Genomic DNA, 55,565 nt, shown 5'->3' on the forward strand with positions numbered 1-55,565 from the left:
TATTTGGCGGGCCTCCGGGACCAGCGAACCAAAGCCGGATCTGCGTGTGTGCGGATCCTTTGAGTTCGTACGTCGGGAGGTGACCATCGCGATGAGCACGCTGCAGCAGCCCCAGCATCCTGTGCTGGCGGCCGTCGTCGCGATCACCGGCTCTCTCGATGAGGTCGCGGACGTGAACCCCACGTTCATGGCGACCGATCAGAAAGCCGCGGCGCTGGTCGAGATCGCGCGGGCGAAAGCCCAGCTGGCCGAGCTCGAGCTACGCGTGATCGCGGCTGCCGATGACGTAGCGGCGGACAGCGCGGTTCGTGATGTGGCCGCGTGGCTGCATCACCACACCCACCAGCGCCCCGAGGCCCTGCGCGACGACCTCCGGCTCGCGCACGCCTTGGACCGCACCTATGGCCGGGTCGCGGCAGCGATGCGCGCCGGGGACTGCAACTCGGCGCAGGCACAGGTGATCGTCGCGGCCCTCGACGACCTGCCTGCCGATCTCGACCCCGAGATCCGTGTGAAGGCAGAAGAGGCGATGGTCGCCTACGCGACCCAGTTCGACCCCACCCGGCTACGCCGCGTGGGACGCCGGATCCTGGACGTCATCGCCCCTGAGATCGCCGAGGCCGAGGAAGCCAAACGGCTCGCGGCCGAGGAAGCCCACGCTAGGAAGAAGACCCGGCTCACGATGCGCCGCGTTGGTGACGGGACCACCCGGATCTCGGCGGTGGTCCCGGACGCGGCCGCGGATCGGCTGGCGACCAACCTGGAGGCCTTCGCCTCCCCGCGACGCGATGACGGCACCCGCACCGACACCGGCGAGTACCTGCCCTACGCCCGACGGCTCGGACGTGCCTTCTGTCAGATGCTGGAGACCCTCGACCCGACCCGGCTGCCGATCCACGGCGGCGATGCGACCACGGTGATCGTGACCATCGACCTCGACCAACTCCGCACCGAGACCGGCATCGGCACCATCGTGGGCGGCAGCCCGATCACCGCGGCTGAAGCCCGACGCCTCGCGTGCACCGCGAACATCATCCCGGTCGTCCTCGGCGGCGCCTCCGAGGTCCTCGACCTCGGCCGCAAGGAGCGGTTCTTCACCGCCGCCCAACGCCGTGCGCTCCTCCTGCGATCAGCGACTTGTGAGGCAGAGGGTTGCGACATCCCCGGCACCTGGGCCGAAGCCCACCACTGGCTCGCCTGGGCACAAGGCGGACCCACCGACCTCGACAACGCCACGCTGCTCTGCAGTCACCACCACCACCGTGCCCACGACCCGGCGTACGTCCATGAACGCCTACCCAACGGCGACATCCGCTTCACCAGGCGAACGTAGAGGTTGCCGCCCAAGCCACACCCGGCGCCCCGGCCTTGCCAGACCGTGCCCCTATTGGCTTCGGTTGTCTATGCGGTATCGCGGCAAGTGCGGCAAGAATGTGCGATAGCGCTTTGGCCTATCGAGCACACGCGAAGCGTCGGCTCGATCGTCTTTGATGGACGCCGGTTCAAAATCGTGAGCGGCGCGGGCGAATCCGTGTCATCATCGCTCTCAATTGAGAGCACTGCTCTCACCGACTCGCCTGAGGAGCTCCGCCGTGACCGTCCCCGACGTCTCTACCGATTACCGCACTCGGATGGGTGCCGTCGCGTTCGCGATCGCAGGCATCCTCTTTGCCGTCTATGAGGCCGTGGCGCCACGCGCCGATGAGACCACGTTGGACGGGGCTGCGTCGTGGGCCTCCGTCGGGTGGAGTGTCGCGCACATCAGTGCCATCGTCGGTCTCATTCTCATCCCGCTCGGGTATGGCGCGATCCGCGGCTTCCTGGACGGCACCCCACAGGAGAGGACCGCGCATCTCGCCGCTGTCGTCGGCTACATCGGCTCCGGCCTCACCATCTCCTACTATGGCGCCGAGACCTACGGCCTCAAGGCCATCGGCGAGCGGGCGCTGGTCGACGGCGACCCCAGTTTGACCGACGTGGGCAACGACTTCCGGCTCGACCCGACCGCGGTGACCGTCTTCGCGATCGGGCTGCTGCTCGTCGGTGTCGCCGCCGTGCTCGCGTCGATCGCGGTCTGGCGCTCGGCCTCACTGCCCCGTTGGAGCGCGGTCCCGCTCGCCGCTCTCCTGGTCATCATGCTTCCCCAGTTCTTCTTCCCGCAGGCGGGGCGGATCGTCTGGGGCGTACTCGTCGCGGTCTCGGCGCTGTGGCTTGCCGCTGCGCTCTGGCGTGCTTCACAGAGCCGCTCGTAGTCATCCTCCTACGCACTCGTCGTTGTCACCGCCGGAGTAACAGGGCGGGGCGCTGTAGCCGTCCTCCACCGGTTCGGGGTCCGGCAGATCCACCGCACCGGGGATGTAGCAAACCAAGACCAGCGCGGTGCCGACGACGACCATCAGCGTCTGCCAGACCGTGCCGAGCACTCGCCTACGCCGGTTGAGCAGATGCGCGACCACACCGGACGCGATCGCCACCAACGCGATCGCACCCCAGACCCGGTAGGCGACGATGTTCGCCGGTTCGACCTCAGGCTGCTCGCCGAAGAAGACCAGATAGACATCGAGCCAGTTCATGGCCAGGCTGCCCAGAGCGTAGGCGGCCACCAGGGACGCCAGGGCAGTGGTGAAGGCGAACCAGGGCAGGTGGGCGAGGCGTGAGCGGGCGCTGAGTCGACGGTCGGAGGCGAGCATGCGACGAGTCTCGCGTCTCCGGAGCACGGGGTGATGAGTCTGCGTACTCAAGTCTTTGACCTTCAAGCCGCTCGAAGCCTCAGTATCGGGGCATGACCACGACGCCTGCCGCTGACCCGACGATGACCGCCATCACCGCTGCTGTGACCCTTGGCCGCGAAGGCGACGTCAACAGGGCGCGGGAGGAGCTGCTCACGATCTGGCGGGAGGTCGGGGTGCTGGGAGATCCGTTCCACCGATGCACCCTGACCCACTACCTCGCCGACCTCTACGCCGACCCGGCCGAAGCGCTGGTCTGGGACGTACGTGCCCTCGATGCCGCCGATGCGCTCACGGACCAGCGCGCGCAGGAGCACGATGCGAGCCTTCAGGCCGCCGGCTTCTACCCCAGCCTGCACCTCAACATCGCCGACAACCTTCGCCGCCTGGCTGCCTTCGAAGCCGCCGCAGATCACATCGACAGAGCCGAGGAGCGCCTCGCGACCCTGCCTTCCGGTCCGTACGGCGAGATGATCCGCTCTGCGATCGACGGGGTCAGCCGGGCGATCGGCGCCCGCGACACCACCCCCAGGCCGACCTCTCCGACAGTCGGCGAAACCGGGGCCGGCTGAGCCGGGTCATCCACCTTCCCGCTGCCCCGCCCGCTCACGGCGTGCCGGTACGACGTCGGCGAGCCAGACCGCCAATGCCGCTGCTAGCGCCACGATCGCGGGCCAGAACCACCACGGGACCGACCCCGGCAACAGCTGGCCGACCCCGAAGAACCCCACCCCGGCAAGCGGCAGCACGAACAGCACCGCGAGCCAGGTGCGCTCGTACCCAGCGACCCCAAGCGCCAGAGCCATGGTCGCCATCGGCATCACCGCCACGAGGGTGAGGAGCGCGACGGCCGCGAAGAACACCGCTGCGAGCACTGCTCCCAGCGCCCCGAAGCCGCCCGCGAGGGCGTCGCCCACCGCCGAGCCCGTGTCCGCGTCCTCGACCTCGATCTGGCCGGCGAAGAAGTGCACGGCCGGCGAGAACAGCAGGACCATCAGCCCGATGCCGGCCAGCGCGCCAGCGGCGGCCGCGACCCCGCCGACCGCGGCATGGCGCGCCAGACGGCCTCGGTCTGCGCTCATGGCCGCTGTGTCTCGGCGATGGTCGAGAGGATCGCGTCGGCGGCCTCCCGCGGGGCCTTGGTGGGGATCCAGTGGCTGACCCCGGCGAGCTCGACGAACTCATAGGGGCCGGTGACGGAGTGCTCGTTGCCCTCCAGCGCGGAGCGGCCGATGGCGACGTCGCCATCGCTCCAGAGCATCGTCGTCGGGACCGAGACCCGGCCGACCCGCGGAGCCAGCGGGAGGGCGCGGTACCAGCCGAGGGCGCCGGGGAGCGCGCCGTGGTCAACGATCTCCTCACGGAACCGAACGACGTCCTCGTCGTCCCAGCCGCTCCCCCGCATCATCCGCTCCATCCGGCCGTTGCGGCCGGAGATCAGCTCGGGGAGGAACGGGATGTTGAAGAAGGCCATGTAGGCCGACTTGCGCAGCTGCGGACCCTTCATCGACCGCGCGAACGGGACCGGGTGCGGCACCGACATCGCGGTCCAGCTGCGGACCAGGTCGGGCCGCTTGGCCGCCACTCCCCAGCCGACCGCGCTCCCCCAGTCGTGTCCGGCCAGGTGCACCGGGCGACCGATCTCGTCGATGAGCGCGACCACGTCCTCGACCAAGTCGCCGGCCCGGTAGCCGAGGCGCGTACGCGGCCTGGCGCCGGGCGAGTAACCGCGCTGGTCCGGGGAGATGGTCCGGAAGCCGGCATCGTGCAGGATCGGCGACACCTCTCGCCAGCAGGTAGCCCGCTCCGGGAAGCCGTGCAGGAGCACGACCGGGTCGCCGTCGGCGGGGCCGGAGTCGATCACATCGAAGGTGAGTCCTTCACGTACATAGCTCGAGATCGTCACGCGTCCATCCTGTCAGGGTGCTCCCCTCTCGGGCGGGGGTCGCGGTGTGCGTCAGCCGGGCCAGCCACCATCATGTGCGATAGCGCAGCGTTGTAACGCGGCAGTGACGCGGGCATGAGAAAAGGCGCCGGCTCGGTCCTCCGAGCCGGCGCCTTCGTGAATGTCGCGGTCTATCCCTCCGAGATCGCGTCCAGACGCTTGACGGTGGCCTCGAACTCGGCGATGAGGTCGGCCATGACCTCGGCGACGGGACGCACCTCGTTCATCCGGCCGACGATCTGCCCGACCGGCATCGCGACGACGTCAGGGTCCCCGGCGGCGTTGATGCGGTTGTGGGCGTCGGAGACGAGCAGGTTCTGCAGCGGCATCGGCAGCGGTGCCGGTGAGCCTTCGGCCTCCCAGGCGTCGGTCCACTTCGACTTCAGCAGCCGGGCCGGCTTGCCGGTGTAGATCCGCATCCGGCGGGTGTCGGCGGAGGTGGCGCGGGTGAAGGCGCTCTCCCAGCCGGCGTGGGTGTTGAGGTTGCGATACTCCGACGTCCCGAGCCAGATGGAGCCGGTCCAGACGCCCTGTGCGCCCAGCGCCAGGGACGCGGCGATCTGCCGCCCCGAGCCGATCCCACCGGCACCCAGCACCGGTACGTCGGGGCCCACGGCGTCGACGATGTCGGGCTGCAGCACCATCGAGGCGATCTCGCCGGTGTGCCCGCCGGCCTCGTAGCCCTGGGCGACGATGATGTCGACGCCGTTGGCGACGTGCGACACCGCGTGCTTCGGAGCGCCGGCGAGCGCGGCGACCTTGATCCCGCGCTCGTGCGCCTTCTCGATCACGTCGTTGGGCGGGGTGCCGAGCGCGTTGGCGATCAGCACCGGCCGGTGCTGCAGCGCGACGTCGACGTGCGAGCGGGCGGTCGAGTGCAGCCAGCCGAGCACTCCCTCGCGCCCCTCCCCCTCCGGCAGTGGGGGCACCCCCATCGACAGCAGGGCCTTGTCGACCCATTCGGTGTGCTCCGCGGGGATGTAGGCGGACAGGTCGGTCGAGGTGCCTTCGGTCGGCACCTTCATCGGCATGACGATGTCGACGCCGTAGGGCTTGCCGTCGGTGTTCTCGTCCATCCACGTCAGGGTGCGGTCGAGCTCGTCGGCGTCGTTGAAGCGTACGCAGCCCAGGACGCCCAGGCCGCCGGCCTTGGAGACCTCCGCGGCCACGTGCTCCGAGGGGGTGAAGGCGAAGATCGGGTAGTCGATCCCGAATGCCTCGCACAGTGCCGTACGGATCATGCCTCTGCTCCTTCCACGCTCGCCTGGGCGGTGTCCTGAGCTTGTCGAAGGGTGGCGAGGGCGATCTCCTTGGCCTTGGGGTACTGGGCCTTGCCGGTGGCGTTGCGGGGCACCTCGTCGACGTTGGTCAGCGCGCGCGGAAGCTTGTAGCCGGACAGGTGAGCCCGCAGGAACGTACGCAGGTCCTCGAGCTCGAGGGTCACGCCCGGCCGCGTCTGGACGACCGCGGCGACGGCCTGGCCGTAGCGCTCGTCAGGGATCCCCACGACGAGCGTGTCGTAGACGTCGGGGTGCGCCTTGATGGCGGCCTCGACCTCTTCGGGGTAGACCTTCTCGCCGCCGGTGTTGATGCAGTTGGATCCTCGCCCGAGGAGGGTGAGCCGGTTGTCGGTCTCGATCCGCGCGTAGTCGCCCGGGATCGCGTAACGCTCGCCGTCGATCTCGACGAAGGTCTTCGCCGACTTCTCGGGGTCCTTGTAGTAGCCGACCGGAACGTGGCCCTTGCGGGCGGTGCGGCCGATCTTGCCGACGTCCGTGGCCAGATCGAGAGGGTGGCCGTCGTCGCCGATCACGGCGGTGTGCGCCCCCGCGGTGACCACCGGCCCGTCGGTCGAGAGCGCGGAGGCGTCCTGAAGGCCGGTGCCCTGGAAGCCGGTCTCGGTCGAGCCGATCGAGTCGGTGAAGACGGCGTTCGGGAAGTGCCTCATCCAGCGTTCCTTGACCGACTTGGAGAAGATCGCGGCGCTGGAGGCGATGGCGAACAGGGACTGGCCGTCGAAGCTCCCTCCGTCGCCGGGACCCGCCTCGTAGGCGTCGATGAGCGGCACCGCCATCGCGTCGCCGGTCATGAACATCATCTGGACCTGCTCGCGATCGACGATCTCCCAGGTGCGTACCGGGTCGAACTTGGGCTCCAGGATCGTGACCTGGCCGGCAAAGAGGTGCATCAGCAGCGAGGCCTGCGCGCCGCCGTGCATCAGCGGGCTCAGCGGCAGGGTGGTGAGACCGTCGCCGGCGGCCTGCTTGGACTGGTCGTACTCCTCCAACGGGACGCCCGTCATGAAGTCGATGCCACCACCGAGCACACGCCAGAAGTCCTCGTGGCGCCACATCACACCCTTGGGGAAACCGGTGGTGCCGCCGGTGTAGATGACGTGGATGTCGTCCGGGCTGCGCTCGCCGAAGTCCCGGGCGTCGGACTGCCCGGCCAGGGCCTCCTCGAGCGTGACACCGCCGAACGGGCTCAGGTCTGAGTCGTCGTGGGGTTCGAGCGGGTCGGGGACGGCGACGAACGTCTTCAGCCCCGCCACCTTGGGGGCGACCTCGGCGACCAGCGGCGCGTAGACACGGTCGTGGACCAGCGCCTTGAGGTCGGCGTTCTCGAAGAGGTACTCCAGCTCGCCTGCGACGTAGCGGAAGTTCACGTTGATCGCCACAGCACGGATCTTGAGGATCGCGAGGAGGGCGACGACGTGCTCGACCGAGTTCTTGGAGTAGAGCCCGACGTGATCGCCCTTCCCGATCCCCTGGCCGGCCAGGTAGTGGGCCAGCTTGTTGGACTCACGCTCGAGCTCTGCGTAGGTCACTTTGCGGTCGCCGACTTGGACCGACACCTTCTCGGGCGCGGCGTCGACGGCGTGTTCGAAGAGGTCAGCAAGGTTCAGCGCCATGGAGCGAGACTAGAACACGTTTCAGTTTTCCGCTAGGGTCTGGTGTTATGCCGATCACAGAATCTTCCGCCGGTTCCTCGGCCGAGGCCGCACCTCACGCGATCGTCGAGCAGGACGGCCACAAGCTCATCGTCACGATGAACCGTCCCGAGCGCCGCAACGCGCTCTCCTCCGAGATGTTGCGGATCATGGAGGACGCCTGGGACCGGGTGAACTCCGACCCGGAGATCCGGGTCTGCATCCTGACGGGCGCCGGCGGCTACTTCTGTGCCGGCATGGACCTGAAGGCGGCCGACGAGAAGCCGCCCTCGGAGTCCTTCGACGAGGGCTTCGACCCGACCGTGCTCAAGGGGCTCCTGAAGGGCTTCCGGCTCACCAAGCCGTTGATCGCCGCTGTCGAGGGCCCCGCCATCGCCGGCGGCACCGAGATCCTGCAGGGCACCGACATCCGGGTGGCCGGCGAGTCGGCCAAGTTCGGTGTGGCCGAGGCTCGCTGGTCGCTCTACCCGATGGGCGGCTCCGCGGTCCGGCTCCCCCGCCAGATCCCCTACACCGTCGCCGCCGAGCTGCTCCTGACCGGACGTACGCTGCTCGCCCCCGAGGCCAAGGAGTTGGGCCTCATCGGGCACGTCGTCCCCGACGGCACCGCACTCGAGAAGGCCCACGAGCTCGCCGACATGATCGCCGCCAACGGACCGCTCGCGGTGCAGGCGATCCTGCGTACGATGCGCGACTCCGAGGGCAAGCACGAAGAGGAGTGCTGGGCGGACGACGCCAAGGTCGGCGCCGCGGTCTTCGCCTCCGCGGATGCCAAGGAGGGCCCCAAGGCCTTCCTGGAGAAGCGCAAGCCGGAGTTCAAGGGCCGCTGAGACCCGGCAGCATCCGCGGCAGCAGCGCGCGGCACAGGACCAGGAACAGGTGGGCGCCCGTCGTAGCGGGGGCCGCCAGGGTCAGGGCGTCGGATCGGCCGGGCTCCGGACGTCTACCGGGAGCACCTCGCCGCCGGGAGGCGGCTCTTCCCCGACGACGGCGTCGGGCCCGTCGAGCTCGAGCCGACCCGACGCCTCGCGGGCCGCGGGGTGACCCACCTTCGGTATGTGGCGCGCTACACCGACAAGCAGGAACCTCCCCAAATGCAGGGGTGTTGAGGGCGTGACCCAGCACCGGGTGACGCGGCGCTTAGCGTCGAGCCGAGAGGCGGGAGTCACCCGCCAACCACCCGAGGAGCAGACCATGGCTCTCTTCATGGACGTTCACACCATCAAGGGCGGCGTCAGCATCGATGACGTCACCAAGGCACACCAGGCCGACCTCGCCACCCAGGAAGGTCGCGGGGTCGCGTACCTGCGCTACTGGGTCGACGAGGCCGGCGGAAAGATCTTCTGTTTGGTCGAGGCGCCGGACGCCGAGGCCGCCAACGGAGTGCACCGTGACGCGCACGGCCTGGTCGCAGACGAGGTCCACCCGGTGAGGGAGGGATCCTGATCTAGGCGAACCGGGCGCGGAGCGCCTTCTTGTCGGGCTTTCCGAGGGCGGTCATCGGGATGGCGTCGACCTCGATGACCGACTTGGGCACGTGCACCGAGCCCTTCTTCTCCTTGACCAGGGCCTGGATCTCGGCGACGATCTCGTCGGAGAGGGCAGCCCCGGGGCGTGGGACCACCACCGCTGTGACGGCTTCGCCGAACTTCTCGTGCGGGGTGCCGATCACGGCGACCTGGGCGACGGCGGGGTGGGTCGCGACGACGTCCTCGACCTCGCGAGGGAAGACGTTGAAGCCGCCGGTGACGATCATGTCCTTGGTGCGGTCGACGATGTACCAGAAGCCGTCCTCGTCCTCCCGGGCCACGTCGCCGGTGTGCATCCAGCCGTCGCGGAACGTCTCTGCGGTGACCTCTGGCAGCTGCCAGTAGCCACCGGAGAGCAGCGGGCCGGCGACACAGATCTCGCCGGGCTCGCCGGGAGCGACGGGCTCTCCGTCGGCGTCGAGCAGAGCCGTCCGAACCAGTGCGGAGGGGCGACCGCAGGAGGTGAGACGGCCGGTGAGCGGCTTGCCGTCGGCGTCGACGTGGTCGCCCTTGGCGAAGTAGGTGATCGCCATCGGCGCCTCGGACTGGCCGTAGTACTGCGCGAAGATCGGTCCGAACCGCTCGATCGCCTCGGCCAGGCGCACCGGGTTGATCGCGGAGGCGCCGTAGTAGACGGTCTCGAGCGAGGAGAGGTCGCGGGTGCGGGAGTCGGAGTGGTCCAGGAGGGCGTAGAGCATCGTCGGGACCACCATGAGCGACGAGATCCGCTCCCGCTCGATCGTCTCCAGCACCTCGGCCGGATCGAACTTCGGGAGCACGAACAGCGTGCCGCCCTTGATCACGACCGGGACGAAGAAGGCTGCGCCGGCGTGGGAGAGCGGCGTGCACATCAGGAAGCGGGGAGCCTCGGGCCACTCCCACTCCGAGAGCTGCACCTGGGTCATCGTGGCGAAGGACCCGGACAGCCCGATCACACCCTTCGGCCTCCCGGTCGTGCCGCCGGTGTAGGTGATCGAGGTGACGTGGTCCGGCGGCAGCAGCCTGGCCCGGAGGGGCTCGACCGGGTAGGTCGCCGCCGCGGCGACCAGGTCGACGCCGACGTCGGCCAGCTGCGGAGGCACGGGACCGATGGTGAGCACCTGCTTGAGATCCGGGCAGAGCTCGAGCAGCTCGACCGCTCGATCGGCGAAGTAGGGGTCGATGACCAGCCCGGTGATCCCGGCGTCGTTGATGACGTACGCCTGGTCCTCCGCGCTCCCCAGCGGGTGCAGCGCCGTGCGCTGGAATCCCTGGGTCTGGCCGGCGCCGAGGATGAAGAGCACCTCGGGGCGGTTGAGCGCGAGCAGCGCGGTCGCCGTGCCGGTGCCGGCACCGAGCGCCTCGAACGCCTGGACGTACTGGCTGATCCGCGCCGCGACCTCTCCCCCGGTCAGGCTCACCTCACCGAGATGAATGATCGGACGGCTCTTGTGGCGCTCCAGCGCCGAGACCATCAGATGACCGTTGTGGGGACCGATGCGGCTGGTATCCATGGCGGCACCTTACCGCGAAACTAGAACGTGTTCTAGAGGTTAGGAGGCCCGGATCGCTGCTTCCGATCAGGCGTCGCCGACGTGGTCCCGGTCCGCGGCAGCCATCGCCTCGCGTGCCCACCGCGGCAGGATGAAGATCCCCTCGGCCTCGACGCACAGCACCGGCTCCGAGCCGTCGGCCGGCCGGGTCAGCAGCCGGCCGCGTACGACCGACTTCACACCTTCGCTCGACTCGATCCTGGCCTCGCCCCGCAGCGGACCCGGTGTCGAGGTGGCAGTGGGTCCCCGGATAGATGGTCGACATGCACAGGTTGCAGTGGGTGCACCCCGACACGGTCGCGGGGTCGGCCCGCAGCCGGTTGACCAGGTCCGGCTCGCGGAGCAGCGCGCGGGCCATCGCGACGTAGTCGAAACCCTCGTCCATGGCGGTGCGCATCCCGGACAGGTCGGTGACCCCACCGAGGAGCACCAACGGCATCGTGAGCGCGCGGCGGAACTCGCGGGCGCTGTCGAGGAAGTAGAGCGGCTTGTAGGGGTACTCCTTGAAGAACCCCTTCCCCACCATCCTCATGCCCATCCGGATCACCGGGTGCAGCGGCATGTTCGCCGCCATCTCGCGGTAGGGCGCCTCGCCCCGGAAGAGATACATCGGGTTCATGAACGAGGAGCCGCCGGTGAGCTCGAGCGCGTCGAGGTGACCGTCGGACTCCAGGAGACGAGCGAGCTCGACCGACTCGGGCAGATCGAACCCGCCTCGATAGCCATCACGCATGTTCATCTTGGCGAGCACCGCGACCCGGCCGCCACCGACCTCGGCGACCGCCTCCCGGACGGCGGCCAGGATGCGGCGCGGGAAGGAGGCGCGGTTGACCAACGAACCGCCGAACTCGTCGGTGCGCGGGTTCAGCCGTGGGCTCAGGAAGGAGCTCGGCAGGTAGTTGTGGCCGAGGTGCACCTCGATCGCGTCGAACCCGGTCTCGACCGCCATCCGGGCAGCGTCAGCGTGCTGCTCGACGACCCGCGCCAGGTCCTCCGCTGTGGCGGCTCGGTTGAACGCCATCCCGAGCGCGTTGAACGACCGCGCCGGCGCCAGCGACGGCGCGCCGTTGGACTTGGCGTTGGCCACCGGTCCGGCGTGGCCGATCTGGGCCGAGACCTTGGCGCCGGTCTTGTGGATCTCGTCGGTCAGCCGTCGCAGTCCGGCCAGCGCCTCCGGTCGCCAGAAGATGCAGTCGGCATGCGTACGCCCCTCCGGGGCCACCGCGAGATAGGCGACCGTGGTCATCCCGACACCGCCCTCGGCGACGGCCAGGTGGTAGTCGATGAGCCGGTCCGAGACCAGCGCCCCGGGCGAGGCGCCCTCGAAGGTCGCCGCCTTGATCACCCGGTTGCGCAGCGTCACCGGTCCCAAGGTCGCGGGCGCGAGCGGATCGGTCGTGGCGCCGGCCGTGGATTCAGTCACGGGCGCACCTTCCTGAACTCGCGCATCCTGCGCAGATAGCCCCGCAGTCGCCGGGCGGGCACCGGCCGCGGCCAGTCGTCGGCCCGGAACCACGCGTCGGTGCCACCGTCGACCACGACGACGCTGCCGACCATGAAGTCCGCGGCCGGGCCGAGCATGTGGATCACCCAGTCGGCGAGCAGCCCCGGGTCGCCGTAGCCGCCGGCGGGGACCGGGAACGACCTGATCGCCTTCGCCTCCTCCGGGGTCGAGAGCTGCCTCTCCAGGAGCGGCGTCAGCACCGCTCCGGGCGCGATCGCGTTGAGCCGGATCCCGGCGCCCACCCATTCCGGCTCGACCGCACGCCGCCGCACCCAGCGGGTCACGGCGACCTTCGAGCCGCCGTAGGCCATCGCCGGCGCGGTCTTCCCGAAGATCCGGTACGCCTTCAGCGCCCGCTCCGCGTCGCCCGCGAGCAGCGCCGCCACCCCCCGGCTCGGGATCAGCGGCATCGTCGTGCTCGAGTTGCTGCCGAAGACGACGACCTTCGCGTGCCCGGTGGCGGCCAGCGCCTCGCGCCACCCCTGGAGGAGCTCGACGACGCCGAAGTAGTTGACCTGCGTGATCAGGGAGGGTCGCTCGCGTCCCGGCGCCGGGCCGAGGCCGGCCGCCAGGACCGCCCCGTCGAGCCGGCCGCCGCAGGCGGCGAGCCCCTTCTCGACGGCAGCTCGGCGGCCCTCCGGCGTCGACAAGTCCGCGACGACGCGATGTCCTGAGCTTGTCGAAGGGTCGGCTTCGGCGATGTCGACGGCGATGACGCGATTCCCGGCGGCGACCAGCCGTTCGACCACCGCCGCTCCCATCCCCGAGGCGGAGCCGGTCACGGCGTACGTCTTCCCCACCGGGACTGCTGTCACCCGAGCACCTCGGCGATGCGGTGGACCTCGGCGGCCGAGCCGAGGCTCAGCAGCAGCGTGGTCACACCGGTCTCCTCCCACTGCGCCGCCTTCTCGCGTACCTCGCCCTCGGTGCCGATGATGTGCAGGTCGTCGACGAGCTCGTCGGGGATGAGCGCGGTGGCCTTCGCCTTCTCGCCGGTCAGGTAGAGGGCCTGGACCTTGCCGGCGAGGTCGGCGTAGCCCATCCGCTCGAAGACCTGGTTGTGGAAGTTCTGCTCCTTGGCGCCCATGCCGCCCATGTAGAGGGTCACGAACGGCTTCATCGCGTCGAGCGCGGCCTGCTTCTCCTCCGCGTCGGCGACGACCTGGAGATGGCAGGTCGCGGCGATCTCGAAGTCGTCCTCCGTACGCCGCGCGCCGGGGCGCGCGAAGCCCTCGGCGAGCCAGTCGGCGTACATCGGGGCAGACCTGGGCGTGTAGAAGATCGGGATCCAGCCGTCGGCGATCTCGGCGGTCTGGGCGACGTTCTTCGGGCCCTCCGCGCCGAGCCAGATCGGGATGTCGGAGCGCAGCGGGTGCACGATCGACTTGAGCGGCTTGCCGAGCCCGACCGAGCCCTCGCCCACGAAGGGCAGCGGGTAGTGCGGTCCGTCGTTGGTGACCGGCGCTTCGCGGGCGAGCACCTGGCGGATGATCGAGACGACCTCGCGGGTGCGGGCCAGCGGCTTGCCGAACGGCTGGCCGTACCACCCCTCGACCACCTGCGGGCCGCTCACCCCGAGCCCGAGGACGAACCGGCCACCGGAGAGATGATCGATGGTCAGCGCGTGCATCGCGATCGAGGTCGGGGTGCGTCCCGACATCTGCACGATCGAGGTGCCGAGGCGGACCCGGGAGGTCTCCCGGCCCCACCAGGCCAGCGGCGTGAGCGCGTCGCTCCCCCAGGCCTCCGCGGTGAAGATCGCGTCGAACCCGGCCTCCTCGGCGGCGGCGACCAGCTCGCCCACCCCGGTCGGTGGCTGTGCGCCCCAATAGCCCAGCTGTAGCCCCAGCTTCACTCTCATCGACTCCTTAGACACGTAAAGGTTGTGGGCAATACTAGAACGTGTTTCACTTTCTGTCATGAGTCGCACCTTGCAGGCGCCCGTGACGGTCGCCTTTGACTACACCAGATCCACCGGCCCGGTGCTAGGGCGCTTCTTCACCGGCCTGAGGGACGCCACCGTCGTCGGCGGCCGCCTCAGCGACGGTCGGGTCGCGGTCCCGCCACCCGAGTACGACCCGATCAGCCACCAGGCCGTCACCGAGTTCGTCGAGCTCCCAGACACCGGCACGGTCACCTCCTGGACATGGGTCAGCGAGCCCGTAGCCGGGCAACCGTTCGACAGGCCGTTCGCGTACGCCCTGATCACCATCGACGGCGCCGACGTCCCCTGGCTGCACGCCGTCGACGTCGCCTCCCCCGAGGAGATCGAGACCGGGATGAAGGTCCGCGTGAAGTGGGCCGAGGAGCGGACCGGGGCGGTCACAGACCTCACGTTCGTACCCGACTCTGTTGGTCTCGGCACGCCTCCGCCTAGCGGCTCCGGCGGCTCGACCAGCGCCGAAACGCTGGTCGGGGCCACTTCGTTCAGACCCGCGAGCGCAGCGAGCGGTGTCGAGACCAACACAGTCGACGACGTGACCGGGATCGTGACACCGGTCAGCCTCGACTACAACTACGCGGCCTCCCCGGAGGAGTCCTCGTTCTTCCGCGGCCTGGCCGAGGGCCGGATCCTGGGCCAGCGCTGCCCGAGGTGCCAGAAGGTCTACGTCCCGCCGCGCGGTGCCTGCCCGACCGACGGCGTGCCGACCGCGGAGGAGATCGAGCTCTCCCACGTCGGCACGGTGACCACCTTCTGCGTCGTCAACGTCCCTTTCCTCGGGCAGAAGATCAAGCCGCCGTACGTCTCCGCGTACGTCCTCCTCGACGGCGCCGACATCGCGCTGCAGCACCTGATCCTGGACATCCCGGCCGATGAGGTCCGGATGGGGATGCGGGTCAAGGCCGTCTGGAAGCCGCGCGAGGAGTGGGTCACCAGCATCGAGAACATCAGCCACTTCGCGCCGACCGATGAGCCGGACGCGGACTTCGACAGCTACAAGCACCACCTGTGAGGAGCGCTCAGTGAGAGACGTTGCCGTCGTCGGGTTCGCCCAGCGACAGATGAAGGATTTCGACGGGTCGCCGAGCATGGCCGAGCTGCTCGTGCCGATCCTGGCCGAGTGCTATGAGCAGACGGGATGGACGAAGAAGGACATCGGGTTCTGGTGCTCCGGCTCCTCGGACTACCTGGCCGGTCGCTCGTTCTCGTTCGTGAGCGCGATCGACGCGATCGGGGTGCTGCCACCGGTCAACGAGTCGCACGTCGAGATGGACGCCGCCTGGGCGCTCTACGAGGCCTGGATCAAGATCCAGACCGGCGAGGTCGACACCGCACTGGTCTTCGGCTTCGGCAAGGCGTCGGCCGGTGTGCTGCGCCGGACGCTGTCGATGCAGCTCGACCCCTACACGATGACACCGCTGTGGCCCGACACCGTGTCCCTGGCCGCGCTCCAGGCTCGCCTCGGGCTCGACGCCGGACTCTGGGACGAGGCCGCGCTGGCAGAGGTCGTCAACCGGTCACTGACGGACGCGGAGAAGAACGAGTACGCCGTCCGGGCCGGAGGCTCCTCGGTGAACGAGCTGCTCGCCCGGCCGATGTTCGCCGACCCGCTGCGCAAGCACGACTGCGCGCCGGTGACCGACGGCGCTGCCGCGATCGTGCTCGCCGCCGGTGACCGCGCTCGTGACGTCCGTGAGCGTCCGGCGTGGATCAGCGGGATCGCGCACAGCTCCGACGGCCTCCACCTCGGCACCCGCGACCTGACCGTCTCCGGATCGGCCGAGCGGGCCGCCGCGGCCGCGGGCGGGACCGCCGGTGTCCAGGTCGCCGAGCTGCACGCGCCGTTCAGCCACCAGGAGCTCGTCCTGCGCTCCGCGCTCGGGCTGGATGGCGACGTACAGGTCAGTCCTTCGGGTGGAGCGCTCGCCGCCAACCCGATGTTCAGCGCCGGGACGATCCGGATCGGGGAGGCCGCCAAGCGGATCTGGGACGGCAGCGCCGACAAGGTGCTCGGTCATGCGACCAGCGGGCCGGCACTGCAGCAGAACCTGGTATGCGTGATGGAAGCAGAAGAGAACGGGAGAGCCAAGTGAGCAAGATTCCCGCGGCCGTGATCGGGATCGGCCAGACCCACCACCGCGCCAAGCGCGAGGACGTCTCGATGGCCGGGCTGTGCCGGGAGGCGATGGACCGCGCACTCGAGGACGCCGGACTGTCCCTCGACGAGGTCGACGCCATCGTCATCGGCAAGGCGCCGGACCTGTTCGAGGGCGTGATGATGCCCGAGCTCTATCTCGCCGAGGCGCTGGGCGCGGCCGGCAAGCCGCTGCTCCGGGTGCACACCGCCGGCTCGGTGGGCGGCTCGACCGCCATCGTCGCCTCCTCGCTGGTGCAAGCGGGCGTCCACAAGAAGGTGCTCACCGTGGCCTTCGAGAAGCAGTCGGAGTCCAACGCGATGTGGGCGCTCTCGGTGCCGATCCCGTTCGTGATGCCCGTGCACGCCGGCGCGGGCGGCTACTTCGCTCCGCACGTACGCTCCTACATCCGCCGCGCCGACGCTCCCTCGCACATCGGCGCGATCGTCGCGGCCAAGGACCGCAACAACGCACTGAAGAACCCCTACGCACACCTCCACAACGAGGGCACCACCGTCGAGTCGGTGCTGGCCTCACAGATGCTCTGGGACCCGATCCACTACGACGAGACCTGCCCCTCCTCCGACGGCGCCTGCGCGATGGTGATCGCCGCCGAGGACGTCGCCAAGACGTACGACGCGCCGGCCTGGATCCACGGCACCGTGATGCGCTCGGAGCCCACCTCGGCGGCCGAGCGCGACCAGGTCAACCCGCAGGCCGGCCGTGACGCCGCAGCGGCGCTGTGGAAGGCGACCGGCATCACCGACCCGGCGCGCGAGATCGACTGCGCCGAGATCTACGTGCCGTTCGCCTGGTTCGAGCCGATGTGGCTCGAGAACCTCGGCTTCGCCGCGGAAGGATCGGGCTGGAAGCTCACCGAGGCCGGCGAGACCGCGATCGGCGGGAGCCTGCCGGTCAACATGAGCGGCGGCGTCCTCTCCTCCAACCCCATCGGCGCCTCCGGGATGCTCCGCTTCGCCGAGGCCGCCCTGCAGGTCAGGGGTCGAGCCAGAGAGCACCAGGTCGACGGTGCCCGCCGTGCCCTCGGCCACGCCTACGGCGGCGGTTCGCAGTTCTTCTCGATGTGGGTCGTGGGGTCTCAGCCGCCTTCCAACTGACCAGGAGTTCGACATAGTCCGGGGAGTATCCGTCGGTTACTCGCGAGTATTCCGACGGAAACTCCCCGGACTATCTCGCCGTCCCCCGCCACAACATCCACTAGCGTGCAGTGCCATGAGCTACGCCGGACTCAGCAAGCTGCTCGTCGTCCCGGACGGGTTCGAGGCGCCGCGGGTGCTCACCCACGGCGACCTGCGCGCGACGCCGCTGTCGCGTGCGTGCCTGGCCGACGACGTACGCGCCATCAACGCCGACCGCGACCTGATCAACTCGACGCGGGGCGGGGGCTGGCCGGAGGGGTCGACCTCGGAGGAGGACGACTACATCGACCTGGTCTGGCACGAGGGGGAGTGGAAGGAGAACAAGTCGTTCTCCTACGTCCTGGAGACGCCCGATCTCGGCTACGTCGGGTGCACCTATCTCTACCCCCTGGGCGTGCGGCAGGAGCTGAGCGAGGAGCTGGCTGCGTACGACGTCGACGTCAGCTGGTGGGTGACCACCGAGGCCTACGAGCAGGGGCTCTACGAGGTGGTCTACGAAGCGCTGAGGAAGTGGGTGCCGGCGGAGTATCCCTTCCGCCGGCCCCACTTCTCCAACGTGGAGATACCTGATCAGGAGTAGGTGACCGGCATCTCCTTGATGCCGTTGATCCACGCGTGCCGCAGCCGGCGCGGCGTACCGTTCGGCCTGAGGTCGGGCATCCGGTCGGCGATCGCGTCGAACATGATCCGCACCTCCATCCGGGCGAGGTTGGCGCCGATGCAGTAGTGGGCGCCGTGTCCGCCGAAGGCGAGGTGCGGGTTGTGCTCGCGGGTGATGTCGAAGGTGTCCGGGTCGTCGAAGACGTCCGCGTCATGGTTGCCCGAGGCGTAGAAGATGCCGACGCGCTGGCCCTTCTTGACCAGCTGGCCGCCGACCTCGACGTCGTTGAGCGCCGTACGCTGGAAGACCGTGACCGGGGTCGCCCACCGGATCACCTCGTCGACCATGGTGTCGGGGCGCTCCTTCCTCCACAGCTCCCACTGGTCGGGGTGGTCGAAGAAGGCCTGCATACCGTGGGAGATCGCGTTGCGGGTGGTCTCGTTGCCGGCGACCGCTAGCAGGATGACGAAGAAGCCGAACTCGTCGTCGCCCAGCGCGCCACCTTCCAGCTCGGCGTTGACCAGCTTGGAGATGATGTCGTCCTTGGGGTCCGCCTTGCGCTCGGCAGCCAGCTGCATCGCGTAGGTCAGGATCTCGATCGAGGCGGCCTCGGGGTCCGCGTCGTAGTCCGGGTCGTCGTAGGCGAGCATCTGGTTGGACCAGTCGAAGAGCTTGCGCCGGTCCTCCTGCGGGACGCCGAGCAGCTCGGCGATCGCCTGGAGCGGGAGCTCGGCGGCGACCTCTGCGACGAAGTCACCCTCGCCCTTGGCCAGGGCGTCGTCGACGATGGTGCCGGCCCGCTCGACCAGGCGATCCTTGAGGGCGTTGATCGCACGCGGGGTGAAGCCGCGGCTGATGATCTGGCGCAGCTTGGTGTGGTCGGGCGCGTCGTGATGGATCAGCATCGCGCGCTGGAGCTCAACCTGCTCACGGGTCATGTCGGGCGCGAACCGGATGATCACGCCGTTCTCGTTCGTGCCGAAGTTCTCGTTGTCCTTGGAGACCGCGAGGATGTCCTCGTGCTTGCTCACCGCCCAGAAACCGGTGTCGAGGAAGCCCGCCCGAGCCTCCGGCGTCTGCTCGACCCACCACACCGGAGCGGTCTTGCGAAGCTCGAGAAACTCCTGGAGGGGGACGCGCTCCTCGTTGAGCACGGGATCAGTCGGATCGAAATCCACGGGGAGAGCGGTCACGGGTGTGCTCCTTCGAGGTCATTTCTGTAACACGTTCTAGTTTATCGTCACACAGTGCTCGCCATCACACAAGGCTCAGCGCGCAAGGGTTGCGCCAAACGAGAACACGTTCTAATTTGGGACCATCGAGTGTAACCCGTGTCACGTCACCAGGCGTGACGGTGCGCATCCGCGCACCAGCGACTTGTCGACACCCCTGAAGAGCGAGGTTCCATGGGCACGCCCGTCATCGTCGAAGCCGTCCGCACCCCCATCGGCAAGCGCAAGGGCTGGCTCGCCGGGGTTCATCCGGGCGAGCTGCTCGGTGCTGCCCAGGTCGAGGTGCTCAAGCGCGCCGGAGTCGACCCTGACCTGGTGGATCAGGTCATCGGCGGCTGCGTCTCCCAGGTCGGGGAGCAGTCCAACAACATGGTCCGCCGCGCCTGGCTCCACGCCGGGCTGCCGATCCACACCGGGTCCACGGTCATCGACGCACAGTGCTCCTCGGCCCAGCAGGCCACCCATCTGATCAACGCGATGATCGCCTCCGACCAGATCAAGGTCGGAGTCGCCTGCGGCATCGAGTCGATGTCACGGATCCCGCTGGGCGCCAACGTCCCCAAGGGCGCGGGCGACCCGCGTCCCGCAGACTGGAACATCGATCTACCCAACCAGTTCGAGGGCGCCGACCGGATCGTCGAGAGCCGCGGGTTCTCCCGCAACGAGGTCGACGAGTTCGGCCTGTGGTCCCAGGTCAAGGCGCGCCAAGCCCGCGACGCCGGCCACTTCCAGAGCCAGATCTTCGCCGTCGAGGCCCCCATGCTCGACGACGAGGGCAAGCCCACCGGAGAGGTGCGCACCGTCACCGAGGACCAGGGCATCCGGGACACCTCCCTGGAGAAGCTGGCCGGGCTGAGCCCGGTGCTCGACGGCGGCACCCACACCGCCGGCACCTCCTCGCAGATCTCCGACGGCGCCTCGGCGCTGCTGCTGATGGACTCAACGGTCGCGGCATCCCTCGGCCTGAAGGCCCGGGCCCGGATCGTCACCTCCAACCTGGTCGGCTCCGACCCCTACTACCACCTCGACGGCCCGGTCCAGGCGACCGAGAAGGCGCTGAAGGACACCGGGATGACGATCGGCGACATCGACATCGCCGAGGTCAACGAGGCCTTCGCCGGCGTGGTCATGTCGTGGGCGCAGGTGCACCAGGTGCCCGAGGAGAAGATCAACGTCAACGGTGGCGCGATCGCGCTCGGCCACCCGGTCGGCTCGACCGGCACCCGCCTGCTCACCGCCGCGCTCCACGAGCTCGAGCGCCGTGATGCCAGCACCGCCCTGGTCTCGATGTGCGCCGGCGGCGCACAGGCGACGGCCACGATCATCGAGAGGATCTGACTGTCATGGGGTGCGTGGTCTCGACAAGCTCGACCACCGGCAGGAGGAGGGTCTGAGATGGCACGCGAGAAGGTCACCGAAGCCGAGTACGTCGTCGTCGGCGCCGGCTCCGCAGGCTGTGCGGTCGCCGGGCGTCTGGCCGCGGCCGGCAAGTCGGTCATCCTCCTCGAGGCCGGGAAGGTGGACAAGCGCAACTACCTGGTCACCAAGCCGGGCATGATCGGCCCGCTGCACGCCGAGCCACGGCTGAAGAAGCTCGTCGACTGGGGCTACCACACGGTCCCCCAGAAGCACGCCCGCAACCGCGAGCTCCCCCAGCCGCGCGGCAAGGTGCTCGGCGGCTCCTCCTCGATCAACGGCCTGCTGTGGGTCCGGGGCAACCGGGCCAACTACGACGCCTGGGCGGCCGAGGGCAACACCGGCTGGGACGCGGACTCGGTCAACGAGGCGTACCGAAGGATCGAGGACTACGAGGGCGGCGGCTCCGACTACCGCGGCACGGGCGGACCGATCAAGGTCATGAAGCACCCGCGGCCGACCGAGGCGTCGCTCTCCTTCCAGCGCGCCGCTGCCGAGACCCTCGACGTGAAGGTGCTCGACGACTACAACGCCGCCGAGCAGGAGGGCGTCTCGACGTTCCAGCAGAGCGCCATCGACGGGCTGCGCTACTCCGCCTCGCGTGGCTACCTCCACGACCAGGAGCTGACCGGCCTGACCACGCTCACCCGCGTGCACGTCTCCAAGATAGTGATCGAGAACGGGCGGGCCGCCGGTGTCGAGATCCAGACCAGGCAGGGTCCGCAGACGATCTCGGCCACCAAGGAGGTCATCGTCTCCGCAGGCGCCTTCGGCTCGCCCCAGCTGCTGATGCTCTCCGGGATCGGGCCTGCCGCCCACCTGGCCGAGCACGGGATCACCGCCGTCCACGAGCTGCCGGTCGGCGACAACCTGCACGACCACATGTTCGTGCCGACGACCTGGGAGATGCCGACCGCGCTGCACCGCGGCACCGCGGCCTACTTCGGCAAGGCGGTCTTCCGCGAGCAGACGGTCGGGAAGTCGATCCTCGGTCACACCGTCTTCGAGACGGTCGGCTTCGTACGCACCTCGCTGGCCACCGACGTACCCGACCTGCAGCTGCACGTGCTCCCCTGGGCCTACCCCTCCCCCAACCAGGACGCGCCGATCCGGCACGCGGTCGACCCGCGTGCGGCGCTGACGGTGATGTCGTCGCTGATCTACCCACGCTCGCGGGGGACGCTGCGGCTACGCAACGCCGACCCGACCGCCGAGCCGCTGATCGACTTCAACTACCTCGCCGAACCCGACGACAAGCGCGTCCTGCTCGAAGGCGTCGAGATGATCCGCGAGATCATGGCCTCCCCGGCCTTCGGCGACCAGGTCAAGTCGGAGATCCACCCCGGCAAGGCCATCGACGCCGAGGCGATGAAGGACGAGGTCACCAACCGGGCGACCTCGATCTACCACGCCGTCGGCTCCTGTCGGATGGGCGTCGACGAGCGGGCCGTGGTCGACCCACGGCTCCGCGTACACGGCATCGATGGCCTCCGCGTCGCCGACGCCTCGATCATGCCGTCGATCATCGGCGGCAACACCAACGCTCCCGCGGTCATGATCGGGGACCGCTGCGCAACCTTCGTCCTTGACGAGAATCCGTAGAGCCATTCTCGACGGAACCGACAACAGCTGATCGGAAGCAGACATGAGCACTGACACAGCGAAGACAGCAGACGTACGCCGCCCCGACTGGATCACCGAGGAGCTGCTGGTCGAGCTGGTCTCCCGGGTCCCCTCGTCCACAGGTGCGTCCTGGAAGCTGACCGAGGTCTACACCGGTGAGGTGCTGGTCGCGCTGCCACAGTCCTCACCGGCCGATGTCGAGCGGGCCGCGGCCGAAGGCCGGGCCGCCCAGCGCAAGTGGGCGGCGACACCGCTCGCGGAGCGGCTGGCCGTCTTCAAGCGGGCCCACGAGCTGATCCTGCGCAACCAGCACAAGATCGCCGACCTCATCCAGGCCGAGTCGGGCAAGGCCCGGCGAATCGCGTTCGAGGAGGTGTGCGACCCGCCGATGGTGATCTCGCACTACCTCAAGCGGGCGCCGAAGCTGCTCAAGGACAAGTTGCGGCCCGGGATGATGCCGTTGCTGTCGAGCTCGATCGAGCGCCACCCGCCGCGCGGCCTGGTCGGCGTCATCGCGCCGTGGAACTTCCCGTTCGCGACCGGTCTCTCCGACGCGATCCCGGCGCTCATGGCCGGCAACGCGGTGCTCCTCAAGCCCGACAACAAGACGGCGCTCTCCCCGCTGTTCGGGATCTCACTGCTCGAGGAGGCGGGCCTGCCGAAGGGCCTGTTCCAGGTCGTCTGCGGCGAGGGACCCGACGTGGGCCCGACGCTGATGGACAACGTCGACTACGCGATGTTCACCGGATCCACCGCCACCGGCCGGGTGATCGGCGAGCAGGCCGGGCGCAACCTGATCGGCGCCTGCCTCGAGCTCGGCGGCAAGAACCCGATGATCGTCCTCGACGACGCCGACATCGACGAGACCGTCGGCGGCTCGATGTTCGCCGTCTTCGGCAACACCGGCCAGATCTGCATGCACATCGAGCGGATCTACATCCCCGAGGCAATGTACGAGGAGTTCCGCGACAAGTTCGTCGCAGCCGTCGAATCGATGCGGATCGAGGCTGCGTACGCCTTCGGACCCGACCTCGGAGCGCTGGTCTCCCCCGACCATCTGGCGCGCGTGCAGTCGCATGTCGACGACGCGGTCGCCAAGGGCGCCACCGTCCTGACCGGCGGCAAGGCGCGCCCCGACATCGGGCCGACCTTCTTCGAGCCGACGATCCTGGAAGGCACCACAAAGGAGATGCTCCACGGAGTGACCGAGACCTTCGGTCCGGTCGTCTCGCTCCACCGCTACTCCACCCTGGAGGAGGCGATCGAGCTGGCCAACGACACCGAGTACGGGCTCAACGCCTCGGTGTGGACCACGAACTTCAAGCGCGCCCAACAGGTCGCGGCCCGGATCGAGTCGGGCAACGTCAACATCAATGACGGCCTGGCCACCGCGTACGCCTCGAAGTCGACCCCATCGGGCGGCATGAAGCAGTCCGGCGTCGGCGCCCGCCACGGCGACCAGGGGCTGCTCAAGTACACCGAGACCCAGAACGTCGCGACCCTGAAGAAGCAGATCATGGGGCCGCAGGGCAAGCAGACCTTCGACGACTACGCCAAGCAGATGCAGACGTCGCTGCGCTGGATGCGGAAGCTCGGCATTCGTTGAGTCCTTCTGGGTTGATCCCGTCCCGCTATGCCGATCTGACCCGGGAGGAGCTCGCCGAGCTGGTCCGCGAGCTCCTCCTGATCGGCCAGCTGATCGACCGCTCGGGGATGGCCTGGTGCATCTCCGCCCTCGGGCGCGAGGAGATGCTGCGGATCGCGATCGTGGAGTGGGCCTCCGCCTCGCCGATCTACACCCGGCGGATGCAGACCGCGCTGGGCTATGCACCGGCGGTGCCCGGCCGGGGCGACGTACCCACGATCTTCAAAGGGCTCCAGCTCGACATCGGCGCACCGCCCCAGTTCATGGACTTCCGCTACATCGTCCACGACGCCCGCCACGGCGAGTTCCACCTCGACCACTGCGGGGCGCTGATGGACGTCGAGCCGATGGGCGAGGAGTACGTCCGTGGGATGTGCCACGACATCGAGGACCCCACCTTCGATGCCACCGCCATCGCCACCCACCCGCGGGCGCAGGTCCGCCCGGTCCACCGACCACCGCGCACGCCCGCCGACCGGACGCCGCACTGTCGCTGGACCGTGGTGATCGACGACGCCCACCCCGAGGCGGTCGCGGTCCCGGAGCTGGCGCTCAACGAGCGCTCCCGGGCGGCGAGCCTCGAGCTTGCTTCGATCGACCCCACCGATGACGGCGCGGCCGACTACGCCGGACCGCTCGTCTCCGACCTCGACCTCGCCGCCTTCTCCCACTCCGCGCTGGTGCGTATCGCCGACGAGGTCTGCCTGCAGATGGCGCTGCTCGACCGCGGGTTCACCCTCGCGCTGGAGTCCCGGGTGGCCTCCCGCGAACAGCTCCTCGACATCCGGCGCAAGCAGCTGGTCGGGGTCGCCGGCATCGCCGGCTCACGCCTGGCTCGGGCCCTGTCGCTCCCGGCGGACACCAGGGGCGCCCTGCGGCTGCTCGCGCTCCACCCGATGCTGAACCCTGCTGCGTACGTGTCGGTGGAGATGGACGCGGAGGCGCTGGTCGTGCGGCCCGCGCCCGCCGACGAGGACGGCGCGTGGGTCTCGCTGATCGGCCCGGAATGGTTCGTTCCGCTCCAGGCGGCGGTGCACGCCCTCGACCCTCACCTAGACGTCGAGGTGAGGCCCTTGGGAGACATGGTCGCGGACGGCTGGCGGGGCGAGGTCGTACGCCGCCCCGAGCCCGTCCCGGAAGCCTCCGAGGTCGCGGTGGTGCGGTTCAGCACCGGCGCGGACTTCGCCTTCGAGCCGCGCCGGTCGCTGCCGATCACACCCGTCTGAGGTCGCTCACCTGCGGTGGAGCGCGAGCACCGGGATGACCCGGTCGGTCTTCGCCTCGTACTCTCCGAAACCCGGGCTCATCGCCTTGAACCGCTCCCAGGCGGAATCGCGCTCCGCGCCGGTCAGCTCGCTGACCTGGACCTCGACGACGCCGTCTGCGGGCGTCTCGATCTTGGTCTCCGGGTTGGCCAGCAGATTGTGATACCAGGCTGGGTTGTCCGGGGCTCCGGCCTTGGAAGCGGCGATCAGCCAGGTGTCGGGGTCCTAACGGATGTTGGCCACCGGCGAGACCCGCTCGGTGCCCGTCTTGGCACCGGTGTGGTGCACGAGCACCAGCCCGCGCCCGAACGGCACCGAGGTGACGTTGCCCTCGTTGGCTCGGAACTCGTCGATGATCGACTGGTTCCAGTCCTTGAACTCGCTGTCTGACATGGAGTGCCTTTCCCCCGAGGATCGGTTTCCACCCACTCTCGCAGACCTCCCCAACGCACACCGGTCAAAACCGACCGCCGAGTCGGCTCGTCTTGACCGAAGACAACGCCGAGTCGGCTCGTCATGACGCGCCGACTCGACGCAATGTTCGGTCAAGATGCGCCGACTCGACGTCGATCTTGGTCAAGACGCGCCGACTCGACGTCGAATCGCGTCAAGATGCGCCGACTCGGCGTGGTTTCGGTCAGACGCGGGCCGGGGCCGCGATACGGACCTGCTCCTCTCGGTCGGTCACCTTCACGCGCGGCCGGCCGATCTCCTTGCCGGAATCGCACTCGTGGGTGTCGAGAGAGTTCCAGCCGGTCTGGTCGACGACGATCACGCCGCGCTCTGCCAGAAGGGCATCGAGCGGCTCGCCGGCCGGGTCAGCGAGAGAGCCAGAGGCGTGGTCGTCGAGGAGGGTGCGTACGGTCTCGGCGGCGCAGGCCCGGTTGGTGCCGATCACACCGGTCGGCCCGCGTTTCACCCAGCCCGCGGTGTAGGTCGCCTCGGCCCCGACCACCCGGCCGGCCTCGTGGAGGAAGCGGCCGGTGTCCACCTCGGCCGGGACGCCGGCGACGCCCGCGGAGCGGTAGCCGGTGGCGCGGACGACGAGGCCGGCCTCGATCTCCTCACCGCTGCCGAAGCGCACTCCGGTGACGGTGTCGGTGCCGAGGATCTCGGTGGGCCTCAGGCAGAAGCGGAGAACGAGCCGCTTCGCGGCGTCCGTACGCTGCCGGGCGGCCAGGTCACGGAGCAGCTCCGCCTTCTGCAGCGCCGCGAAGGTCGCGGCGTTGCGCTCGGTCGTCCCCTCCTCGGTCGGCAGGCCGGCCAGGTCTGCCTCCTCGACCAGGACGTCGAGGCCAGGGTCGTCGGCCAGCGCCCGCAGCTCCGGGCTGGTGAAGGCGGCGTACTCCGCTCCGCGCCGGGCGGTGACGACGACCTCACGGATGCCGCTGGCGGCCAGCGCCGCGAGCGCGGCGGGAGCCAGGTCGGAGGCGTTCAGCGCGGCCTCGTCGGCCAGCAGCAGGCGGGCGAGGTCGAGGGCGACGTTGCCGTTGCCGATGATGACGGCGCGCTCGTGGGTCAGCGGGAAGGTGAGCGCGGCCCGGTCGGGATGCCCGTTGTACCAGCCGACGAGCTCGGCCGCCGAGGTCGAGCCCGGCAGGTCCTCCCCCGGTATCCCGAGGCTGCGGCCCTCGCCGGCGCCGGTCGTGTAGACGACCGCGTGATGGGCACCGAGGAGCTCCTCGTGAGTGACGTCACGCCCGACCTCGACGTTGTAGCGGGTGCGCACCCGGCGGTGTCGCGCGGTCTTCGCGAAGCCGGAGGCGATCTCCTTGGTGTCCAGGTGATCGGGCGCGACGCCGTAGCGGACCAGACCGTACGGGGTCGCGAGCCGGTCCATCACGGTGATCTCGACATCGCAGCGCCGGGTGGCGGCCAGCTCCTCGGCGACGTACCAACCGGCCGGCCCGGCCCCCACGACAGCCACTTTGAGTGGACCGGACCTGGCGATCTTCGGGCCCGGCAGCGGCAGCGGCGCGGGCGCGTCCTGATCGCCGGTGAACTCGAAGAAGGCGGCGTTGATGTCGGTGTAGGGCGCGAACACGTCCGGGACCTCGTAGTCCGGAAAGATCGCGTTGACCGGGCAGGCGTCCTCGCAGGCACCGCAGTCGATGCACTCGTCGGGGTGGATGTAGAGCATCTCGGCGGCGCCGAAGCCGGGCTCGTCCGGTCCGGGGTGGATGCAGTCGACCGGGCAGACCTCCACACAGGAGGCGTCGTTGCAGCAGGACTGGGTGATGACGTACGTCATGAGCGTTGAGCCTTCCCCTGAGCCCTTTCCTGGGCCTTCCTCTGTGCCTCTCTTCGGGCCTTACCGATGGTCTCCTCGACGACCGTGTTCATCCTGGCACCGTTGGGCCATCCCGCGTAGTGACTCAGGAAAACCACGATCTCGCGCAGCTCGTCCTCGGAGAGCTCGCCGTTGGCGTAAGCCGCGGGGATCTGGATCCCGAGCACGTCCGCCGCGCCCTGGCCGGCCAGCAGCCCGATCAGCAGGAGCCGCCGGTCGCGTGTGGTCAGGCCCGGGCGCTGCCAGATGTCTCCGAAGAGGTGGTCGGCGGTATAGCGGAAGAAGTCGCCCTCGCCGTCGGCCATGTCGAAGCCGTAGACCTCCTCCATCTTGCGCAGGCCCTTGGCCCGCTGCTCGGGGAGCTCGGCGAATCTTTCGTCAGTCATGTCACTCATGTCTCTCTGCGGTGGTCGAGCCTGTCGAGACCCCTCCGACGTCGGACATCCCCATCCCCAAGCCCGGCGCCAACCGCTCGAGCGCGAGCCGGGCGAGGGGCACCTCGACGCCGAGCTCCTCGGCGAGCTCGATCGCGAAGCCGAGGTCCTTCTCCCCCAGCGCCACGACGTGGCCGAAGACGCCGTGCCAGAAGTCGTCGGGAGCGATCCTGGCGATGGTGTCGCGATGCATGATCGCGCCGGGCCCGCCGGTGATCGCGTCGGTGTGGCGGACGACCTCACCGAGCATGACCAGGTCCAGCCCGGCCGACTCGGCGAGCCGCTGGGCCTCGGTGGCGGCGGTGAAGGAGGCGAAGTGGAGCAGGTTCCGTGCCAGCTTGAACCTCGTCCCGGCGCCGACCGGACCGGCATGAACGACCTTGGAGCCCATCGCCGCCAGGACCAGGGACGCCGCTGCGTACGCCTCGGCCCCTCCTCCGCAGAGGATGGCCAAGGTGCCGTCGACGGCGCCCATCGGGCCGCCCGAGACGGGTGCGTCGAGCACGTCGACCCCGTGGGGAGCGGCGGTCGCGGCCAGCTCCGCGGGGGTGTCGGGCGAGACGGTCGAGTGCACCAAGACGGTGAGCCGGCTGCCGGTCGTCCGACGAGCCGTCAGCACCTCGGCGAGCACCTGGCGCACCTGGTCGTCGTCGCGGACCATCACGCTCAGCACGTCGACAGACGCCGCCAGCTCCGCCACCGAGGCTGCCGTCTTCGCGCCGGCGGCCTCCAGCTCGGCGACGGGCTCGGGGGCGATGTCGTGGACCCACAGGTCGATGCCGTCGGCCTTGGCGAGCTGGAGCGCCATCGGTCTGCCGATGTTGCCCAGCCCGACGAATCCCGCGCGTGTCCTTGTGTTCAAAGCCGGAACGTCCCGCCGCCGTCGACAGCGATGATCTGGCCCGAGATCCAGGACGACTCCTCGGAGAGAAGGAACTTCGCGGTCCCGACCATGTCCTCGGTGGTGCCGAGGCGCTTGATCGCCATCTGCTTGGTCATGTCCTCGGCCGCGTCACCGGCCTGGGTGCGGGTCGCCTCGGTGTCGGTCGGGCCCGGAGCGATCGCGTTGACCCGGATGTTCATCCCACCGAGCTCGTGGGCGAGCTGCTGGGTCAGGCCGTTGATGCCGACCTTGGCCAAGCCGTAGAAGCCGGAGTAGAGGTAGGCGGCGGTCGAGGACTGGTTGACGATCGCCCCGCCGCCCCGTCGCTGCATCACCGGGTAGACCGCACGGGTCATCACCAGGGCCCCGTTGAGGTTCACGCTCATGAACCTCTCGTAGTAGTCCCAGTCGACGGTGATCAGCAGGTCGAAGGCCATGTCGCCGTAGATCGCGGCGTTGTTGATGAGCCCGTCGATCCCGCCGTACGCCGCGGTCGTCTCGGCCGCCAGCGCAGCCGCCGACTCGTGGTCGGAGACGTCGCAGCGTACGAACCTGGCGGCTCCGCCGGCCGCCTCGATCTCCTTGGCGACCCGCTCCCCCTTCTCATCGTTCAGATCCGCGACGACGACAGCGGCTCCCTCGGCGGCGAGCCCCTTGGCGTACGCCTCCCCGATCCCCTGCGCCGCCCCGGTCACCACGATGACCTTGTCCTCGAACCTCATCCGTCACTCCTTGTCCCACGCCGAGTCGGCGCAAACTGACCCCGATTCCCGCCGAGTCGGCGCAAACTTGCGCCGACTCGATCCACACTTCGGTCAGAACGCGCCGACTCGACCTCGTTTTCGGTCAGAACGTGCCGAGTCGGCATCATGCGGGCTCCGCGATCAGCTTGGTCTCCAGGTATTCCTCGAAACCGGCCACGCCCATCTCCCGGCCGAGGCCGGACTGCTTGTAGCCGCCGAAGGGGGCGTCGGCGCCGAACCACTGGCCTCCGTTGACGCCGATGGTGCCGGTGCGGATCCGGGCCGCCACCGACTTGGCGCGCTCCAGCGACCCGGACTCGACCGAGCCGGAGAGGCCGTAGGGCGAGTCGTTGGCGAGGCGTACGGCATCGTCGTCGCCGTCGTGCGGGATCACCGTCAGCACCGGTCCGAAGATCTCCTCGCGAGCGACTCGGGCGGTGTTGTCGAGGCCGGCGATGACCGTGGGCTGGACCCAGAAGCCGCCGGCCAGGTCACCGTCCTGGACGGCCACGTCGCCACCGGTCGCGAACCGGCCGCCCTCCTCCTCCGCGAGCGCCAGGTAGCCGAGGATGCGGGTGCGTTGGACCGCCGAGATGACCGGTCCGCAGATCGTGCCGGGGTCGGCGGGGTCGCCGGCCCCGAGGGACGCCATGGTCGCGGCCGCCGCCTCGACGGCTGCGTCGTAGGACGCACGCGGCACGAGCAGGCGGGTGGTCAGGGCGCAGCCCTGACCTGCGTGGACGGCGACGGAGAAGGCGGCCATCGAGGCAGCGGCGGCGATGTCGGCGTCGTCGAGGACGATCGCGGCCGACTTGCCGCCGAGCTCGAGGAAGACCTTCTTCAGGGTCGGCGCGGCGGCGGCCATGATCCGCCGGCCGGTGCTGGTCGAGCCGGTGAAGGAGACCAGGTCGACGCGGGGATCCTCGGCGAGAAGGGCGGCGACCTCGTTGCTGCGCGGTGTCACCACGTTGAAGACGCCCGCCGGGATGTCGGTGTGCTCTGCGGCCAGGCGCCCGAGCTCGGCCGCCACCCACGGGGTGTCCGGGGCGGGCTTGAGGACCACGGTGTTGCCCGCGGCGAGCGCCGGACCGATCTTGGCCAGGTTGATCTGGTTGGGGAAGTTCCACGGCGTGATCGCCGCGACGACGCCGACCGCCTCCTTCCGCACGGTACGCCTCGAGGAGACCCCCATCGTGACGCCGACGCCGAGGTCCTGCTCCCACTCGTAGCGCTGGGCCAGATCGGTCGACCACTTCAGGGTCTCGATGGGGGCGTCGAGCTGCGGCCCGGCGACGAGGAACGTGGGCGCCCCGACCTCGGCGGTGGTCAGCTCCCGCAGCGCGTCGACGTTGTCCAGCAGCGCCTGGTGCAGCTGGCGAAGGCAACGGATCCGGAACGCCACGTCGGTGGACCAGCCGGTCTCGTCGAAGGCACGGCGGGCGGCGGCGATCGCGGCGTTCATGTCCTCGGCCGTCGAGTCGGGCGCGCGACCGATCTCCTGTCCGGTGGCGGGGTTGAGGATGGCGTACGTCTCGCCGCTGCTCGCGTCGCCGAGCTTGCCGTCGACGTACTGCTGAGCGGGAGGGTTGGTGGGGGTGCGCGTCACTGGGGGCCTCCTGTCGAGGCAGCCAGAGACGATGTGCTCTGGGTGAGGAACTTCCCGTCGGCCACCGGCGGCGGCCAGACGGTGCTGGGCAGGTCCTTGCGCCGGTAGTGGCCCGGCTGCTCGATGCCGTTGAGCGACATCCGGTCGAGGAGTCCCTGGGTCGCCTTCTTCGCCTTGACGATGTCCAGGAAGGTCGTCGCGGTGGAGCCGAGGTCGAACCAGTCGCGCTGCCAGGCGAGCTCCAGGCCCTCGCCGTCGGGGCGCCGGGCGAACCCGAACCACGAGCCGCCGATGCCGAGGATCTCGTACTCCTCGCCGGTCGCGTCGTCGATGATCCCCGCGCGCTGACGCCAGAAGCCGACCACCATGGCGTTCACGTCGTCGATCACCGTCGCCTGGTAGTCGTAGTGCCAGCCCTCGAGCCCGGCCATCTCGGTGCCGAGCGCCCACTCGCGGATCTGCTCGCGGCCGACGGCCATGAAGTGCTCGTCGGGGGTGTACATCCAGCCGTACGTCGCGTCCTCGGCGTACACGTCGGCGAGCGGCGACCAGCTGCCGTCGGTTTCCGCCTGGCGGTTGAGGTCGAGCCAGTGGGCCCAGAACCCCTCGATCTCGGCGCGGTCCAGGTCAGACACGTCAGTCCTCCAGAGTGAGAGCGAAAGCGGGGCAGTACTTCACGGCCGCACGCGCCGCCGGAAGCTGCTCCTCGAACGGTTCGGTGATGCGTACGACGACCTGGTAGCTGTCGTGGTCGAAGTCGAAGAGCTCGGGGGCCTCGGCGAGACACTCCTGGTGCCCCTGGCAGAGACCAAGATCGACGGTGAGCATCATCAGATCTCCTCGTCGGTCGAGCCGCCGTAGCCGCTAGGCGGAGGCCCCTCGGCATCAGGCGCCGTGAGACCAACAGAGTCGACTGTGTTGGTCTCGACACCGCTCGCTGCGCTCGCGGGCTCGACCAGCGGTGAGCGTCTGCGGTAGCGGACACGGCACGGTTGCTGGAGCTGGATCACCATCTTGGTGAAGTCGTCGGCGTAGGAGTCCAGCGGCTGTGCCGCCTCGAAGGTGTAGTCGCGCAGGACGACCGAGAAGATCGCCTTCATCTGCATCATCGCGAACGCGTTGCCGACGCAGCGGTGCTTGCCTGCGCCGAACGGGATCCACGTCCACCGGTTCTGCATGTCCTCCTGGCGCGGGTCGATGTAGCGGCTCGGGTCGAAGGACGCATGCCTGGGGAAGTCGGCCTCGATCCGGTTGGAGACCCTCGGCGAGGCGGCGAGCAGAGTGCCGGCCGGGATGGTCTCGCCGAGCAGCTCGAAGTCCTCGCGCACCAGCCGCATCAGGATGATCAGCGGCGGGTGCAGCCGCAGCGTCTCCTTGAGCGTGGCCTCGAGCACTGGGATGGAGCGAAGGGCCTGGAAGGAGACCTCGCTGCCGTCGGCGTACAGCTCGTCGAGCTCGGCGGTGACCTCCGCCATCACCGACGGGTTCCGCAGCAGCTCGATCATCGCCCACGACGCCGTGCCCGAGGAGGTGTGGTGCCCGGCGAACATCATCGAGATGAAGATGCCGGTGATGGTGTCGGTGTCCATGTCGATGGAGATGAGGACGTCGAGAAGATCGCGGTCCTCCTTGGCGACCCTCCCCCGCGCAACCCGCTTGTCCACGATCGCCTGGACGAGCTCGACCAGCCGCTCCCGGGCGGCGTCGCGCATCCGGAAGCTCTCGATGTCCGCGTACGCGTCGACGTAGGCGATGGCATCGGTGCCGTGCTCCAGCTCGTGGTAGTGCTGGGCGAAGGTGGAGTCGAGCTCCTCGCGGAACGGCTTGCCGATCAGACACGAGGAGGTCGTGTAGATGGTCAGCTCGGCGAAGAAGTCGAGCAGGTCGATCTCGCCCTCATCGCCCCAGCCGGCGATCATCCGGCGGATCTCGGCCTCGATCGTCTGCGCGTGCCCGCGCATCATGTCGCCGCGCAGCGCCTGGTTCTTCAGCATCTGCTGTCGCTCCTCCGGCGAGGCGTCGAAGACCACGCCCTTGCCGAAGATCGGCGTCATGAACGGGTACGCGGCAGCCTGGTCGAGCACGTCGTCGGGTGCCCGGAAGAACGCCTCGTTGGCCTCGGCCCCGGTGACCAGGACGACGTCCTTGTCGGCGAGCCGGAAGCGCCCGAGGTCACCGCACTCCTCGCGGACGCGGGTGAACAGCGAGATCGGGTCGACCCGCATCTCGGGCAGGTGTCCGGTGCCCCGGATGATCTCAGGGACGCTCGGGTCCTGGTCGTCCAGGACGGTGGAGACGGTCGGGATCATCGGTCCACCTGCCGCCGGTCGCTTCGCTCCCCGGCCCCTTCGGGAACGATCGGAGCCTCGGGGTCGACGTCGATGGTGCTGATGTGGACGCCCCGGGGTGCGCTCACGACCGTCGTGATCGCATCGGCCAGCGCCCGGGCCTTGAGGAAGTGTGGATGCCGGGCCAGACCCCATCGGGCCCACTGCTCCAGCACGAACCCGCCGATCTCGGCCGGCCACTCGTTGCCGATGTCGGAGTGCGTGGGGCCCGGCCGAACGGTCGAGGCGCGGACCCCGGTGCCTTCCAGCTCCATCCGGAGCGCGTTGACCATCCCCTCCAGGCCCCACTTCGAGGCGGCGTACGCACCCATGAACGGTCGCGGCCGCAACGCCACGTCGGAGGAGACGAAGACCAGGTCGCCGCGCTGCCGCTCGAGCATCCCGGGACCGAACGCGCGCAGGACCCGGTGGGCGCCGAGCAGGTTGATCTCGATCTGGTCGGCGAAGGTCTGCGTGGGGACGTCGACGGTCGCACCCGGGTGGGTGACCCCGGCGTTGCTGACCACGACCTCGACCTCGCCGAGGTCCGCTGTCACCTTCGCGGCGAACTCGGCGACCGAGTCCTCGGAGGTCACGTCGAGGGGGTGCGCGACCGCCTCTCCCCCGTCGGCCCGGATCGCCGCGGCGATCTCCTCGACCCGGTCGACCCGCCGGGCACCGAGCGCGACCGGGAAACCGGCCGTTGCCAGCGCCTTCGCGGTCTCAGCGCCGATCCCGGAGGAGGCGCCGGTGATCACCGCCGGACGGCGGTCGGGCTGTGCGTACTTCACGCGTCCTCCCTGGATGCTGACCGAGGTGACTCGGCGGATGCGTACTGGCCTCGCGGAGTTCCACGAAGTAGGTGACTGCCGACCGAGTTACCTCGGTGAGCATCCGCCCCGCTCATCGCACCCTCCGCGTGAACGTGACGGGCAGCGCCGCGAAGCCGCGCACGCTCGTTGAGTGGACCCGGACCGAGCGTTCGGGATGCACGACGAACCCGGACGTACGCCGCACCAGCTCTGCCAGCACGACCCGGGCCTCGAGCCGGGCCAGGTTGGCACCGAGACAGAAGTGTCGGCCGACACCGAAGCTCATGATCTTGCCCAGCTCGTCTGCCGGGCGGTGGATGTCGAAGACGCCGGGTGCGGTGAAGACCCGCTCGTCGCGGTTGGCGGAGCCGAGCAGGACGAGCAGCTTCGACCCGGCGGGGACGGTCTGGCCGTGGAGCTCGACGTCCCCGGCGACGTACCTGGCCAGCATCTGGCTGGAGGTGTCGTGGCGCAGCGTCTCCTCGATCCACGCGCTCACCAGCGTGGGGTTCTCCGGGTCGGCGAACACCTCGGCGAGCTGAGCGGGGTGGGCACCGAGGTGGTGGAGCGCGTTGCCGAGCAGCTTGGTGGTGGTCTCGTTGCCGGCCACGACCATCAGGAACAGGAACGCGATGACCTCGTGGTCGAGCAGCCGGTCACCGTCGACCTCGGCCTCCACGAGCGCCGAGGTGAGGTCGTCGCTGGGCCGGCCGCGCCGCTGCGTGACCATCTCGGCGTAGTAGCCGATCAGCTCCAGCGCCGCCGTCATCCCGGCCTCCGGCACGTCTCGTACGCCGTCCTCGCGGTGCACCACCAGGTCGGCCAGCCGCCGCACCTCGTCGCGGTCGGCGGCGGGAACGCCCATCATCTCCGAGATCACATCCATCGGGAGCTTGCCGGCCAGCTCGGCGATCCAGTCGGCCTCCCCCTGCGCGGCACCCACCACGATCAGCGCGTCGAGGTAGTGGTCGGCGAGCGCCTGGATCCGCGGGGCCAGCTCACGTACGCGACGTGGGGTGAACCCAGCCGAGACCAGCTTCCGCAGCCGGGTCTGCTCCTTGCCGTCCAGAGCCAGGAACGACATGACCCGGTGGGCCTCGGAGTTCCAGGCGCTGGCGTCGAGCGAGACCCCCATCCGGTTGGAGAAGGTGACGTCGTTCTTCACCGCGGCGTGCACGTCGGCGTGCCGGGAGAGTGCCCAGAAGTCGTCGGTCGCGTTGTAGTAGAGCGGCGCCTCGTCGCGCAGCCGGGCGTAGACCGGGTAGGGGTCTTCGTGGAAGTCGTAGTCGTAGGGGTCGAAGATCTCGGTGGTGGTGCTGGTCATCTCACTCATCTCGACAGGCTCGATACATCGCCTCACCGACGATCACGGCCACGACCGGGGCGAGCCGGTCAGCCATCTCGTCGTAGGTCATCAGGCCCATGCCCGCCTGCAGCAGCGCGCCCGAGAAGGCCAGCAGCAGCGCTTCCCGCACGGCGTCGTCGTCCTTGGCTCCGGTCCCATCGCCCAGCGCCGCCTCGAACCGGGCGGCGAACTCCGCCCCGATCCGCAGTCGCAGCCGCGCGACATCTGCGTCGCTGCCCAGCAGCGCCGGCGTCACCGCCGCCGCGAGCTCGGGCTCCTCGGCGATCCGGGTCGTCAGGCCGCGGACGGCCTCCTGCACCCGCTCCACCCTGGACCCGGACGTCTCGACCGCCGGCATCTCGGCGAGGTGACGCCAGAAGAGCTCGGCGAAGAGATGGTTCTTGGAGGCGAGGTAGGTGTAGGCCGTCGCCGAGGAGACTCCGGCCCGCGCGGCCACCGATCGGATGGTCAGTGCCTCGTGCCCGGCGTGGCGAAGCTCGTCGAGACCTGCGGCGAACAGTCGCTCGACCGTCTCTGCCTGGCGGGTGCTGGTTGCGCTGGACACGTGTCCAGATTAGAACACGTTCTTGTTTACGGCAAGGGCTGAACCGGACGGATTGGGGTACCGCACACCCATGCCGAGAACAGACGTGCTGGGCGAGGAGTTCCAGCGACAACGTGAGGTACTCAAGCTGGTCGGCGCGACCCTGAAGGCCGCCGAGATGCCGTTCGCGCTGGCCGGCGGGTACGCGGTATGGACCCGAGGCGGCCCCGAGAGCACCCACGACGTGGACTTCGTCCTGCCGCAGGATCTTGCCGAGAAGGCCGTCCAGGTGCTGCTCGAGAACGGGATGGACGCGGTCGACGCACCCGAGGACTGGCTGGTGAAGGTCGGGCGCGACACCGTGGTCGTCGACCTGATCCACCGGCTACCGACCGGGCCGGTCGACGACGAGCTGCTCACGCGGTGCGACGAGCTGCCGGTCGACTCCGTGACGATGCCCGTCATGTCCGCGACGGACCTGATCATCTCGCGCATGCTCGCCCTCAGCGAGCACGCCTGCGATCTGTCGCGGATCGTCGGCTGCGGCCGCGCCCTGCGCGAGCAGATCGACTGGAGGCTGGTACGCCAGGAGGCGAAGCGCAGCCCCTTCGCACAGGCTGCGCTCGGTCTGCTGGACGCCCTCGACGTCGCCGGAGGTGAGGGCGATGCCTGAGCCGATTCGCGTGGCAGCGGTGGGCGACGTACATCTGGCGGACGACCTGCGTGGCCGCTATGCGCCTCTGCTCGACGGGATCTCCGCCGAGGCCGACGCGCTGCTGGTCGCCGGCGATCTCACCCAGCACGGGACGATCGACGAGGCGAAGGCGTTCGCCGACGAGTTCGACGCCGCCGACGTACCCGTACTCACCGTGCTCGGCAACCACGACTACCACTCCGGCGAAGAGCGTGAGATCGCTCAGCTGCTGGAGGAGCGTGGGATGACCGTCCTCGAGGGCACCTCGACCACGGTCGAGACGAGGGCCGGCCGACTCGGCGTCGCCGGCGTCAAGGGCTTCTGCCTCGGCTTCTCCGGCCGCAGTGCCGCCGACTTCGGCGAGCCGCAGATGAAGGCTTTCACGGGTCATGGCATTGAGACGGCCGTCGTCCTGCGCCGAGCCCTCGACGACCTGGCCGGCGAGGAGCCGGACGTCACCGTCGCCCTCTCGCACTTCGCTCCCGTCGACGACACCCTGCTCGGCGAGCCGAAGGAGATCTGGCCGTTCCTCGGCAACTACCGGCTCGGCGAGGCGATCGACGAGACGGGAGTGGACCTAGCGGTCCACGGCCACGCCCACGCCGGGCGCGAGAAGGGCCTCACGCCCGCGGGAGTGCCGGTACGCAACGTCGCCCAGCCAGTCATCCAGGCGGCATTCCGCGTCTACGACGTCGTCCCCAGGAGGTCGGCATGAACGAGCAGCTCGCCCGAGACCTCGAGTGCGCGATCGCGACCGATCCGCGCACCCACGAGCTCGGAATCCACCTCCAGGTACGCGGCGAGCATCTGGTCGTCTCCGGCGAGGTGGCCTCCGAGGAGCGCCGAGACATGGTGCTCGACGTCATCAGGGAGCACGACATAGCGCTCGATATCGCCGATCACATCGTGCTCAGCGCCGAGCCCGGTCCGGGCGGACCGGGCCACGAGCGGATCGTCCCGCCGAGCAGCTGAGACCACTCAGACCCCGGGTGGCAGCCGGGTGAAGTCGGGCTCACGCCCCTCGGCGAAGGCGACGAGCGCCTCGATGTTGGCCGGCCCACCGAGCAGCTCAGCGAACTTGGCGTTCTCGAGCTCGCGGGCAGCCTCGATCCCGGGACGAAGCGACGCCGTCATCGTCTCCTTGACGGCGACCAGGCTGCTGATCGGACGCGCGGCGAGCGTGGCGGCGTGCCCCCAGGCGGTGGTGAGCAGCTCCTCGGGCGACGTGACCCGCCAGACGAGCCCCATCTCATGGGCTTCCTCGGCGCTGAACCACTCCCCCGACATCAGCATCCAGGCGGCGTTCTGACGGCCGATCAGGCGCGGAAAGAGAAAGCTGGAGGCCGCCTCCGGAGCGACCCCGAGGGTCGTGAACGGCGTCTTGAACCTCGCCGCCGTCGAGGCGAGGACCAGGTCGGCGAAGCCGAGGAGCGTCACCCCGATGCCGAGTCCCAGCCCGTTGACCGCCACCACCAGCGGCTTGGAGAACCCCGCCAGGGAGTCGACGAGGCCGATGAACCCGTGCGCGGCGGCGTCGTCGGCTCCCGCCGCGGCCACCTTCATCTCGACGAGGTCGGTGCCCGCCGAGAACGCGCGCCCGGTTCCGGTCAGCAGCACGACGGCCACCTCTGGGTCCGCATCGGCTTCGCGGAGCGCCTCGGCGAGAGCCACATAGAGCGCCTGGCTGAAGGCGTTGAGCTGATCGGGACGGTTCAGGGTCAGCGTACGGACGCGGTCTCGGTCCTCGCTCAGCAGCAGATCAGACATGAAGACTCCTAGAGGCCCAGGATCAGGTCGGCGGCGCGCTCGCCGATCATGATCGAGGGTGCGTTGGTGTTGCCTCCGGTGATCGAGGGCATCACGCTCGCGTCGGCGACCCGCAGGCCGTCGATGCCCTTGACCCGCAGCGACGGGTCGACCACCGCGCGCTCGTCCGATCCCATCCGGCAGGTGCCGACACCGTGGTAGACGCTGTGCACGATGTTCGGGAGCAGCTCACGGGTGGCCTCTCCCCCGGCATGGTCCGGACCCGGCGCGATCTCGCCCTGGTTGTCGCCGAGGCCGACCATCATCTCGCGCACCTTCGCGATCCCGTCCAGGAGCACCTCGGTGTCCTTGCCCGCGGTGAGATAGCCGGGGTCGAGCAGCGGGTGCGCGAGCGGGTCGGCGCTGGCCAGGCGTACGGTGCCCCGGCTCTCGGGATAGATCAGCGTCGGCAGGATGCACAGGCCGGGCTTGGCCGTCGGCGGCCGGATCGCCTTCTCGCCGTCCTGGTTCGGGAAGGGATAGACCCAGTAGAGGACGTGCAGCTGCAGGTCCGGGAGCTGGCCGGCCAGCTCGCTGCGTACGAAACCGAAGGCCTCGAACTGCGACCCGGCCGCCCAGCCCTTGCGGGTGAGCAGCGACTTGGCGAAGCCCGCGGCGAAGTACGCCGGCGTGGGCCGCCGCAGCGCGGAGTCCATCCGGAAGGAGACCGGCACGAAGAGGTGGTCGTGGAAGTTGTCGCCGACCGGGAGGTCCGCGTGGACCTCGATGCCGTGGTCGCGGAGGTGGCCGGAATGGCCGATTCCGGAGAGCATCAGCAGGTGCGGCGAGCCGTAGACGCCGGCCGAGACGATGACCTCGCGCGAGGCCCGGATCGTCTGCTTCTCGCCGTCGGCGCCGACGACCTCGACGCCGGTCGCGCGCGAGCCCTCGATCCGCACCCGGGTGACCTGCGCCTTGGTCAGGATCAGCAGGTTGTCCAGGGGCGCTTCACGCAGGTAGGCCTTGGCGGCCGAGTAGCGGCGCCCCTCGGAGGCGCTCAGCTGGACGACGCCGACGCCCTCCTGCTCCTTGCCGTTGTAGTCGTCCAGGGCACTGACGCCGAGCCGCTTGGGCGCCTCGTCGAGCCAGGTCTGCGTGGCCGGGGTGAGGTCCTTCTGGTAGCGCACCTTCACCGGTCCGCCCTCCCCACGGAATTCGTCCGCCCCACCCTCGAAGTCCTCCATGCGCTTGAACGCCGGGAGCACGTCGTCGTAGGACCATCCGGTCGCGCCGTCGGCCGCCCAGTCGTCGAAGTTCTGGCGATTGCCGCGCACCCAGAGCATGCCGTTGATCGAGGACGAGCCGCCGAGCACCTTGCCGCGGGTCATCGGGATGACCCGGTCGAGCGCGGCGCTCTGCGGAACCGACTTGTAGCCCCAGTCGACCAGCTTCTTCAGCTGTGGCGTGGACAGCATCGCGGCGACGGCGCCGGGGAGCTCGAGCAGGTTCTTGATCCCGAAGGCGGTGTCCTTGCCGCCCGCCTCGATCACGATCACGCTGGCACCGCTCTCGGCCAGCCTGCGGGCGGTGGCACAGCCCGCGCTCCCGGCGCCCACGACGATGTAGTCGGCTTCCATGCTCACTTCTCTCTCCCGGCGATCCCTTCCGCAAAGACTAGAACACGTTCTACTGTTGTGTCATGCGCCACGGCATCGTCCTGTTCACCTCGGACCGCGGCATCGCGCCCGCCGAGCTCGCCTCCGCCGCCGAGGAGCGCGGTTTCGACACGTTCTACGTGCCCGAGCACACCCACATCCCGGTGCGTCGCGACGCCCTGCACCCCTCCGGCGGCACCGAGCTCCCCGACGACCGCTACCTGCGTACGCTCGACCCCTGGGTCACGCTCGGCACCTGCGCCGCGGTGACCTCGAGGATCGGGCTCTCGACGGCGGTCGCACTGCCGGTCGAGTCCGACCCGATCACGCTGGCCAAGACGATCGCGACCCTCGACCACCTCTCCGGCGGCCGGGTCTCGCTGGGGGTCGGGTTCGGCTGGAACACCGACGAGCTCGCCGACCACGGCATCCCGGGCAACCGCAAGCGCACCGCGCTGAAGGAGTATCTCGAGGCGATGCGGGCGCTGTGGACCCAGGAGGAGGCGGCCTATGACGGCGAGTTCGTCTCGTTCGGCCCGTCATGGGCCTACCCGAAGCCACCGCAGGGCCGGATCCCGACGATCGTCGGCGCCGGCGGCGGACCCAAGACCCTGCGCTGGATCGCCCGCAACGCCGAGGGCTGGATGACGACGCCGACCGAGGCCGGGATCGGCGACAAGGCGAAGACGCTCCAGGAGGAGTGGGAGTCGGCCGGGCGCGAGGGCAAGCCCGAGGTGCGCGTGCTCGTCGCGAAGCGGCCGACGGACGACGACCTCGCCGAGTGGTCGGTCGCCGACGAGCTGATCTGGGGCGTACCCGACACCGAGCCGGCCGGCGTGCTCACCTATCTCGACAAGCTCGCCGGGCGCGTCATCTCATGAGTGACATCCGCGAGATCGAGCAGCTCAAGTACCGCTACGTACGCCTCCTCGACACCAAGCAGTGGGACGAGTTCGTCACCTGCTTCAGCGATGACGCCACCGCCGACTACGCCGGGCTCTCGTTCACCTCGCCCAGCGACCTGGTGGACTACATGCGCACCAACCTGCCCGCGGAGATCCTCACGATGCACCATCTCCACCACCCCGAGATCACGATCGACGCCGACGAGGCCACCGGCCGCTGGTATCTCCACGACAAGGTCTTCGCTCCCGCCTATGAGTTCGCCCTCGAGGGCGCCGCCTTCTACGAGGACCGCTACGTCCGTACGCCGCAGGGCTGGCGCATCGCCCACACCGGCTACCAGCGCACCTGGGAGCTCACCACCAGCCTGAAGGACCAGCCCAGCGCGAAGCTCGTCGGACCCGGCGGACCGTCCACGCACGCCTGAGGACCGATAGGTTCGGACACATGCGGATCGTGTTCGGAGCCGATGACGAGAACGAGACCACCCGAGCCGTGCTCACCGCGCTCCAGGAGCGTGGCGAGGTCGAGATCGTGGCCGACGACTCCTGGCCCGACCTCGGCGCCGGCATCGGTCGAGCGGTCGTCGACGGCCGAGCCGACGTCGGCGTGGTGATGTGCTGGACCGGGACCGGCACGGCGATCGCCGCCAACAAGGTCCCCGGCGTCCGCGCCGCCCTCGCCTGGGAGCCCTGGATCGCCCGCAACGCCCGGCTGTGGAACGACGCCAACGTCTTGGCGATGAGCCTCAAGTGCCTCGCCCCCGACGTCGCGGTCGAAGTGACCCGCGCCTTCCTCGACGAGACCACCCCCGACCCCGACGAGGCGGCCGCCATCCACCGTCTCGATGAGCTGCCCTGACCAACCCATCGCCGAGTCGGCTCATCCTGACCAAAATTGCAGCCGAGTCGGCTCGTCATGACGCGCCGACTCGGCGCTGAATCTCGTCAGTTCGCGCCGGCTCGGCGCTGAATCTCGTCAGTTTGAGCCGACTGGGCATTCTTCGGGTCTAGGTGGCCTCAGCCGAGCTCGCGGTAGCTGCTGCGGAAGAAGAGCAGCGGCTCGGTGGCGGCACCCTCCTCGAGGTCGAGGACGCGGCCGACGACGAGGTAGTGGTCGCCCTCCTCGTGGACCGAGTGGACCGCGCAGTCGAGATAGCCGACCGCGCCGGCCAGGTGCGGGTCGCCGTGGTGCGGCGACGGGGTCCAGGAGATGTCGGCGTACTTGTCGGCGGCCCGCGAGGCGAACTGGTTCGAGACCGCCTCCTGGCCCGCGGCGAGGATGTTGACCGAGAAGTGCCCGGCTCTGCGGATCCGCGCCCAGGCGCGCGACGACCTGGTCGGCGCGAACAGGATGAGCGGCGGCCGCAGCGACACCGACGAGAACGACTGGCACGTCATCCCCACCGGCCCCTCCGCGGTCTGCGCCGTGATCACAGTGACGCCGGAGGCGAACCGGCCGAGCACCGTACGGAACAGGGCGTCCGCCTCCGCGTCGGACGGGGTCTCCGGCGGAGACGGTGGCGCCTCGAAGTCGAAGCGACCGTGGAAGGAGTCGATCAGCTCCGGATGCGGCCAGCTCTCGGCGGCATCGGGAGACATCCCATCAGGCACCTCTATACGCATACCCGATCACTGGCCTACGCCGAAGTCGTGGCCCCAGTACGAGACGGCGGTGGACTCCCGGGCGACCCATTTCTGGTCATCGACCTGCAGGCCCTCGGTGCCGAACTCGATGTCGAACCCGCCCGGCGACTTCACGTAGAAGGAGACCATCTCGTCGTTCATGTGGCGCCCGAGCGTCGCCGACAGCTTGGCGCCGTGCTTCGTCACCCGCTCCAGCGCCCGGCCGACGTCATCGAGCTTGTCGACCTCGAGCATGATGTGGACGCACTTGGAGTCGTTGGGGAACGGCAGGAACGCCAGCGAGTGGTGCCGCGGGTTGATCCCGAGGAAGCGCAGCCAGATCTTCGTGCCTGGCTCCTTGCCGGCGAACTCGCCAGGCATGCTCATCGAGTCCCGCAGCCGGAAGCCGAGCGTGTCCCGGTAGAACTCCAGCGCCTCGACGTCGTCGGAGACCGGGATCACCACGTGACCCATCCCCTGCTCGCCGGTCACGAAGGTGTGACCGTACGGCGAGACCGCGGGACGCCGCTCGTACGTGATGCCGTGGAAGAGCTCGAAGACGTTGTCGAAGGGGTCGCGGAAGCGCAGCATCTCCTGCACCCGGCGCTCGGCGAGCTCCTCGGGCGTGCCCTCCTCCACCTCGACCCCGGCCTTCTCCAGGTGCTCGCGAGCCTCGGCGAGCGCGGTGTGGTCGGCGACCTCCCAGCCGACGCAGACCAGCTGGTCCACCTCCCCCGGCTCGATCACCAGCCGGGCCGAGACCTCGTCGATGCGGTAGTACAGATGCTCCGGATCGGGGCCCTTGGCCTCGATCAGGCCGAGGACCTTGCCTGCGAACGTACGCCACGCCTCCAGGTCGGTGCTGGCGACGCGTACGTAGCCCATCGACTTCAGGTCGATCGTCATGACTTCTCCTCGGGAGTACGTTCGCGGTGCCGCTTCAAGAACGAAACAGCGATCTCACGGAACTCGTCGGCGGCCTCGATCTGTGCCCAGTGCCCACATCGCGGGAAGACATGCAGCTGCGCCTTGGAGATCAGCTTCAGGGCTGCGAACGCGCCGTCGAGCGGATTGACCCGGTCCTCGCGTCCCCAGGTGAGCAGCGTGTGGTGCTTGAGCTGGTGCGCCTCGCGCCACAGCATGCCGTCCTCGGCGGTCTCGGGGTTGTAGAACGACCACCCCATCGACGCCATCGCCTCGCGTGCGCCGGGCGCGGTCGCATCGGCGAAGCGCTCCTCGACCAGCTCGTCGGTGACCAGCTTCTGGTTGACGACCATGGTCGAGATGAACGCTCTGAGCGCCTCCCTCGTAGGGTCGCCGGAGAAGTCCATCAACCGCTGGACGCCCTCGGTCGGGTCGGCATGGAAGAGGTTGAGCGAGAGTCCGCCCGGCCCCATCAGGACGAGCCGTCCCACCCGGTCGGGGTAGGTCAGCGCGATCCGCATGGCCGTCCCACCGCCGAGCGAGTTGCCGAGCAGGTTCACCTTCTCCAGGCCCAGCTCGTCGAGGAGTGCGATCACCGCATCGCCGGCGAACCTGTAGTAGTTGCCCACCACCGGCGGCTTGCCGGAGGCGCCGAAGCCCGGCTGGTCGACCAGGATCGTGCGGAAGTCGGCGGCGAAGCCCTCCAGCGCCGAGCCGAAGTTGGACCAGGACGAGGCGCCGGGGCCGCCGCCGTGGAGCATCACCAGAGGCAATGTGTTGGTCTCGACACGCTCGGCCGCAGGCGGCCTCGCGGCGAGCGTGTCGAGACCAACAGAGTCGCCTCCGAGGTCGTAGTAGCGCAGCGAGATCTCACCTGCGGCCTCGGTCTTGATCGTGACGTCGTGCGCGACGTCCTCTTTCCTCAGCACCATCTCAGTACATCCCCGGGTCGACCTTGTGCCCGAACTCGGAGGCGCCGTACATCTGCAGCGCCCGCTCCGGGTCGTTCGCGGCGTGGACGCGGCCCGCATGGGCGTCCCGCCAGGCGCGCTGGAGCGGGGTGCCGTTGGCCAGCGCCCGGCCTCCGGAGGCCTCGAAGAGGAGGTCGATCGCGTCGATCGCCCGCTGCGTACCGAGAACCTGGTCGCGGCGGATCCGCAGCCGCTGGGTGATCGGGATCTTCTCGCCACGGGCGACGTGGGCCTGCTGCTCGCGGATGTTGCCCATCAGGAGCGCCCAGGCGGCGTCGATGTCGGAGGAGGCCGTCGCCACGCGCACCGCGGCGAACGGGTCGAGCGAGGCCTTCTCGCCGTACGAGGCGCGGACCCGGTTCTGCTGCATGGTCACGTGCTCGTCGTACGCACCACGGGCCATGCCGATGATCGGCGTGGTGATCGTGGTCGTGAACAGCGAGTGGAACTGCAGCTTGTAGAGGTCGCCGGTGTTCACGGCCTGCCCCGGGCCCTTGCACCGTCCGGTCTCGGCCATCGAGAGGGTGAAGGTCTCCGGGATGAAGACGTCCTCGACCACGATGTCGTTCGAGCCGGTCCCGGCCAGACCGACGACGTTCCAGACGTCGACGATCTCGTAGCGCTCGCGCGGCACCAGGAACGTACGGAAGTCGACCACCTGGCCCTCGTCGTTGAAGACGAGGCCACCCAGGAGCACCCAGGCGGCGTGCGCGCAGCCGGAGGAGAACGACCAGCGGCCGGAGAGGTTGAACCCGCCCTCGGTGAGCGAGGCCTTGCCCATCGGGGCATAGGAGGAGGAGACCCGGGTGTCGGGGTCCTCACCCCAGACCGCCTGCTGGGCCTCGTCGTCGAAGAGGGCGATCTGCCAGGGGTGCACGCCCAGGACGCTGGAGACCCAGCCGGTCGAGCCGCACGCCGAGGCGATGTCACGCACACAGGTGTAGAAGTCGACCGGGTCCGCCTCGAGGCCGCCGAAGCGGACAGGCTGCAGCAGCTTGAAGAAGCCGACCTCCTCCAGCTCCTTGACGCTCGACTCGGGAACGACCCGAAGACGCTCGGTCTCCTCGGCGCGCTCCCTGATCGTGGGCAGCAGGTCCTGCACCCCGTCCCTGACGGTCTGTGCGTCCTTGTTAGGGCGCTGTGTCGGTTCGCTCACCGCTCTGCCTTCCTGCATGGTGTCCCAGATTTCGTCGGGCGGCGCGGTTCGTGCGCTGCCGATGGATCAATACTAGAACACGTTTCAGTTTTGTCGAGTCCTCGGGCACGTTTCGTCGACTGTCGTCTATGGTAGAACGTGTTTCAGTTCTGGGATAGGCGAGGTTGAGGGAGCACCATGGGAAAGATGACTGAGGCAACCGACGACGAGGAGACCTACGACGTCGTCGTCGTGGGCGCCGGTGGCGCCGGGATGAGCGCCGCGCTGGCAGCCGCCCGCCGCCACGGGCTCGAGACCGTCGTCGTCGAGAAGAGCGCCTACTTCGGCGGATCGACGTCGCGCTCGGGCGGCGGAGTCTGGATCCCGCGCAACCACGTCCTCGAGGCGGCCCGCCAAAAGGACTCCCCCGAGGACGCCAGCCTCTATCTCGAGTCGATCGTCGGCGACGTCGTGCCCAGCGACCGGCGTGAGACGTTCCTCGACCGCGGCCCGGAGGTGCTCTCCTTCGTCTGCAAGAAGACGCCGGTGCGGTTCAGCTGGGTCCCCGACTACGCCGACTACCACCCCGAGGCCCCCGGGGGCCGCGGCGCCGGCCGCTCCGTCGAGCCGGTACCGCTCGACGCCCGGATGATCGGCGAGGAGCTCTCGCGACTGCATCCGCCCTATACGAAGTCGCCCGCCAACATGGTCGTCACCCAGGCCGACTTCCGGAAGATCAGCCTCGGCATGCGCACGCTCAAGGGCCCGATCACGATGGTCAAGATCGCGGTGGCCCGGATCCTCTCCGGCCTGCTCGGCAAGAAGATGTACGCCATGGGCGCAGCTCTCGCGATCGGGCTGCGCAAGGGGCTCATGGACGCCGGCGTCCCGATCAGGTACGAGACCGAGCTCGTCGGCCTGGTCACCGAGAACGGCCGGGTCGTCGGCGTCGAGGTGCGTCGCGGCGAGTCCGGTCCGACCACGGTGATCCGGGCACGGCTCGGTGTGATCCTCGGGTCGGGCGGCTTCGAGCGCAACCTGGAGATGCGGGAGAAGTATCTGCCCGCGCCAACCTCGGTCGAGTGGACCACCGGCGCCTTCTCCAACACCGGCGGCGGCATCCTGGCCGGGATCGCGGCCGGCGCGGACACCGACCTGATGGACGAGTCCTGGTGGGGGCCGACGATCCCGTTCCCCGGGCGGCCGTGGTTCGCGCTCGCCGAGCGCAATCTGCCCGGGTCGATCATCGTCAACAGCGCGGGCAAGCGGTTCATGAACGAGGCACTCCCCTACGTCGAGGCCGTCCACGAGATCTACAGGGGACAAGAGACTGGAGTCTCGCACGTCCCCTCGTGGCTGGTCTTCGACCAGCGCTACCGCAACCGCTACATCTTCGCCGGGCTCGGGCCGGGCCAGCCGTTGCCGGGCCGCTGGCTCAAGAGCGGGGTCGTAGTGAAGGCCTCGACGGTGGAGGCGCTGGCCGAGAAGATCGAGGTTCCCGTCGACGGCCTGCGCGAGACCCTGGACCGTTTCAACGGCTTCGCCGAGTCCGGCGTCGACGAGGACTTCCACCGCGGCGAGTCGACCTACGACAAGTACTACTCCGATCCCACCGTCAAGCCGAACTGCTCGCTCAACGTCATCGACCAAGCGCCCTTCTACGCGGTGAAGATGGCTCCCGGCGACCTCGGCACCAAGGGTGGCCTGGTCACCGACATGCGCGCCCGCGTCCTGCGACCCGACGGCTCCGCCATCGAGGGCCTGTACGCCGCCGGCAACGTCTCCTCCGCCGTCATGGGCCGCACCTACGCCGGCCCCGGCGCCACCATCGGACCCGCCCTCGTCTTCGGCTATCTAGCCGCCGAGGACTGCGCCACCACGCCCGAGAAGCCCCAGGACAAGGAGCACAGCTGATGCCCATCGATCCGACCAAGGCCATCGGCGCGGAGCTGCCGTCCCAGTCGTTCTCGTGGAGCTCGTCCGACGTACTGCTCTACCACCTGGGCATCGGCGCCGGCTCGCGTCCCGGTGACGCGACCGACCCGGCAGCACTGCGCTACACGCTGGACTCCGACGCGCTGACGGTGCTGCCGTCCTTCGGCGTCGTGGCCCCGACCTTCCACGTCACCGAGCCGCCCTCGCTCGACCTGCCGGGCTGCGACATCGACCTCGCCTCGGTGCTCCACGGCTCCCAGGAGATCAGCGTCGACGGCCCGATCCCCACCTCAGGCGAAGCCGTCGTCTCGACCCGGATCGCCGAGGTCTGGGACAAGGGCAAGGCCGCCGTCATCGTCCAGGAGGGCGTCGCCACCACCGCGGCGGGCGACCCGCTGTGGACCGTACGCTCCTCGATCTTCGTCCGCGGCGAGGGCGGATTCGGCGGTGAACGTGGGCCGTCCACCGCACTACCGGTCCCCGACCGCGCGCCGGATGCAGTGGCGGCGTACGACGTCACCGAGCAGCAGGCGCTGCTCTACCGGCTCTGCGGCGACCGCAACCCGCTGCACGCCGATCCGGAGTTCGCCGCGAAGGCCGGCTTCCCGAAGCCGATCCTGCACGGACTGTGCTCCTACGGGATCGTGCTGCGCGAGGCGACGGGGCTCCTGCTCGACGGGGACGCGACCCGGGTGGCCGGGTTCGGCGCCCGCTTCGCCGGGATCGTCTTCCCCGGCGAGACGATATCGATCGAAACCTGGGACGAGACTGGTCAACCGACCGGGAAGATCCTGGTCCGAGCCACGATCTCCTCCGACGATCCGGCCCGCCACGGCGCACCCGTGCTCGCCGACTGCTACCTGGAGGTGCGATGAGCCGCGCGGGGCGTAACTCGATGTGTAACACGCTGTTCGTAGGACTCCTCGCCCTGTTGGAACGACCGGATAGACCTACGAACGACGTGTTACACGCGCGGCGCGGGCCCCACGGGAGGACAGCATGAGCGGAACGGCACTGCCCGACGTACTCTCCCCTGCCGACGTCGAGGAGCGCTTCGGCGGCTGGTCGGAGGAGACCGACGTGATCGTGGTCGGCTTCGGCGTGGCCGGCGGCGCCGCTGCTCTGGAAGCGGTTCGCTCCGGGGCCCGCACGATCCTCCTCGAGCGCGCCGCCGAGCCCGGCGGGACCTCTGCGATGGCCGGGGGCCACTTCTACCTCGGCGGCGGCACCGCGGTGCAGAAGGCGACCGGCGTCGAGGACTCGGCCGAGGAGATGTTCAAGTACATCCGCGCGGTCTCCAAAGAGCCCGAGGACGACAAGATCCGGGCCTACTGCGACGACTCGGTCGAGCACTTCGACTGGCTCGAATCTCTGGGCTTCGAGTTCGAGCGCACCTTCTGGCCCGGCAAGGCCGTGATCCAGCCGGGCACCGAGGGGCTGATGTACACCGGCAACGAGAAGGTCCATCCCTTCCGTGACCTCGCCGTCCCGGCGCCGCGCGGCCACAAGGTGCCGGTCCCGGGCGACACCGGCGGCGCCAAGCTCGTCGTCGACCGGATGGCCGACCGCCTGGCCGAGACGTCGGCGGAGATCCGCTACGAGACGGGAGCCAGCAACCTGGTGATGGAGGGCGGAAGGGTCGTCGGGCTGGCGTGGCGCCGCTTCGAGGAGCGTGGCGCGATCCGCGCCAAGGCGGTGATCCTCGCCGCCGGCGGCTTCGTCGGCAACGCCGACATGGTCGCCGAGCACACCCCGAGGCTCGACGAGTTGCTCTTCCCGCTGGCCTCCACCTACGACGACGGCCTCGGGCTGCGCCTGGGCGCCTCGGCAGGTGGCCGCTGGCGGTTCATGGACGAGCCGTTCCAGACCGCGCCGTTCTATCCGCCCTCGATCCTGCTGACCGGGATCATCGTCAACAAGCACGGCAGGCGCTTCGCGGCGGAGGACTCCTACCACGCGCGTACGGCCGCCTTCGTCATGGAGCAGCCGGACTCGGCCGCGTTCCTGATCGTCGACTCCGCGCACATCGAGCACCCGAAGATGCCGCTGTGCCCGTTCATCGACGGCTGGGAGACGGTCGAGGAGATGGCGGCCGGCCTGGGCGTGCCCTTCGATGCCCTCGACGCCACCCTGACCTCGTACAACACTCATGCCTCCGACGGCGAGGACCCCGAGCTCCACAAGGCGGCGGAGTGGACCGAGCCGCAGGACACCGGACCGTGGGGCGCCTACGACCTCTCGCTGGGCAAGGCGATGTACGCCGGATTCACGATGGGCGGGCTGGCGACCACCGTCGAAGGCGAGGTGCGCCGCGAGGACGGCTCCACGATCGCGGGCCTGTACGCCGCGGGCGCCTGCGCGGCCAACCTCGCCCAGGACGCCAAGGGCTACGCCTCCGGCATGCAGCTCGGCGACGGGTCGTACTTCGGACGGCGGGCCGGCCGGCACGCCGCCGGGGTCGCGTGACCGGGCCCACAGCAGAGGCCATCCCGACGATCCCCGGTCGTTCGCTTCATCGGCGGTCCGCTAGAGTTTTACGACGTCCACCGACGAAGCGGTTGCCATATCACATATCTCTTCGAGCGTGAATGGCTTCGGTAAAAATCGGGACCTTGGGCCCTACGTTCGTTGTGACCCCTGCTGGTTATGTATACGCGACGCCACGGGCCTCGCCGCTGTCTGGCTGGCTCTCCCGACGCGTCCGCAGGACACGATCCCCGCCCGTCGCCTGTCGCCGAACTAGCCGAAAGGAATCCCCATGTTCGACTTCCGGAGCCCGGCCGGCCTCATGGTCATCGCCGCCCTGGTTGTCATCGCGCTCGTGGTGGTCGGCGCTGTCGCCGGCAACAGCCCCGCCTGACAGGCACCGAGCCTCCTGACCGACGGACCCGCAGGCCCCGGCTCGATGAGCCGGGGCCGCGTCCTTTTCTCTATCGACCGTTCGCCTCAGCGGGCGAAGACCGCCACCGACCGGGCCGGCACCGTGAAGGTTCCAGAGTCCGCCTCGAACGCGGACCTCTTCACCATCGCGTCGGCGCCCTCGTCCTGGATCGGGTGCAGGCGAAAGCCGGCACCCGCGGCGCTCTTCACCGTCTGCCGCTGCGTCGCCTTGGTCGCGTTGAAGACGATCACGAGATCACCCAGGCGCATGGTGATGACGCCCGGCGTCTCGTCCGTCCCCGAGAGCGGGAACGACAGCTTCTCCTGGACCTGACCGGTGGTGGAGAGGTGGAAGACCGGCTCCTCCGTACGGATCCTCAGCAGGTCCCGATAGGCGGCCGAGGCGCCCTCGATGTCCGGGCAGCCGGGGACGGAGGCCGAGGCCAGCAGCGGCTTGGCGTAGGGCCATTTGTCCGTGTTGTCCGCGGCCGGCGGCAGGCCTCGCCCGAAGCCGTTGCCCGCGTCGCAGTCCCAGGCGATGGCGTTGAACCAGTCCCCCGAGTCGTAGGAGTTGCGGTCCAGCGACTTCGAGCGCAGCAAGTCCGTGCCGGCCTGGGAGAGCGCCGGGCCCTGCGAGAGCGCGGCCGTCGCCATGGCGAGCACCTGCATCCGGGAGCGGTCCGCCGTGCTGGTCGAGGCGGGCAGCTTGAAGGTGAGCGCGTCGTAGAGCGTCTCGTTGTCATGGGCGTCGGCATAGGCGAGTGCGTCGCCCGGAGCCTCCGCGTAGCCGGCCGGTGAGCCGTTGTAGTCGACCTCCGAGCCCGAAACCCGGTTGCCCGCGGTGTCGGTGAACGAGTAACCGGCGAGGTTGCCGGAGAGCCCAACCTTGATCAGGTCCTGGTAGTGCAGCAGTCGCGCCCGCTGCTCCGCCTCTGTGCCGTTCGCGGTCGAGGAGTTGGGGTCGGTGTAGAGGCCGCTCGCGAAACCCTGGACGCCCGGGTCGGCGTCGAACGGGCCCCCGCCGCGTACGGCATCTCGGGCTCGGTCGCTGAACGTGGCGATGCCGGTGCCCGCCATGTTCTTCTGGGTGGCCTGCTCGAAGCGGGCGTCGTCGGCGACCTCGCCGAAGTTCCAGCCCTCGCCGTAGAGGACGATGCGCTTGCCGTCGACGCCGTCCTTCTCGAGCGTGAGCCCGTCGAGGGCCTGGCGGACCGCCAGGATGTTGGCCTTGGGGTGGTGGCCCATCAGGTCGAAGCGGAAGCCGTCGACCTTGTAGTCCTTCGCCCAGGTCACGATCGAGTCGACGACGAGCTTGCCCATCATCGTGTTCTCCGGGGCCGTGTTGGCGCAGCACGTGGAGCTGGCGACCGAGCCGTCGGCGAGAAGCCGCTGGTAGTAGCCGGGCACGATCTTGTCGAGCACCGACGTCTTCGCCTGGCCGCTGCTGGTGGTGTGGTTGTAGACCACGTCCATGACGACACGCAGGCCGTCCTCGTTCAGCGACTTCACCATCTGCCGAAACTCGACGGTCCGGTCCGTACCGTCCGGGTCGGTGGCGTAGGAGCCCTCCGGAACCGTGTAGTGGTAGGGGTCGTAGCCCCAGTTGTACGCATCGGTGGCGGCCGCCGCGGCGACACACTCCTGCTGCTGGTCGCTGTCGGCGGGATAGGCCGCGAGGTCGCAGTCCGGGACGGCCTGGTCGGCCTTCCGCTCCGGGATGGTGGCGATGTCGAAGGCGGGCAGCAGATGGACGTACGACGTCCCTGACTCCGCCAGCTTCCGCAGATGCCGCGACCCGTCGCTGTCCTTGTCGGCGAAGGCCAGATAGCCGCCCGGGCGGTCGTTGGTCTCGTCCTCGACCGAGAAGTCACGGATGTGGAGCTCCTGGATCTGGGCGTCCTTCATCGCCACGGCCTTCGGCTTCTTCAGGCTGGACCAGCCCTTGGGGGCGAGCGCCTTGTCGCCGAGGTCGACGACGAGGCTGCGCTCGGAGTCGGCGGTGAGCGCGACCGAGTAGGGGTCGGTGACCTTGTTGGTCACGACCTTCTGGACGCTCGGCGCCCACACCTTCACGCGGTAGCGGTACTCCTTGCCGCGCCAGGCCGCAGCGGGCCCGGTCACCGACCAGACGCCGCTGGCGTCGTCACGGCGCATCGGCACCGGCCCACGATCGGAGCCCAGCCGCCCGAGCTCGAGCGAGACCTCGTGGGCGGTCGGGGCCCAGACGGACAGCGTCACCTTGCTGCCCTTGAACACCGGTCCGAGCGAAGCCCTCTTCGCCTTCGCGGCGTAGAGGTCGTCCAGGATGCCCTGCGTCTGGACGCCGGTGCCCGTGACCAGGGCGCCGTTGCCGAGACGCTGGGTGAGCACGACCTGACCAGCGAGCGCCTCGCGGACGCGGTCGCGGTCTCGAGGGTCCACGGCGAAGACGGCGTAGTCCTTCAGGTGAGGGAACTTCGTCTTCTGCTCGTCGGTCAGCGACGAGTCCTGGAGCCGGAGCCAGCGGCCCTCGCTGCTGAGCGCGCCATCCTCGACGGTGATGCCGCCGTCGCGGTCATAGACCAGCTGCGTCGACAGCGCCGATCCGGCCGCCGTCTCCTTGGGCAGCACCACGGTCTCATGGTCGATCCACTGCGCCTGCGCCTTGCTCAGGTCGAGGTCGGGCGCCGACCCGACCGACGGCAGCAGGTAGCCGGTGTCGCCGGAGTTGAGCCAGACCTCGTGACCGTACGTCGTCAGGTCGAGCGAGCGGTCGTTCGGGATGTCCTTCTCGTCGCCCTTGTGGACGATGTAGTTCAGCGAGGTCGCGCCGTCGACCAGCGGCACCTCGAAGGTGACCCCGTAGGCGTCCTTGCCGGTGGGCGGCAGCGGCTTGGACCACTCGGTGGGATCGGCCGCACCGGTCCAGGTGTGCAGACCCCAGCCGTCGTAGTCGCCCTCGGCACGGTGCAGATGGATGACCGCCTTGGACGTGTCCGGCTCCGGGTAGACGCCGTCGGGCCTCGTGGTCTGCTGGCCGTCGTTGCCCGCCTCGACCCAGACCTCGCCGGTATCGGCGAGATCGATGGTGCGCTCGGGGCCGTCGGTGGTGCCGTCCTTCTCGACCGTGTAGGTCAGCGACGCGGTGTCGTCGGGCAGCGTGACCCAGGCGAAGGCGCCGTGGGCGTCGCGGCCATCGAACGCCGCGCTCTGGCCGCCCGCCTCGAGGGACCAACCGGTGTAGTCGCCATCGGCTCGCCGGTAGTGCACGACCGCGTAGTCGCGGTCGACGGCGCTTGGTCTCTCGGGCTCGGGCGCCTGCCCCGCGGTGGTCTCGGCGAGATCGCTCGCGGTGCGGCCGTCGCGGTCGACGACCACGGCCTTGTAGCGCACGGCGGTTCCGGCGGCGACGGTCGCGGGGACGTACTGGGTGATCTTGTAGGGGGCGTGGTCGACCGAGCCGAGCGTGCGCCACTTGCCGTCGCCGACCTGGGCGGCGAAGACGACGCGGGCGTCCGCGGTCTCCCCCGGGTCGGCGGAGAGCGTGACCGTGCCGGTGGCACCGTCGTCCGGGACGCTCAGCGACAGCGTGGGCTTCGCAGGAGCCTCGGGGAGCTCGGCCTCGGCGCGTAGGACGACCGAGGAGAGCGCCGGGACGGTCACCTCGATCGTGCCGTCGGCCGCCGTCCGTCCGGCGTCACCGCCGTAGATCGTGTCGAAGGCGGCCGACTCCACGGGCAGGGTGACGGTCTTCTCCTCGACCGCGTTGTTGACGGCGACCACGTACTCGCGGTTCTCGCCGGTACGCGAGAACGCGTAGACGGACTCCTCGGCGTAGAGCTCCCTGTGGGCGCCGTCGGCCAGCGCGGGGTGGTCCGTGCGGAGATTCGCCAGGGCGGCGATGGCGGCGTAGAGCGGGTGGGTGGGGTCGTACGCGTCGTCGGCGTGGGTGCGGTCGGTGCCGATCTGGTCGTCGTCGAGGTAGTCGGCGACCTTCGAGCCGAACAGCGTCTGGCGGGCGTCCTTGTCGCCGCCGGCGCCGGTGAAGCCCTGCTCGTCGCCGTAGTAGACGACCGGGTTGCCGCGGGAGAGGAACATCAGCTCGTTGGCGAGCCGGGCGCGCTGGACCAGCTCGGCGTCGGTCGCGTCCGGGTGGTCGGTGCGGAGGAAGGTGCCGATGCGGCCCATGTCGTGGTTGCCGAGGAAGGTGACCTGCTCGTAGGCGTTGGCCTTGTCGGTGGCGTACTTGTAGTCGTCGGCGAAGACTCCTGCTAGCCGGTCGGCCGGAGCGCCGAGGGAGGCGTAGGCGCGGGCCGCGTCCTGGAACGGGAAGTCGAGCGTGGCGTCGAGGCGGCCACGGGTGACGTACGGCGAGGTGACGTCGCTGTCGGCGGAGTAGACCTCGCCGAACATGAAGAAGTCCTCGCGGCCCTGCTTGGCGGCATAGGCGTCGAGGGCGGTCGCCCACTCGGTCCAGAAGTCCAGGTCGACGTGCTTGACGGTGTCGATACGGAAGCCGTCGATGTCGAAGTCGCGGACCCACGTCTGGTAGATCCTCGCCATCCCACGGGCGACCTCGGGGCGCTCGGTCCAGAGGTCGTCCAGGCCGCTGAAGTCGCCGTACGTGGTCGACTCGCCCTCCCAGGTGGAGTCGCCGCGGTTGTGGTAGAGCGTCGGGTCGTTCAGCCAGGACGGCACCATCTCGCCGGTGTTCGCCGGGGTGTAGGGGAACGAGTCCTCGTCGACCTTCCTGCGGTCCGAGGACGGCTCGGCGTCGTCGAAGGGGCGGCCCTCGGTGTCGAGGTAGGGGAAGGCGCCCTTGGGGCGGTAGCCGTACTTCTTCTCCGCATAGTCGACGGTGTCGGCGGTGTGGTTGGTGATGACGTCGAAGAAGACCTTCATGCCCTTGCCGTGAGCCTCGTCGAT

The 55,565-nt window shown here is 69.4% G+C and carries 53 protein-coding genes (1 of these 53 running past the window's edge); 22 read left to right on the forward strand and 31 right to left on the reverse strand.

Translation table 11 applies throughout. From position 1 onward, the window contains the following. Positions 1-91: 91 nt before the first annotated feature. On the forward strand, positions 92-1,333 hold the full coding sequence (locus ABZZ22_RS08430; protein ID WP_354929201.1) for a DUF222 domain-containing protein: 1,242 nt from the start codon (positions 92-94) through the stop codon (positions 1,331-1,333). A gap of 259 nt (positions 1,334-1,592) precedes the next feature. Beyond that, positions 1,593-2,252 carry a hypothetical protein gene (locus ABZZ22_RS08435; RefSeq protein ID WP_354929204.1) on the forward strand — a complete coding sequence of 220 codons (660 nt, stop codon included), beginning with the start codon at positions 1,593-1,595 and terminating at the stop codon, positions 2,250-2,252. On the opposite strand, the gene ABZZ22_RS08440 is transcribed toward ABZZ22_RS08435, so the two are convergent. Beyond that, complete coding sequence (locus ABZZ22_RS08440) at positions 2,253-2,690, reverse strand: DUF6234 family protein (RefSeq protein ID WP_354929207.1); 438 nt, start codon at positions 2,688-2,690, stop codon at positions 2,253-2,255. 92 nt (positions 2,691-2,782) lie between these two features. On the opposite strand from ABZZ22_RS08440, the gene ABZZ22_RS08445 reads away from it, so the two are divergent. Continuing rightward, positions 2,783-3,301: a hypothetical protein gene (locus ABZZ22_RS08445; RefSeq protein WP_354929210.1), complete on the forward strand. Its 519-nt coding sequence runs from the start codon at positions 2,783-2,785 to the stop codon at positions 3,299-3,301. A gap of 6 nt (positions 3,302-3,307) precedes the next feature. On the opposite strand, the gene ABZZ22_RS08450 is transcribed toward ABZZ22_RS08445, so the two are convergent. From ABZZ22_RS08450 to ABZZ22_RS08465, 4 genes are all read right to left on the reverse strand, one after another. Next, on the reverse strand, positions 3,308-3,811 hold the full coding sequence (locus ABZZ22_RS08450; protein ID WP_354929213.1) for a hypothetical protein: 504 nt from the start codon (positions 3,809-3,811) through the stop codon (positions 3,308-3,310). Next, positions 3,808-4,635, reverse strand: coding sequence for an alpha/beta fold hydrolase (locus tag ABZZ22_RS08455; RefSeq protein WP_354929216.1), 828 nt, complete (start codon positions 4,633-4,635; stop codon positions 3,808-3,810). The genes ABZZ22_RS08450 and ABZZ22_RS08455 overlap by 4 nt, the downstream gene beginning before the upstream one ends. A 170-nt stretch (positions 4,636-4,805) precedes the next feature. Beyond that, positions 4,806-5,915, reverse strand: coding sequence for a nitronate monooxygenase family protein (locus ABZZ22_RS08460; RefSeq protein WP_292644254.1), 1,110 nt, complete (start codon positions 5,913-5,915; stop codon positions 4,806-4,808). Continuing rightward, positions 5,912-7,585 (reverse strand): acyl-CoA synthetase, encoded by a 1,674-nt coding sequence (locus ABZZ22_RS08465; RefSeq protein ID WP_354929219.1) that lies wholly within the window; start codon positions 7,583-7,585, stop codon positions 5,912-5,914. Before ABZZ22_RS08465 ends, ABZZ22_RS08460 begins: the two co-directional genes overlap by 4 nt. 47 nt (positions 7,586-7,632) lie before the next feature. On the opposite strand from ABZZ22_RS08465, the gene ABZZ22_RS08470 reads away from it, so the two are divergent. Then, positions 7,633-8,454 (forward strand): crotonase/enoyl-CoA hydratase family protein, encoded by an 822-nt coding sequence (locus tag ABZZ22_RS08470; RefSeq protein WP_292644252.1) that lies wholly within the window; start codon positions 7,633-7,635, stop codon positions 8,452-8,454. An 81-nt stretch (positions 8,455-8,535) separates the two neighbouring features. On the opposite strand, the gene ABZZ22_RS08475 is transcribed toward ABZZ22_RS08470, so the two are convergent. Beyond that, positions 8,536-8,673 carry a hypothetical protein gene (locus ABZZ22_RS08475; protein ID WP_354929221.1) on the reverse strand — a complete coding sequence of 46 codons (138 nt, stop codon included), beginning with the start codon at positions 8,671-8,673 and terminating at the stop codon, positions 8,536-8,538. Positions 8,674-8,818: 145 nt separating this feature from the next. Here ABZZ22_RS08475 and ABZZ22_RS08480 point away from each other — a divergent pair, with 145 nt between their 5' ends. After that, positions 8,819-9,070: a DUF4242 domain-containing protein gene (locus ABZZ22_RS08480; RefSeq protein WP_354929224.1), complete on the forward strand. Its 252-nt coding sequence runs from the start codon at positions 8,819-8,821 to the stop codon at positions 9,068-9,070. 1 nt (position 9,071) lies between these two features. Here ABZZ22_RS08480 and fadD8 read toward each other — a convergent pair whose 3' ends face one another. Genes fadD8 through ABZZ22_RS08500 form a run of 4 tightly spaced genes read right to left on the reverse strand, consistent with a single transcriptional unit; the run spans position 9,072 to position 14,050 of the window. After that, positions 9,072-10,646, reverse strand: coding sequence for a fatty-acid--CoA ligase FadD8 (gene fadD8 / locus ABZZ22_RS08485; RefSeq protein WP_354929227.1), 1,575 nt, complete (start codon positions 10,644-10,646; stop codon positions 9,072-9,074). Beyond that, positions 10,555-12,108 (reverse strand): NADH:flavin oxidoreductase, encoded by a 1,554-nt coding sequence (locus tag ABZZ22_RS08490; protein ID WP_354929230.1) that lies wholly within the window; start codon positions 12,106-12,108, stop codon positions 10,555-10,557. The genes fadD8 and ABZZ22_RS08490 overlap by 92 nt, the downstream gene beginning before the upstream one ends. Beyond that, complete coding sequence (locus ABZZ22_RS08495) at positions 12,105-13,004, reverse strand: SDR family oxidoreductase (RefSeq protein ID WP_354929233.1); 900 nt, start codon at positions 13,002-13,004, stop codon at positions 12,105-12,107. The genes ABZZ22_RS08490 and ABZZ22_RS08495 overlap by 4 nt, the downstream gene beginning before the upstream one ends. Beyond that, a complete protein-coding gene (locus ABZZ22_RS08500) occupies positions 13,001-14,050 on the reverse strand; it encodes an LLM class F420-dependent oxidoreductase (RefSeq protein WP_354929236.1) in 1,050 nt (349 codons plus the stop codon). The genes ABZZ22_RS08495 and ABZZ22_RS08500 overlap by 4 nt, the downstream gene beginning before the upstream one ends. 58 nt (positions 14,051-14,108) lie before the next feature. Here ABZZ22_RS08500 and ABZZ22_RS08505 point away from each other — a divergent pair, with 58 nt between their 5' ends. The 4 genes from ABZZ22_RS08505 (at position 14,109) to ABZZ22_RS08520 (ending at position 18,006) form a co-directional block, all read left to right on the forward strand. Then, positions 14,109-15,143, forward strand: coding sequence for an OB-fold domain-containing protein (locus tag ABZZ22_RS08505; protein WP_354929239.1), 1,035 nt, complete (start codon positions 14,109-14,111; stop codon positions 15,141-15,143). A 10-nt stretch (positions 15,144-15,153) separates the two neighbouring features. Further along, positions 15,154-16,224 carry a thiolase domain-containing protein gene (locus tag ABZZ22_RS08510; protein WP_354929242.1) on the forward strand — a complete coding sequence of 357 codons (1,071 nt, stop codon included), beginning with the start codon at positions 15,154-15,156 and terminating at the stop codon, positions 16,222-16,224. Next, positions 16,221-17,384: a thiolase domain-containing protein gene (locus ABZZ22_RS08515; protein ID WP_354929245.1), complete on the forward strand. Its 1,164-nt coding sequence runs from the start codon at positions 16,221-16,223 to the stop codon at positions 17,382-17,384. The genes ABZZ22_RS08510 and ABZZ22_RS08515 overlap by 4 nt, the downstream gene beginning before the upstream one ends. A 115-nt stretch (positions 17,385-17,499) precedes the next feature. Further along, positions 17,500-18,006, forward strand: a complete 507-nt coding sequence (locus ABZZ22_RS08520) for a GNAT family N-acetyltransferase (RefSeq protein ID WP_354929248.1) — start codon at positions 17,500-17,502, stop codon at positions 18,004-18,006. On the opposite strand, the gene ABZZ22_RS08525 is transcribed toward ABZZ22_RS08520, so the two are convergent. Then, positions 17,997-19,220, reverse strand: a complete 1,224-nt coding sequence (locus tag ABZZ22_RS08525) for a cytochrome P450 (protein ID WP_354929251.1) — start codon at positions 19,218-19,220, stop codon at positions 17,997-17,999. The genes ABZZ22_RS08520 and ABZZ22_RS08525 overlap by 10 nt on opposite strands. Positions 19,221-19,433: 213 nt before the next feature. On the opposite strand from ABZZ22_RS08525, the gene ABZZ22_RS08530 reads away from it, so the two are divergent. Genes ABZZ22_RS08530 through ABZZ22_RS08545 form a run of 4 tightly spaced genes read left to right on the forward strand, consistent with a single transcriptional unit; the run spans position 19,434 to position 25,169 of the window. Next, a complete protein-coding gene (locus tag ABZZ22_RS08530) occupies positions 19,434-20,597 on the forward strand; it encodes a steroid 3-ketoacyl-CoA thiolase (protein WP_354929254.1) in 1,164 nt (387 codons plus the stop codon). A 57-nt stretch (positions 20,598-20,654) separates the two neighbouring features. Further along, a complete protein-coding gene (locus ABZZ22_RS08535; RefSeq protein WP_354929257.1) occupies positions 20,655-22,277 on the forward strand; it encodes an FAD-dependent oxidoreductase in 1,623 nt (540 codons plus the stop codon). Between the two features lie 43 nt (positions 22,278-22,320). Continuing rightward, complete coding sequence (locus ABZZ22_RS08540) at positions 22,321-23,904, forward strand: succinic semialdehyde dehydrogenase (protein WP_354929260.1); 1,584 nt, start codon at positions 22,321-22,323, stop codon at positions 23,902-23,904. An 11-nt stretch (positions 23,905-23,915) separates the two neighbouring features. Beyond that, entirely contained in the window at positions 23,916-25,169 is a 1,254-nt protein-coding gene (locus ABZZ22_RS08545) for a hypothetical protein (protein WP_354929263.1), read from the forward strand. Positions 25,170-25,175: 6 nt separating this feature from the next. Here the strand turns inward: ABZZ22_RS08545 and ABZZ22_RS08550 are convergent, their stop codons facing one another. From ABZZ22_RS08550 to ABZZ22_RS08610, 13 genes are all read right to left on the reverse strand, one after another. Then, entirely contained in the window at positions 25,176-25,418 is a 243-nt protein-coding gene (locus ABZZ22_RS08550; protein WP_354929453.1) for a nitroreductase/quinone reductase family protein, read from the reverse strand. A 15-nt stretch (positions 25,419-25,433) separates the two neighbouring features. Then, positions 25,434-25,601 (reverse strand): hypothetical protein, encoded by a 168-nt coding sequence (locus ABZZ22_RS08555; protein WP_354929266.1) that lies wholly within the window; start codon positions 25,599-25,601, stop codon positions 25,434-25,436. A gap of 244 nt (positions 25,602-25,845) precedes the next feature. Next, entirely contained in the window at positions 25,846-27,459 is a 1,614-nt protein-coding gene (locus ABZZ22_RS08560) for an FAD-dependent oxidoreductase (RefSeq protein WP_354929269.1), read from the reverse strand. Beyond that, positions 27,456-27,884 (reverse strand): carboxymuconolactone decarboxylase family protein, encoded by a 429-nt coding sequence (locus ABZZ22_RS08565; RefSeq protein WP_354929272.1) that lies wholly within the window; start codon positions 27,882-27,884, stop codon positions 27,456-27,458. The genes ABZZ22_RS08560 and ABZZ22_RS08565 overlap by 4 nt, the downstream gene beginning before the upstream one ends. Position 27,885: 1 nt before the next feature. After that, positions 27,886-28,794: an NAD(P)-dependent oxidoreductase gene (locus ABZZ22_RS08570; protein WP_354929275.1), complete on the reverse strand. Its 909-nt coding sequence runs from the start codon at positions 28,792-28,794 to the stop codon at positions 27,886-27,888. Beyond that, on the reverse strand, positions 28,791-29,537 hold the full coding sequence (locus ABZZ22_RS08575) for an SDR family oxidoreductase (protein ID WP_354929278.1): 747 nt from the start codon (positions 29,535-29,537) through the stop codon (positions 28,791-28,793). The genes ABZZ22_RS08570 and ABZZ22_RS08575 overlap by 4 nt, the downstream gene beginning before the upstream one ends. Before the next feature lie 145 nt (positions 29,538-29,682). Further along, complete coding sequence (locus ABZZ22_RS08580) at positions 29,683-31,164, reverse strand: aldehyde dehydrogenase (protein ID WP_354929281.1); 1,482 nt, start codon at positions 31,162-31,164, stop codon at positions 29,683-29,685. Beyond that, the gene (locus tag ABZZ22_RS08585) at positions 31,161-31,799 is read right to left on the reverse strand and encodes a hypothetical protein (RefSeq protein WP_354929284.1); all 639 of its coding nucleotides are present in this window, start codon (positions 31,797-31,799) and stop codon (positions 31,161-31,163) included. The genes ABZZ22_RS08580 and ABZZ22_RS08585 overlap by 4 nt, the downstream gene beginning before the upstream one ends. A gap of 1 nt (position 31,800) precedes the next feature. Beyond that, positions 31,801-31,995: a ferredoxin gene (locus tag ABZZ22_RS08590; protein WP_354929287.1), complete on the reverse strand. Its 195-nt coding sequence runs from the start codon at positions 31,993-31,995 to the stop codon at positions 31,801-31,803. After that, positions 31,995-33,473, reverse strand: a complete 1,479-nt coding sequence (locus tag ABZZ22_RS08595) for a cytochrome P450 (RefSeq protein ID WP_354929290.1) — start codon at positions 33,471-33,473, stop codon at positions 31,995-31,997. The genes ABZZ22_RS08590 and ABZZ22_RS08595 overlap by 1 nt, the downstream gene beginning before the upstream one ends. Next, a complete protein-coding gene (locus tag ABZZ22_RS08600) occupies positions 33,470-34,282 on the reverse strand; it encodes an SDR family oxidoreductase (RefSeq protein ID WP_354929293.1) in 813 nt (270 codons plus the stop codon). Before ABZZ22_RS08600 ends, ABZZ22_RS08595 begins: the two co-directional genes overlap by 4 nt. A 112-nt stretch (positions 34,283-34,394) precedes the next feature. After that, positions 34,395-35,636, reverse strand: a complete 1,242-nt coding sequence (locus ABZZ22_RS08605; protein WP_354929296.1) for a cytochrome P450 — start codon at positions 35,634-35,636, stop codon at positions 34,395-34,397. Beyond that, positions 35,629-36,213 carry a TetR/AcrR family transcriptional regulator gene (locus tag ABZZ22_RS08610; RefSeq protein WP_354929299.1) on the reverse strand — a complete coding sequence of 195 codons (585 nt, stop codon included), beginning with the start codon at positions 36,211-36,213 and terminating at the stop codon, positions 35,629-35,631. The genes ABZZ22_RS08605 and ABZZ22_RS08610 overlap by 8 nt, the downstream gene beginning before the upstream one ends. Before the next feature lie 70 nt (positions 36,214-36,283). Here ABZZ22_RS08610 and ABZZ22_RS08615 point away from each other — a divergent pair, with 70 nt between their 5' ends. The 3 genes from ABZZ22_RS08615 to ABZZ22_RS08625 are packed head-to-tail and all read left to right on the forward strand — an operon-like array spanning position 36,284 to position 37,858. Further along, complete coding sequence (locus tag ABZZ22_RS08615) at positions 36,284-36,865, forward strand: nucleotidyltransferase (RefSeq protein WP_354929302.1); 582 nt, start codon at positions 36,284-36,286, stop codon at positions 36,863-36,865. Then, positions 36,858-37,601 carry a metallophosphoesterase gene (locus ABZZ22_RS08620; protein ID WP_354929305.1) on the forward strand — a complete coding sequence of 248 codons (744 nt, stop codon included), beginning with the start codon at positions 36,858-36,860 and terminating at the stop codon, positions 37,599-37,601. Before ABZZ22_RS08615 ends, ABZZ22_RS08620 begins: the two co-directional genes overlap by 8 nt. Continuing rightward, positions 37,598-37,858: a hypothetical protein gene (locus tag ABZZ22_RS08625; RefSeq protein ID WP_354929308.1), complete on the forward strand. Its 261-nt coding sequence runs from the start codon at positions 37,598-37,600 to the stop codon at positions 37,856-37,858. Before ABZZ22_RS08620 ends, ABZZ22_RS08625 begins: the two co-directional genes overlap by 4 nt. 6 nt (positions 37,859-37,864) lie before the next feature. On the opposite strand, the gene ABZZ22_RS08630 is transcribed toward ABZZ22_RS08625, so the two are convergent. After that, on the reverse strand, positions 37,865-38,653 hold the full coding sequence (locus ABZZ22_RS08630) for an enoyl-CoA hydratase-related protein (RefSeq protein ID WP_354929311.1): 789 nt from the start codon (positions 38,651-38,653) through the stop codon (positions 37,865-37,867). Between the two features lie 8 nt (positions 38,654-38,661). Then, complete coding sequence (locus tag ABZZ22_RS08635) at positions 38,662-40,269, reverse strand: FAD-dependent oxidoreductase (RefSeq protein ID WP_354929314.1); 1,608 nt, start codon at positions 40,267-40,269, stop codon at positions 38,662-38,664. Between the two features lie 62 nt (positions 40,270-40,331). Between ABZZ22_RS08635 and ABZZ22_RS08640 the strand changes: the two genes are divergently transcribed. Genes ABZZ22_RS08640 through ABZZ22_RS08650 form a run of 3 tightly spaced genes read left to right on the forward strand, consistent with a single transcriptional unit; the run spans position 40,332 to position 42,051 of the window. Further along, positions 40,332-41,168: an LLM class F420-dependent oxidoreductase gene (locus ABZZ22_RS08640; RefSeq protein WP_354929317.1), complete on the forward strand. Its 837-nt coding sequence runs from the start codon at positions 40,332-40,334 to the stop codon at positions 41,166-41,168. After that, entirely contained in the window at positions 41,165-41,617 is a 453-nt protein-coding gene (locus ABZZ22_RS08645; RefSeq protein WP_354929320.1) for a nuclear transport factor 2 family protein, read from the forward strand. The genes ABZZ22_RS08640 and ABZZ22_RS08645 overlap by 4 nt, the downstream gene beginning before the upstream one ends. A gap of 20 nt (positions 41,618-41,637) precedes the next feature. Continuing rightward, the gene (locus tag ABZZ22_RS08650) at positions 41,638-42,051 is read left to right on the forward strand and encodes an RpiB/LacA/LacB family sugar-phosphate isomerase (protein ID WP_354929323.1); all 414 of its coding nucleotides are present in this window, start codon (positions 41,638-41,640) and stop codon (positions 42,049-42,051) included. A 158-nt stretch (positions 42,052-42,209) separates the two neighbouring features. On the opposite strand, the gene ABZZ22_RS08655 is transcribed toward ABZZ22_RS08650, so the two are convergent. Genes ABZZ22_RS08655 through hsaA form a run of 4 tightly spaced genes read right to left on the reverse strand, consistent with a single transcriptional unit; the run spans position 42,210 to position 45,866 of the window. Beyond that, a complete protein-coding gene (locus ABZZ22_RS08655; protein ID WP_354929326.1) occupies positions 42,210-42,791 on the reverse strand; it encodes a flavin reductase family protein in 582 nt (193 codons plus the stop codon). Between the two features lie 30 nt (positions 42,792-42,821). Next, positions 42,822-43,721 carry an iron-dependent extradiol dioxygenase HsaC gene (gene hsaC, locus ABZZ22_RS08660; protein WP_354929329.1) on the reverse strand — a complete coding sequence of 300 codons (900 nt, stop codon included), beginning with the start codon at positions 43,719-43,721 and terminating at the stop codon, positions 42,822-42,824. After that, positions 43,718-44,671 (reverse strand): 4,5:9,10-diseco-3-hydroxy-5,9,17-trioxoandrosta-1(10),2-diene-4-oate hydrolase, encoded by a 954-nt coding sequence (gene hsaD / locus ABZZ22_RS08665; protein WP_354929332.1) that lies wholly within the window; start codon positions 44,669-44,671, stop codon positions 43,718-43,720. The genes hsaC and hsaD overlap by 4 nt, the downstream gene beginning before the upstream one ends. 1 nt (position 44,672) lies before the next feature. Beyond that, a complete protein-coding gene (gene hsaA, locus ABZZ22_RS08670; protein ID WP_354929335.1) occupies positions 44,673-45,866 on the reverse strand; it encodes a 3-hydroxy-9,10-secoandrosta-1,3,5(10)-triene-9,17-dione monooxygenase oxygenase subunit in 1,194 nt (397 codons plus the stop codon). 186 nt (positions 45,867-46,052) lie between these two features. Here hsaA and kstD point away from each other — a divergent pair, with 186 nt between their 5' ends. From kstD to ABZZ22_RS08685, 3 genes are all read left to right on the forward strand, one after another. Further along, on the forward strand, positions 46,053-47,759 hold the full coding sequence (kstD, locus tag ABZZ22_RS08675; RefSeq protein ID WP_354929338.1) for a 3-oxosteroid 1-dehydrogenase: 1,707 nt from the start codon (positions 46,053-46,055) through the stop codon (positions 47,757-47,759). Next, positions 47,759-48,655, forward strand: coding sequence for a MaoC/PaaZ C-terminal domain-containing protein (locus ABZZ22_RS08680; RefSeq protein ID WP_354929341.1), 897 nt, complete (start codon positions 47,759-47,761; stop codon positions 48,653-48,655). Before kstD ends, ABZZ22_RS08680 begins: the two co-directional genes overlap by 1 nt. Positions 48,656-48,779: 124 nt before the next feature. Next, positions 48,780-50,246, forward strand: a complete 1,467-nt coding sequence (locus tag ABZZ22_RS08685; protein WP_354929343.1) for an FAD-binding protein — start codon at positions 48,780-48,782, stop codon at positions 50,244-50,246. Positions 50,247-50,726: 480 nt separating this feature from the next. Here the strand turns inward: ABZZ22_RS08685 and pulA are convergent, their stop codons facing one another. Continuing rightward, positions 50,727-55,565, reverse strand: the 3' portion of a protein-coding gene (gene pulA / locus ABZZ22_RS08690; protein ID WP_354929346.1) for a pullulanase-type alpha-1,6-glucosidase. 504 nt of this gene lie beyond the right edge of the window; the window shows 4,839 of its 5,343 coding nt (coding positions 505-5,343); its start codon lies beyond the right edge, outside the window; the stop codon is at positions 50,727-50,729.

This window comes from Nocardioides sp. NPDC006273, assembly GCF_040613495.1.
Lineage (GTDB): Bacteria > Actinomycetota > Actinomycetes > Propionibacteriales > Nocardioidaceae > Nocardioides.

Excerpts from the sequence above, each read along its gene's own strand:
- ABZZ22_RS08680 (WP_354929341.1), top strand. The coding sequence starts at position 47,759 with ATGCCCATCGATCCGACCAAGGCCATCGGCGCGGAGCTGCCGTCCCAG.
- ABZZ22_RS08605 (WP_354929296.1), bottom strand. The coding sequence starts at position 35,636 with ATGAGTGAGATGACCAGCACCACCACCGAGATCTTCGACCCCTACGAC.
- ABZZ22_RS08500 (WP_354929236.1), bottom strand. The coding sequence starts at position 14,050 with ATGAGAGTGAAGCTGGGGCTACAGCTGGGCTATTGGGGCGCACAGCCA.
- ABZZ22_RS08540 (WP_354929260.1), top strand. The coding sequence starts at position 22,321 with ATGAGCACTGACACAGCGAAGACAGCAGACGTACGCCGCCCCGACTGG.
- ABZZ22_RS08575 (WP_354929278.1), bottom strand. The coding sequence starts at position 29,537 with ATGAGGTTCGAGGACAAGGTCATCGTGGTGACCGGGGCGGCGCAGGGG.
- ABZZ22_RS08560 (WP_354929269.1), bottom strand. The coding sequence starts at position 27,459 with ATGACGTACGTCATCACCCAGTCCTGCTGCAACGACGCCTCCTGTGTG.
- ABZZ22_RS08555 (WP_354929266.1), bottom strand. The coding sequence starts at position 25,601 with ATGTCAGACAGCGAGTTCAAGGACTGGAACCAGTCGATCATCGACGAG.
- hsaC (WP_354929329.1), bottom strand. The coding sequence starts at position 43,721 with ATGACGATCGACCTGAAGTCGATGGGCTACGTACGCGTCGCCAGCACC.
- ABZZ22_RS08625 (WP_354929308.1), top strand. The coding sequence starts at position 37,598 with ATGAACGAGCAGCTCGCCCGAGACCTCGAGTGCGCGATCGCGACCGAT.
- ABZZ22_RS08685 (WP_354929343.1), top strand. The coding sequence starts at position 48,780 with ATGAGCGGAACGGCACTGCCCGACGTACTCTCCCCTGCCGACGTCGAG.
- ABZZ22_RS08620 (WP_354929305.1), top strand. The coding sequence starts at position 36,858 with ATGCCTGAGCCGATTCGCGTGGCAGCGGTGGGCGACGTACATCTGGCG.
- ABZZ22_RS08440 (WP_354929207.1), bottom strand. The coding sequence starts at position 2,690 with ATGCTCGCCTCCGACCGTCGACTCAGCGCCCGCTCACGCCTCGCCCAC.
- ABZZ22_RS08650 (WP_354929323.1), top strand. The coding sequence starts at position 41,638 with ATGCGGATCGTGTTCGGAGCCGATGACGAGAACGAGACCACCCGAGCC.
- ABZZ22_RS08595 (WP_354929290.1), bottom strand. The coding sequence starts at position 33,473 with ATGATCCCGACCGTCTCCACCGTCCTGGACGACCAGGACCCGAGCGTC.
- ABZZ22_RS08480 (WP_354929224.1), top strand. The coding sequence starts at position 8,819 with ATGGCTCTCTTCATGGACGTTCACACCATCAAGGGCGGCGTCAGCATC.
- ABZZ22_RS08630 (WP_354929311.1), bottom strand. The coding sequence starts at position 38,653 with ATGTCTGATCTGCTGCTGAGCGAGGACCGAGACCGCGTCCGTACGCTG.
- ABZZ22_RS08450 (WP_354929213.1), bottom strand. The coding sequence starts at position 3,811 with ATGAGCGCAGACCGAGGCCGTCTGGCGCGCCATGCCGCGGTCGGCGGG.
- ABZZ22_RS08530 (WP_354929254.1), top strand. The coding sequence starts at position 19,434 with ATGGGCACGCCCGTCATCGTCGAAGCCGTCCGCACCCCCATCGGCAAG.
- ABZZ22_RS08565 (WP_354929272.1), bottom strand. The coding sequence starts at position 27,884 with ATGACTGACGAAAGATTCGCCGAGCTCCCCGAGCAGCGGGCCAAGGGC.
- ABZZ22_RS08505 (WP_354929239.1), top strand. The coding sequence starts at position 14,109 with ATGAGTCGCACCTTGCAGGCGCCCGTGACGGTCGCCTTTGACTACACC.
- ABZZ22_RS08520 (WP_354929248.1), top strand. The coding sequence starts at position 17,500 with ATGAGCTACGCCGGACTCAGCAAGCTGCTCGTCGTCCCGGACGGGTTC.
- hsaD (WP_354929332.1), bottom strand. The coding sequence starts at position 44,671 with ATGGTGCTGAGGAAAGAGGACGTCGCGCACGACGTCACGATCAAGACC.
- ABZZ22_RS08590 (WP_354929287.1), bottom strand. The coding sequence starts at position 31,995 with ATGATGCTCACCGTCGATCTTGGTCTCTGCCAGGGGCACCAGGAGTGT.
- ABZZ22_RS08655 (WP_354929326.1), bottom strand. The coding sequence starts at position 42,791 with ATGTCTCCCGATGCCGCCGAGAGCTGGCCGCATCCGGAGCTGATCGAC.
- ABZZ22_RS08535 (WP_354929257.1), top strand. The coding sequence starts at position 20,655 with ATGGCACGCGAGAAGGTCACCGAAGCCGAGTACGTCGTCGTCGGCGCC.
- ABZZ22_RS08460 (WP_292644254.1), bottom strand. The coding sequence starts at position 5,915 with ATGATCCGTACGGCACTGTGCGAGGCATTCGGGATCGACTACCCGATC.
- ABZZ22_RS08470 (WP_292644252.1), top strand. The coding sequence starts at position 7,633 with ATGCCGATCACAGAATCTTCCGCCGGTTCCTCGGCCGAGGCCGCACCT.
- ABZZ22_RS08445 (WP_354929210.1), top strand. The coding sequence starts at position 2,783 with ATGACCACGACGCCTGCCGCTGACCCGACGATGACCGCCATCACCGCT.
- ABZZ22_RS08635 (WP_354929314.1), bottom strand. The coding sequence starts at position 40,269 with ATGGAAGCCGACTACATCGTCGTGGGCGCCGGGAGCGCGGGCTGTGCC.
- ABZZ22_RS08645 (WP_354929320.1), top strand. The coding sequence starts at position 41,165 with ATGAGTGACATCCGCGAGATCGAGCAGCTCAAGTACCGCTACGTACGC.
- ABZZ22_RS08615 (WP_354929302.1), top strand. The coding sequence starts at position 36,284 with ATGCCGAGAACAGACGTGCTGGGCGAGGAGTTCCAGCGACAACGTGAG.
- ABZZ22_RS08640 (WP_354929317.1), top strand. The coding sequence starts at position 40,332 with ATGCGCCACGGCATCGTCCTGTTCACCTCGGACCGCGGCATCGCGCCC.
- ABZZ22_RS08430 (WP_354929201.1), top strand. The coding sequence starts at position 92 with ATGAGCACGCTGCAGCAGCCCCAGCATCCTGTGCTGGCGGCCGTCGTC.
- kstD (WP_354929338.1), top strand. The coding sequence starts at position 46,053 with ATGACTGAGGCAACCGACGACGAGGAGACCTACGACGTCGTCGTCGTG.
- ABZZ22_RS08465 (WP_354929219.1), bottom strand. The coding sequence starts at position 7,585 with ATGGCGCTGAACCTTGCTGACCTCTTCGAACACGCCGTCGACGCCGCG.
- fadD8 (WP_354929227.1), bottom strand. The coding sequence starts at position 10,646 with ATGGATACCAGCCGCATCGGTCCCCACAACGGTCATCTGATGGTCTCG.